The 55,786-nt window shown below is 70.5% G+C and carries 54 protein-coding genes, 1 tRNA gene, 1 pseudogene and 1 riboswitch (1 of these 57 running past the window's edge); of the genes and pseudogenes, 12 read left to right on the top strand and 44 right to left on the bottom strand.

Annotation, left to right across the window (positions count from 1 at the left end):
* Window positions 1-147: 147 nt before the first annotated feature.
* Window positions 148-960, top strand: a complete 813-nt coding sequence (locus tag AB5J50_RS44670; RefSeq protein WP_369264287.1) for an HAD-IIA family hydrolase — start codon at window positions 148-150, stop codon at window positions 958-960.
* A gap of 3 nt (window positions 961-963) precedes the next feature.
* On the opposite strand, the gene AB5J50_RS44665 is transcribed toward AB5J50_RS44670, so the two are convergent.
* Window positions 964-1,737 carry a sulfite exporter TauE/SafE family protein gene (locus AB5J50_RS44665; protein WP_327433715.1) on the bottom strand — a complete coding sequence of 258 codons (774 nt, stop codon included), beginning with the start codon at window positions 1,735-1,737 and terminating at the stop codon, window positions 964-966.
* A gap of 122 nt (window positions 1,738-1,859) precedes the next feature.
* A pseudogene (locus AB5J50_RS44660) lies at window positions 1,860-2,062 on the bottom strand (long-chain fatty acid--CoA ligase); the annotation flags it as partial.
* Window positions 2,063-2,202: 140 nt separating this feature from the next.
* Here AB5J50_RS44660 and AB5J50_RS44655 point away from each other — a divergent pair.
* Window positions 2,203-3,015: an SAM-dependent methyltransferase gene (locus tag AB5J50_RS44655; RefSeq protein ID WP_369264286.1), complete on the top strand. Its 813-nt coding sequence runs from the start codon at window positions 2,203-2,205 to the stop codon at window positions 3,013-3,015.
* On the opposite strand, the gene AB5J50_RS44650 is transcribed toward AB5J50_RS44655, so the two are convergent.
* Window positions 3,012-3,182, bottom strand: a complete 171-nt coding sequence (locus AB5J50_RS44650) for a hypothetical protein (RefSeq protein WP_369264285.1) — start codon at window positions 3,180-3,182, stop codon at window positions 3,012-3,014. The two genes, AB5J50_RS44655 and AB5J50_RS44650, sit on opposite strands and share 4 nt — an antisense overlap.
* Before the next feature lie 97 nt (window positions 3,183-3,279).
* Window positions 3,280-3,813, bottom strand: a complete 534-nt coding sequence (locus AB5J50_RS44645) for a MarR family winged helix-turn-helix transcriptional regulator (RefSeq protein ID WP_369264284.1) — start codon at window positions 3,811-3,813, stop codon at window positions 3,280-3,282.
* Between the two features lie 189 nt (window positions 3,814-4,002).
* On the opposite strand from AB5J50_RS44645, the gene AB5J50_RS44640 reads away from it, so the two are divergent.
* The 4 genes from AB5J50_RS44640 (at window position 4,003) to AB5J50_RS44625 (ending at window position 6,566) form a co-directional block, all read left to right on the top strand.
* Complete coding sequence (locus AB5J50_RS44640) at window positions 4,003-4,554, top strand: YceI family protein (RefSeq protein ID WP_327433711.1); 552 nt, start codon at window positions 4,003-4,005, stop codon at window positions 4,552-4,554.
* A gap of 98 nt (window positions 4,555-4,652) precedes the next feature.
* Window positions 4,653-5,717 carry a LacI family DNA-binding transcriptional regulator gene (locus AB5J50_RS44635; protein WP_369264283.1) on the top strand — a complete coding sequence of 355 codons (1,065 nt, stop codon included), beginning with the start codon at window positions 4,653-4,655 and terminating at the stop codon, window positions 5,715-5,717.
* Window positions 5,718-5,782: 65 nt separating this feature from the next.
* Window positions 5,783-6,391: a hypothetical protein gene (locus tag AB5J50_RS44630; RefSeq protein ID WP_369264282.1), complete on the top strand. Its 609-nt coding sequence runs from the start codon at window positions 5,783-5,785 to the stop codon at window positions 6,389-6,391.
* A 37-nt stretch (window positions 6,392-6,428) separates the two neighbouring features.
* Window positions 6,429-6,566, top strand: a complete 138-nt coding sequence (locus AB5J50_RS44625) for a hypothetical protein (protein WP_369264281.1) — start codon at window positions 6,429-6,431, stop codon at window positions 6,564-6,566.
* A 75-nt stretch (window positions 6,567-6,641) separates the two neighbouring features.
* Here AB5J50_RS44625 and AB5J50_RS44620 read toward each other — a convergent pair.
* Window positions 6,642-6,715, bottom strand: a tRNA-Pro gene (locus AB5J50_RS44620).
* 152 nt (window positions 6,716-6,867) lie between these two features.
* Between AB5J50_RS44620 and AB5J50_RS44615 the strand changes: the two genes are divergently transcribed.
* Both AB5J50_RS44615 and AB5J50_RS44610 read left to right on the top strand, forming a co-directional pair.
* A complete protein-coding gene (locus AB5J50_RS44615) occupies window positions 6,868-7,569 on the top strand; it encodes a transketolase (RefSeq protein ID WP_369264280.1) in 702 nt (233 codons plus the stop codon).
* 131 nt (window positions 7,570-7,700) lie between these two features.
* The gene (locus AB5J50_RS44610; protein WP_369264279.1) at window positions 7,701-8,612 is read left to right on the top strand and encodes a transketolase family protein; all 912 of its coding nucleotides are present in this window, start codon (window positions 7,701-7,703) and stop codon (window positions 8,610-8,612) included.
* Window positions 8,613-8,629: 17 nt separating this feature from the next.
* Here the strand turns inward: AB5J50_RS44610 and AB5J50_RS44605 are convergent, their stop codons facing one another.
* The 14 genes from AB5J50_RS44605 to AB5J50_RS44540 all read right to left on the bottom strand — a co-directional run bounded on the left by AB5J50_RS44605 (window position 8,630) and on the right by AB5J50_RS44540 (window position 22,452).
* Window positions 8,630-10,108, bottom strand: coding sequence for an MFS transporter (locus AB5J50_RS44605; RefSeq protein ID WP_369264278.1), 1,479 nt, complete (start codon window positions 10,106-10,108; stop codon window positions 8,630-8,632).
* Window positions 10,109-10,239: 131 nt separating this feature from the next.
* Window positions 10,240-10,599, bottom strand: a complete 360-nt coding sequence (locus AB5J50_RS44600; protein ID WP_369264277.1) for an MmcQ/YjbR family DNA-binding protein — start codon at window positions 10,597-10,599, stop codon at window positions 10,240-10,242.
* 50 nt (window positions 10,600-10,649) lie between these two features.
* Window positions 10,650-11,216 (bottom strand): N-acetyltransferase family protein, encoded by a 567-nt coding sequence (locus tag AB5J50_RS44595; protein ID WP_369264276.1) that lies wholly within the window; start codon window positions 11,214-11,216, stop codon window positions 10,650-10,652.
* Complete coding sequence (locus tag AB5J50_RS44590) at window positions 11,213-11,785, bottom strand: helix-turn-helix domain-containing protein (protein WP_369264275.1); 573 nt, start codon at window positions 11,783-11,785, stop codon at window positions 11,213-11,215. The genes AB5J50_RS44595 and AB5J50_RS44590 overlap by 4 nt, the downstream gene beginning before the upstream one ends.
* A gap of 51 nt (window positions 11,786-11,836) precedes the next feature.
* The gene (locus AB5J50_RS44585) at window positions 11,837-12,742 is read right to left on the bottom strand and encodes a LysR family transcriptional regulator (RefSeq protein WP_369264274.1); all 906 of its coding nucleotides are present in this window, start codon (window positions 12,740-12,742) and stop codon (window positions 11,837-11,839) included.
* 31 nt (window positions 12,743-12,773) lie between these two features.
* Entirely contained in the window at window positions 12,774-13,967 is a 1,194-nt protein-coding gene (locus AB5J50_RS44580) for a glycine C-acetyltransferase (protein ID WP_330309036.1), read from the bottom strand.
* Window positions 13,968-14,007: 40 nt separating this feature from the next.
* Complete coding sequence (gene tdh / locus AB5J50_RS44575) at window positions 14,008-15,036, bottom strand: L-threonine 3-dehydrogenase (protein ID WP_327433700.1); 1,029 nt, start codon at window positions 15,034-15,036, stop codon at window positions 14,008-14,010.
* A gap of 182 nt (window positions 15,037-15,218) precedes the next feature.
* Entirely contained in the window at window positions 15,219-16,412 is a 1,194-nt protein-coding gene (locus AB5J50_RS44570; RefSeq protein WP_369264273.1) for a Gfo/Idh/MocA family protein, read from the bottom strand.
* Between the two features lie 204 nt (window positions 16,413-16,616).
* Entirely contained in the window at window positions 16,617-17,207 is a 591-nt protein-coding gene (locus AB5J50_RS44565; RefSeq protein ID WP_369264272.1) for a GAF domain-containing protein, read from the bottom strand.
* A gap of 28 nt (window positions 17,208-17,235) precedes the next feature.
* Window positions 17,236-17,835 (bottom strand): ATP/GTP-binding protein, encoded by a 600-nt coding sequence (locus tag AB5J50_RS44560; protein WP_369264271.1) that lies wholly within the window; start codon window positions 17,833-17,835, stop codon window positions 17,236-17,238.
* Window positions 17,813-18,184 (bottom strand): DUF742 domain-containing protein, encoded by a 372-nt coding sequence (locus AB5J50_RS44555; protein ID WP_327433696.1) that lies wholly within the window; start codon window positions 18,182-18,184, stop codon window positions 17,813-17,815. The genes AB5J50_RS44560 and AB5J50_RS44555 overlap by 23 nt, the downstream gene beginning before the upstream one ends.
* A gap of 2 nt (window positions 18,185-18,186) precedes the next feature.
* Window positions 18,187-18,621 (bottom strand): roadblock/LC7 domain-containing protein, encoded by a 435-nt coding sequence (locus tag AB5J50_RS44550; RefSeq protein ID WP_369264270.1) that lies wholly within the window; start codon window positions 18,619-18,621, stop codon window positions 18,187-18,189.
* A gap of 74 nt (window positions 18,622-18,695) precedes the next feature.
* A complete protein-coding gene (locus AB5J50_RS44545) occupies window positions 18,696-20,879 on the bottom strand; it encodes an ATP-binding protein (RefSeq protein ID WP_369264269.1) in 2,184 nt (727 codons plus the stop codon).
* A gap of 355 nt (window positions 20,880-21,234) precedes the next feature.
* Complete coding sequence (locus AB5J50_RS44540; protein ID WP_369264268.1) at window positions 21,235-22,452, bottom strand: MBL fold metallo-hydrolase; 1,218 nt, start codon at window positions 22,450-22,452, stop codon at window positions 21,235-21,237.
* 662 nt (window positions 22,453-23,114) lie between these two features.
* Here AB5J50_RS44540 and AB5J50_RS44535 point away from each other — a divergent pair.
* The 3 genes from AB5J50_RS44535 to AB5J50_RS44525 all read left to right on the top strand — a co-directional run bounded on the left by AB5J50_RS44535 (window position 23,115) and on the right by AB5J50_RS44525 (window position 25,659).
* Window positions 23,115-24,293, top strand: a complete 1,179-nt coding sequence (locus AB5J50_RS44535; RefSeq protein ID WP_369265682.1) for a Glu/Leu/Phe/Val dehydrogenase dimerization domain-containing protein — start codon at window positions 23,115-23,117, stop codon at window positions 24,291-24,293.
* A gap of 233 nt (window positions 24,294-24,526) precedes the next feature.
* The gene (locus AB5J50_RS44530; RefSeq protein WP_369264267.1) at window positions 24,527-24,946 is read left to right on the top strand and encodes a hypothetical protein; all 420 of its coding nucleotides are present in this window, start codon (window positions 24,527-24,529) and stop codon (window positions 24,944-24,946) included.
* Between the two features lie 92 nt (window positions 24,947-25,038).
* Window positions 25,039-25,659 (top strand): TetR/AcrR family transcriptional regulator, encoded by a 621-nt coding sequence (locus tag AB5J50_RS44525; RefSeq protein WP_369264266.1) that lies wholly within the window; start codon window positions 25,039-25,041, stop codon window positions 25,657-25,659.
* Window positions 25,660-25,833: 174 nt separating this feature from the next.
* Here AB5J50_RS44525 and AB5J50_RS44520 read toward each other — a convergent pair whose 3' ends face one another.
* The 8 genes from AB5J50_RS44520 to AB5J50_RS44485 form a co-directional block, all read right to left on the bottom strand.
* Window positions 25,834-26,580 (bottom strand): SIMPL domain-containing protein, encoded by a 747-nt coding sequence (locus tag AB5J50_RS44520; protein ID WP_327433688.1) that lies wholly within the window; start codon window positions 26,578-26,580, stop codon window positions 25,834-25,836.
* 144 nt (window positions 26,581-26,724) lie between these two features.
* Complete coding sequence (locus AB5J50_RS44515) at window positions 26,725-27,510, bottom strand: SGNH/GDSL hydrolase family protein (protein ID WP_327433687.1); 786 nt, start codon at window positions 27,508-27,510, stop codon at window positions 26,725-26,727.
* A 145-nt stretch (window positions 27,511-27,655) separates the two neighbouring features.
* Entirely contained in the window at window positions 27,656-28,375 is a 720-nt protein-coding gene (locus tag AB5J50_RS44510; protein ID WP_369264265.1) for a DUF6250 domain-containing protein, read from the bottom strand.
* Window positions 28,359-30,254, bottom strand: coding sequence for a hypothetical protein (locus AB5J50_RS44505; RefSeq protein WP_369264264.1), 1,896 nt, complete (start codon window positions 30,252-30,254; stop codon window positions 28,359-28,361). Before AB5J50_RS44505 ends, AB5J50_RS44510 begins: the two co-directional genes overlap by 17 nt.
* Window positions 30,255-30,258: 4 nt before the next feature.
* Window positions 30,259-31,326: a GDSL-type esterase/lipase family protein gene (locus AB5J50_RS44500; protein WP_369264263.1), complete on the bottom strand. Its 1,068-nt coding sequence runs from the start codon at window positions 31,324-31,326 to the stop codon at window positions 30,259-30,261.
* Entirely contained in the window at window positions 31,323-34,049 is a 2,727-nt protein-coding gene (locus tag AB5J50_RS44495) for a Tat pathway signal sequence domain protein (RefSeq protein ID WP_369264262.1), read from the bottom strand. The genes AB5J50_RS44500 and AB5J50_RS44495 overlap by 4 nt, the downstream gene beginning before the upstream one ends.
* Window positions 34,050-34,357: 308 nt before the next feature.
* Window positions 34,358-35,215, bottom strand: a complete 858-nt coding sequence (locus AB5J50_RS44490; protein WP_369264261.1) for a LysM peptidoglycan-binding domain-containing M23 family metallopeptidase — start codon at window positions 35,213-35,215, stop codon at window positions 34,358-34,360.
* A gap of 4 nt (window positions 35,216-35,219) precedes the next feature.
* Window positions 35,220-35,376, bottom strand: a riboswitch (cyclic di-AMP (ydaO/yuaA leader).
* Window positions 35,377-35,678: 302 nt separating this feature from the next.
* Window positions 35,679-37,748, bottom strand: a complete 2,070-nt coding sequence (locus AB5J50_RS44485; RefSeq protein ID WP_369264260.1) for an alpha-galactosidase — start codon at window positions 37,746-37,748, stop codon at window positions 35,679-35,681.
* Between the two features lie 181 nt (window positions 37,749-37,929).
* On the opposite strand from AB5J50_RS44485, the gene AB5J50_RS44480 reads away from it, so the two are divergent.
* Window positions 37,930-38,727, top strand: a complete 798-nt coding sequence (locus AB5J50_RS44480) for a tyrosine-protein phosphatase (protein WP_369264259.1) — start codon at window positions 37,930-37,932, stop codon at window positions 38,725-38,727.
* Between the two features lie 36 nt (window positions 38,728-38,763).
* Here AB5J50_RS44480 and AB5J50_RS44475 read toward each other — a convergent pair whose 3' ends face one another.
* From AB5J50_RS44475 to AB5J50_RS44395, 17 genes are all read right to left on the bottom strand, one after another.
* Window positions 38,764-38,916, bottom strand: a complete 153-nt coding sequence (locus AB5J50_RS44475; protein ID WP_327433680.1) for a DUF6126 family protein — start codon at window positions 38,914-38,916, stop codon at window positions 38,764-38,766.
* A complete protein-coding gene (locus tag AB5J50_RS44470; RefSeq protein WP_369264258.1) occupies window positions 38,913-39,551 on the bottom strand; it encodes a helix-turn-helix domain-containing protein in 639 nt (212 codons plus the stop codon). Before AB5J50_RS44470 ends, AB5J50_RS44475 begins: the two co-directional genes overlap by 4 nt.
* Window positions 39,552-39,612: 61 nt before the next feature.
* Window positions 39,613-41,013, bottom strand: a complete 1,401-nt coding sequence (locus AB5J50_RS44465) for an aspartate aminotransferase family protein (RefSeq protein ID WP_369264257.1) — start codon at window positions 41,011-41,013, stop codon at window positions 39,613-39,615.
* Window positions 41,010-42,938: a 1-deoxy-D-xylulose-5-phosphate synthase gene (gene dxs, locus AB5J50_RS44460; RefSeq protein WP_327433677.1), complete on the bottom strand. Its 1,929-nt coding sequence runs from the start codon at window positions 42,936-42,938 to the stop codon at window positions 41,010-41,012. The genes AB5J50_RS44465 and dxs overlap by 4 nt, the downstream gene beginning before the upstream one ends.
* Before the next feature lie 27 nt (window positions 42,939-42,965).
* On the bottom strand, window positions 42,966-44,123 hold the full coding sequence (ispG, locus tag AB5J50_RS44455) for a flavodoxin-dependent (E)-4-hydroxy-3-methylbut-2-enyl-diphosphate synthase (RefSeq protein ID WP_369264256.1): 1,158 nt from the start codon (window positions 44,121-44,123) through the stop codon (window positions 42,966-42,968).
* A gap of 4 nt (window positions 44,124-44,127) precedes the next feature.
* Window positions 44,128-45,150: an adenosyl-hopene transferase HpnH gene (hpnH, locus tag AB5J50_RS44450; protein WP_369264255.1), complete on the bottom strand. Its 1,023-nt coding sequence runs from the start codon at window positions 45,148-45,150 to the stop codon at window positions 44,128-44,130.
* A 5-nt stretch (window positions 45,151-45,155) separates the two neighbouring features.
* Window positions 45,156-45,797: a 1-hydroxy-2-methyl-2-butenyl 4-diphosphate reductase gene (locus AB5J50_RS44445; RefSeq protein ID WP_369264254.1), complete on the bottom strand. Its 642-nt coding sequence runs from the start codon at window positions 45,795-45,797 to the stop codon at window positions 45,156-45,158.
* Window positions 45,797-47,821: a squalene--hopene cyclase gene (gene shc, locus AB5J50_RS44440; RefSeq protein WP_369264253.1), complete on the bottom strand. Its 2,025-nt coding sequence runs from the start codon at window positions 47,819-47,821 to the stop codon at window positions 45,797-45,799. The genes AB5J50_RS44445 and shc overlap by 1 nt, the downstream gene beginning before the upstream one ends.
* A 113-nt stretch (window positions 47,822-47,934) precedes the next feature.
* On the bottom strand, window positions 47,935-49,062 hold the full coding sequence (locus tag AB5J50_RS44435; protein WP_327433672.1) for a polyprenyl synthetase family protein: 1,128 nt from the start codon (window positions 49,060-49,062) through the stop codon (window positions 47,935-47,937).
* On the bottom strand, window positions 49,062-50,480 hold the full coding sequence (gene hpnE / locus AB5J50_RS44430) for a hydroxysqualene dehydroxylase HpnE (RefSeq protein WP_369264252.1): 1,419 nt from the start codon (window positions 50,478-50,480) through the stop codon (window positions 49,062-49,064). Before hpnE ends, AB5J50_RS44435 begins: the two co-directional genes overlap by 1 nt.
* Window positions 50,477-50,617 carry a DUF6380 family protein gene (locus tag AB5J50_RS44425; RefSeq protein WP_369264251.1) on the bottom strand — a complete coding sequence of 47 codons (141 nt, stop codon included), beginning with the start codon at window positions 50,615-50,617 and terminating at the stop codon, window positions 50,477-50,479. The genes hpnE and AB5J50_RS44425 overlap by 4 nt, the downstream gene beginning before the upstream one ends.
* A complete protein-coding gene (hpnD, locus tag AB5J50_RS44420) occupies window positions 50,617-51,567 on the bottom strand; it encodes a presqualene diphosphate synthase HpnD (protein WP_369264250.1) in 951 nt (316 codons plus the stop codon). Before hpnD ends, AB5J50_RS44425 begins: the two co-directional genes overlap by 1 nt.
* The gene (gene hpnC, locus AB5J50_RS44415; protein WP_369264249.1) at window positions 51,564-52,466 is read right to left on the bottom strand and encodes a squalene synthase HpnC; all 903 of its coding nucleotides are present in this window, start codon (window positions 52,464-52,466) and stop codon (window positions 51,564-51,566) included. The genes hpnD and hpnC overlap by 4 nt, the downstream gene beginning before the upstream one ends.
* A gap of 357 nt (window positions 52,467-52,823) precedes the next feature.
* Complete coding sequence (locus AB5J50_RS44410; protein WP_327433668.1) at window positions 52,824-53,603, bottom strand: ABC transporter ATP-binding protein; 780 nt, start codon at window positions 53,601-53,603, stop codon at window positions 52,824-52,826.
* Window positions 53,596-54,525 (bottom strand): ABC transporter permease, encoded by a 930-nt coding sequence (locus tag AB5J50_RS44405; RefSeq protein ID WP_369264248.1) that lies wholly within the window; start codon window positions 54,523-54,525, stop codon window positions 53,596-53,598. Before AB5J50_RS44405 ends, AB5J50_RS44410 begins: the two co-directional genes overlap by 8 nt.
* Window positions 54,526-54,625: 100 nt before the next feature.
* Entirely contained in the window at window positions 54,626-55,510 is an 885-nt protein-coding gene (locus tag AB5J50_RS44400; protein ID WP_369264247.1) for a glycosyltransferase family 2 protein, read from the bottom strand.
* Window positions 55,507-55,786, bottom strand: the 3' portion of a protein-coding gene (locus tag AB5J50_RS44395; RefSeq protein WP_369264246.1) for a CDP-alcohol phosphatidyltransferase family protein. Its footprint extends 500 nt past the window's final position; only the last 280 of its 780 coding nucleotides appear in the window; the start codon falls outside the window, past its right edge; the stop codon is at window positions 55,507-55,509. Before AB5J50_RS44395 ends, AB5J50_RS44400 begins: the two co-directional genes overlap by 4 nt.

The following is a 55,786-nucleotide window of genomic DNA, read 5'->3' as shown; positions in this document are numbered from 1 at the left end:
GGGGTCGAGCGTACGGGGGCGGGGTGGGGAACGGAGGTTCGGGTGGACTAGTAGGTGCGGGCGTCCGGCGGGTCCGGCGGAGTGAGTCGGCGGCGCAGGGCGCCTGCGTGCACGTGCGTCGCGGTCGCTGATCGGTATCGTCCGGACATGGAGTCGGTACGCGCGGTCCTGATCGACATCGACGGAGTGCTCACGGTCTCGTGGGAGCCGCTGCCCGGTGCGGTCGAGGCGCTGCGGCGGATCCGGGCGTCCGGGCTCGGCGTCGCCTTGGTCACCAATACGACGTCCCGTACACGCGCGTCGATCGCCGCGACCCTGGCCGGAGCCGGCTTCCCCGTGGACGCCGAGGACATCCTCACCGCACCGGCCGTCACCGCCGCGTATCTGGCCGAGCGCCATCCGGGCGCCCGGTGCACCCTGCTGAACAGCGGTGACATCGCCGAGGACCTGACGGGCGTCACGCTGCTCGACGACACCGGCACCGGCACCGACACGGACACCGTGCCGGATGTGGTCGTCGTGGGCGGCGCGGGTCCCGAGTTCGACTATGCCGCGCTCAACCGGGCCTTCGGGCACCTCCAGCGGGGTGCCCGGCTGGTCGCCATGCATCGCAATCTGTACTGGCGGACGGACCGCGGGCTACAGCTCGACAGTGGTGCGTTCCTGCTCGGTCTGGAGCGGGCGGCCCGCACCGAGGCGGAGATCACCGGCAAGCCGGCGCCCGCGTTCTTCGAGACGGCGCTGGCACGTCTCGGGGTCGGTCCCGGGGAGGCTCTGATGGTCGGCGACGACATCGAGTCGGACGTACTCGCGGCGCAGCACACCGGCATCACGGGTGTCCTGGTCAAGACCGGCAAATACCTGCCGGAGAGCCATCGCGCGGCGAGCGGCGAGCCCGACCACGTGCTGGACTCCTTCGCGGATCTCCCCGCACTGCTGGACGCCGCCGCCGGCCGGTAGCGGTCAGCGCAGCAGCAGCTGCACTCCGCCCACCACCGTCGCCGCGATCACGAGCCGTTCGAACAGCAGCTGGTTGATTCGGTTCACAGCCCATTTGCCGATGAACGCCCCCGGCACGACAAACGCCGCCAACGCCGCGTCCAGCAGCAGCGAGTGGCCGTCGATCAGCCCGAGGCCCACGCTGAAGGGCACCTTGGAGACGTTGACGATCAGGAAGAAGAAGGCGGAGGTGCCGAGGAAGCCCAGCTTGCGGAAGCCCGCCGAGAGGAGATACATCGACATCACCGGGCCGCCCGCATTGGCGACCATCGTCGTGAAGCCGCCGAGCACCCCGTACGAACGCGCCTTGATCCGGCCGCTGCGGCTCGCCACCGAGTCGGGTTCGTCGTCCTGGGCGGCAGCCCGGCGGCGCCACACGGTGACTGCCGCCATCAGCAGCAGGATCGCGCCGATCGAGGTCCGCACGACCCCGTCGTCGGCCCACACCAGGAACAGCGTGCCGAGGACGACACCCGCGGCGACCGCCGGGAACAGCCGCCAGAGCGTCGGCCAGTGGGCGTGCCGCCGGTAGGTGAGTACGGCGAGCACGTCCCCGACGATCAGGATGGGCAGGAGCACACCGGTCGAGGCGCGGGCAGGCAGCACGGCGGCAAAGATCGCCAGGCTGACCGTGTTGGCCCCGCTCACGGCGGTCTTCGAGAAACCGACGAGCAGGGCCGCGGCGGCGAGAGCGGCGAACTCCCAGATGGATATGTGCCAGAGCGTCATCGTGTTCATGCGGGGACCGATGCTATGCCCACGCATCTCGCCGCGTAAGCAGCGTCTCGCCAGGTGACCTCCGCGGCACCTCGCGGCCGTCCCGCCGACGGACCGTCCCGCCGACGCCTGGTGCCCCCGCGTCAGCTCCCGTAGCACGCCCGCAGGTCCCGCTTGACGACCTTGATGCTCGGACCCAGCGGCAGCGCGTCGGTGGACTCCACGCGGCGCGGGTACTTGTGGGGCCCAGGTGCCCCTTGGACCAGTCGGTGATCTTCGCCGCGTCCGAAGTGGTTCCCGCGGCGCGTACGACGACCGCGCACACCTCCTCTCCGTGCAGCTCGTCCGCTTGCTTCGGCTCTGGTTCCGCATGCCCTTGCGGTCAGCCGGGCGGCCGCGAGCCGCCCGAGGTGGCAGACTGCTCGCACGTCTTGCCGAACGCGGGTCGGCGGGGCGAACTGGACTGCCGAGCAGAGGAGTTGACGCATGACGGGGACCGAGCCCGCCGCCCACCAGATCGACACCAGCAAGCCGCATCCGGCTCGGGTGTACGACTGGTACCTGGGCGGCAAGGACAACTACCCGGTCGACGAACAGCTCGGTCAGCACATCATGTCGCTCGATCCGGGGGCCAAGCGTGCCGCGCACAGCAACCGCTGGTTCATGCAGCGGGCCACCCGCCACCTGGTCCGCGCGGCGGGCATCCGCCAGTTCCTCGACATCGGCACCGGCATTCCCACGGAACCCAACCTGCACCAGATCGCCCAGTTGACCGCTCCGGGCGCACGGGTCGTGTACGTCGACAACGACCCGATCGTCCTCGCGCACGCCGAGGCCCTGTTGCGCGGGACCCCGGAGGGAGTGACGGAGTACGTCCAGGCCGACGCGCGCGAGCCGCGGAAGATCCTCGACGAGGCGGGGCGCGTACTCGACTTCGACCGGCCCATAGCCCTGTCGCTCATCGCCCTGATGCACTTCATCGCCGACGAGAGCGGCGCGTACGAGCTGGTGGAGACCCTTGTCGACGCGCTGGCGCCGGGCAGTTGTCTGGTCCTGTCCGCGATGACCGCCGACTTCGAGCCCGAGAACGTGCGGCGGGGCATCGAGACGTACGCGAAGGGAGGCGTGACCCTCGTGGGCCGCTCGCGCAGCGAAGTGAGCCGCTTCTTCAAGGGACTTGACCTGGTCGAGCCGGGAATCGTGTCCGTGAAGGACTGGCATCCCGAACTCGGGGAGGGCGAGACCCCGATCGGCGACGCGCCTGTCTCCTTGTACGGCGGAGTCGGTTTCAAGGCCTAGCAGGGCCCTCGGCCCCAAGGCGGCACGGGGGCGAATCCCGGGACGACGATGCGGCCCGTCATGTCGAGCACCTCGGCGCCGGCGGTGATCTCACACTCCACCGCCGCGATCGTCCCGTCCTCATTGAGGACGTCGCCCTGGGGCAGGTCCCCGATGCCGGGGTCCAAAGACCCTGTGCCGCACGGGCGGCGACAGCCTCCTGGAGCATCTCGATCTCCTGGAGCACCCCGATCAACAGTGGTACGCGCGAGTCGGACAGGAGCGTCAGGAGGACTCCGCCGCCCCGGCGCACGACTCGTCCACGATCCCGAGTGTGACAAAGGCGCGGGTGAACGACATGAAGCCCTCCTCGCCCAAGGGCTCCACCACACGTCGGCGGACCGCCTCGGCGAACACCTTTGCCGCGGTCGTGGCGGTCTCCCGGCCGAGCGGTGTCAGCGCGGCGTACGTCACCCTGCGGTCGGAGCTGGACGGGCGGCGCTCGACGAATCCGGCGTCGGCCAGCCGGTCGACGACTCCGGTCGTCCCGGCGGTGGAGAAGCCGAGCGTCTGGGCGAGGAGCCGCATGGGGGCGGCCTGACCGGGCGCGGTGACCAGGTAGCAGAGCACTTCGAGCGACGAGGGCGGCAGACCGACCTCGCGCTGCGCCTCGGCGAGCAGCTCGTCGGTGAGCTCACGGAATCCCGACGCCAACGCGTTCCAGCGTTGCAGCAGCTCGGTCAGCTCGGCGCTCGGGCACGCCTCGTCCGCGGCGCCGGGGCACTCGACCCGCTCGACTGACTGCGGGGACTCCCCCATGCGCTGACTCCCGTCGTCCGATCCCAAGGCCTGCCCAGTTCGCGATTCCCGGGCCCGACCCGCTTGCCGAGGATACCTCGCACAGCTATTATCTCGCTAACTACCTAATAGCTGACTAGGTAATAGCTGGCGATGTATTGATTCTTCAAGCAACCCGCCGCACTCGTCCCCCGAAAGGCACGAACGACCATGTCCCACACCACTTCGCACTCCCCCCAGTCCGGTTCACTCACGGAGGTCGCCGCCGGTCGCTGGACTCTCGACCCGGCGGGCACGACGGTCCGTGTCCAGCACAAGACGTTCTGGGGCCTGGTCAACGTCAAGGGCGTCTTCACCGAGGTCAGCGGTGACGGCGAGGTGCTCGCCGGGGGTGGCGCGCACGGCAGCGTGACGATCGATGCCGCTTCCCTGGACACCAAGAACGCCAAGCGCGACAAGCACCTGCGCACCGCGGACTTCTTCGACGTCGACAAGCACCCCTCGCTCGTCTTCACCGCCAACGAGGTCACCGCGACCGGCAACGGCAGCGCCCAGGTCACCGGCGAACTGACCGTGACGGGCGTGAGCCGTGAGCTGTCCTTCACCGCCGAGGCGTCCGAGATATCGGCCGACGCGGTCACCCTCACCGCCGAGATCCCCGTGGAGCGCGCGCAGTTCGGCATGACCTGGAACCAGGCCAACATGCTGAAGCCGCTGACGTTCGTCACGATCACCGCGCGCTTCACCCGCCAGGCTTCCTGACACCGCGCCCGTCCCGGCCGTCCTCCCCCGCTGCCACGCCGAAGTGCTCCACTAGGGTGAGCGTCTGCGCGGGTGCGCGGGGCGGAGGGAAGCGAGCGGTGGGCAAGAAGGCGGTGGCCTCGCCCCAGGGCGATACCTCGACGGTCAGGGACGTCGCGGCCCGGGCGGGCGTGTCGGCGTCCACCGTCTCCCGTGTGCTCGGCGGCACCTACCCCGTGGCCAAGGCCACCCGCGCCAAGGTCCTGAAGGCCATACGCGAGCTCGACTATGTGGTCAACGCACACGCCCGGGCGCTGGGCGGCTCCACCAACAACACGGTGGCGTTCGTCGTCGACGACGTCACCGGATCCTTCTACGCCCATATCGCTCGCGGTGTGGAGGAGCAGGCGTCCGCCGAGGGCCGGCTGTGCATGCTGTGCACCACGCACAACGACCCGCAGCGCGTTCTCGCGGTGGTCGAGACGATGCGTGAACAGCGCGCCGACGCCGTCATCGTGGTCGGCGGCGCCTGGGACGACCGGGCCTACCAGGACCGCATGACCCACTTCGCGCACGCCCTCGACCGGGCGGGCTCGCGGCTCGTCCTCGTCGGCCGGCCGCCGCTCGGCCCGGGAGTGCCCGCGACCGTCGTCGACTACGACAACGAGGGCGGCGCCTTCGCCATGACGACCCACCTGCTGAGCGCGGGCCACCGCCGGGTCGCCTATCTCGGCCGGGTGCCGGGCCTGTCCACCAGCAGCCAGCGCATCAGCGGCTTCACCCGGGCGCACGAGATGCTCGACGTCGAACCCGACCCCAAGCTGATCATCGACGGCACCTTCAGCCGCGGCTCCGGCTACCGGGGAATGCGTGAACTCCTCGCATCCGGCGCCGAGTTCAGCGCGGTCTTCGCGGGCACCGACATGGTCGCGGCGGGAGCCCTCCAGGCGCTGAGGGAGGCCGGAGTGCGCGTACCCGAGGACGTCGCCCTGGCCGGCTACGACGACATCCCGACCGCCATCGACGTGTACCCGACGCTGACCACCGTCCACGTACCGGCCGAGGAGCTGGGCCGTGCGGCCGTCCGGTTGGCGCTGCACCGCGAGGAGTTCCCGGAGAGCCAGCACCACGTGCTCGGCACCCACATCGTCGTACGGGACTCGACGCGGCGCCACGGCCGCTGATCCCACCCCCTTCTCTGAACTTCTGGCGAACGAGAGACACCCGGCGGCTGTCACTGGCGGCGGCGATGGTGGCGGTCGCTCTCCCTGTCGCCGCCCAGGGCGCGTCCGCCGCCGACAGCCCGCCTGCCGGGGCGCAGGGCATCGCGTCACTGAGCCGAACCGTCACTCTGATCACCCGTGACAAGGTTGTCGTGGAGCGAACGGCCGACGGCAGGCAGACGGCCACCGTGCGGCCCGCCGCCGGTCACGGCACGAAGCGCTTCTCCACGCGCGAGGTCGACGGCCGGATACACGTGCTGCCGCTGTCGGCCGTGCCGTATGTGTCATCAGGGCAGTTGGACGCCGGTCTCTTCGACGTGACGGGCCTCATCGAGCAGGGGTACGACGACGCCCACACCAAGCGGTTGCCGCTGATCGTCCAGTACCGCGCCGCCGAACAGTCGGTGTCCGCGCAACAGGCCCCCGAGCACAGCAGTCGCGAAGCCGTCCTCGACAGCGTCCACGGCGCCGCCGTCACCACGAAGAAGACCGAGGCGGCGCGGTTCTGGGACTCCGTCAGCGACAGCGGCGCCCCCGCGGCGCAGGACGCCACCGACGCGCCGGGGCTCGGGCAGGGGCTGGAGAAGATCTGGCTCGACGGACGGGTGCGGGCCGTCCGCGGGTGGCGCGCATGATGTCGCCCAGGACATCGGCGGCGCCCAGGGTGCGGCCGTGCCGAGGACGGCGAGTGAGGCTTTCGACAGTGCGCTCACCACGACCGCGTACGTCTCCGCCGCCCTCGTGGCGGTCGCCGCCGTCCTCACGGTCGCCCTCGTACCCAAGGACTTCAAAGTGACCGGCACCCACTGACCGCGACGGCGAGCGGTCACGACCCGTGCAAAAAGGGCCTCCGCAGGCTCTCGCCTGCGAAGACCCTTCGCACCGTCGGGACGACAGGATTTGAACCTGCGACCCCTTGACCCCCAGTCAAGTGCGCTACCAAGCTGCGCCACGTCCCGGTGCCCGTCTGACCTGGTGTTTTCCCTGGCCGAACGTGCACCGAAACAATACCGCACTCGTGCCGGTGGTCGCGCACTCCTTTATTCGGGGCGAACGCGCCCTACGGTTCGATGTTGACCTCAAGTTTGCTTGAGGTTGCACGATCGTCGGTATGAAGATCACGACTCAGCAGAGCTACGCGTACACGGACCTGCCCCGGCTGATGGGGCTGATGACGGGCGACGAGAAGCACGGACCTGCGGCGACGTCCACGATGGACGCGTTGTGGGTGCTGTACGACCGGGTGCTGCGGGTCGGGCCCGGGCGGATGGGGGATACGGGGCGGGACCGGTTCCTGCTGTCCAAGGGACACGGGCCGATGGCGTACTACGCGGTGCTCGCGGCCAAGGGTTTCGTGCCCGTCGAGTGGCTGCCCGGCTTCGGCTCGTACGACTCGCCGCTGGGGCACCACCCGGACCGGGTGCTGGTGCCGGGTGCCGAGATCGGCAGTGGGTCCCTCGGGCACGGGCTGCCGATCGCCGTGGGCACGGCGCTCGGGCTGCGGGCGCAGGGGCGCGACGAGCCGCACGTGTGGGTGCTGATCGGTGACGCGGAGCTGGACGAGGGCAGCAATCACGAGGCGATCGCGTACGCCGGGCCCGCCGGTCTCGAACAGCTGCACACCGTCGTGATCGACAACTCCTCCGCCAGCCATGCCCGGCCCGGCGGGATCGCCGCCCGGTTCGAGGCGGCCGGCTGGTCCGCCGCGACGGTCGACGGCCGGGACCACGAGGCGCTGTACGACGCCTTCACCGCCCCTCATCCGGGCCGCCCGCGGGTGGTCGTCGCCCAGGTCGAGCCGAAATCCGCCTGAGCCGCGCCCGCCCGTCTCCCGGGGTGCCGCCCGTCAGCCCTACGGCACACACGTCACCTCGTCCGGCACCACACAGCACCGCACCGCACCCGTCACCATCCCGTACGTCTCCTGGAAGGACACGCCATCTCATGGACACCATGCGTGACCGATTCGCCCCCGTCGTCTCACGGCTGCTCGACGAGGACCCGCGCGTCGCGGTCGTCCTCGCCGAGATCGGCAAGGACGGATTCACGGAGGCACGGCGCAGGCATCCGGATCGGGTGATCAACGTCGGGATTCGCGAACAGCTCCTGATCGGGGCGGGCGCGGGACTGGCCCTGACCGGGCTGCGCCCCGTGGTGCACACCTTCGCCAGCTTCCTCGTCGAGCGGCCCTTCGAGCAGGTCAAGCTCGACCTCGGGCACCAGGACGTGGGTGCGGTGCTGGTGAGCGCCGCCGCCTCGTTCGACTGGCCCGCCGGCGGCTTCACGCACATGGCGCCCGGTGATGTGGCCCTCCTCGACACGCTGGACGGCTGGACCGTGCATGTCCCCGGCCACCCCGACGAGGCCGAGACACTGCTGCGCCACGCCGTCGCCGCCGGGGACGACAAGGTGTACGTGCGGCTGTCCGTGCAGTCCAACACGCAGGGGCACGCGGTCGACGGGACACGCTTCCTCACCGTCCGCGAAGGCCGCGCCGGTGTCGTGGTCGCCGTCGGGCCGATGCTCGACGCCGTACTGGCCGCGACGGAGGGGCTCGACGTCACCGTGCTGTACGCCACCACCGTGCGCCCGTTCGACGCGGCCGCGCTGCGCAGCGCGACGGAGACGGCGGGCACCGATGTCGTCCTTGTGGAGCCGTACCTGGCCGGTACGTCCACGACGGCGGCGAACGACGCGCTCGCCGACGTACCCCACCGCGTCCTCGGTCTGGGCGTGGGCCGTCGTGAGCTGCGCCGGTACGGCGCCATCGAGGAACACGTCGCCGCGCACGGCCTCGACGCGAGGTCCCTGCGGGAGCGGATCGACGGCTTCCTGGGGGCACGGGTCGGCGTCTGATCCCCGCGCCCGGTCCCTCACACGGCTCGGCGATCCTCCCGCCGGGCCTTGTGAGCCACTTCAGGCATCACCGCGGTCGTACGCGACGGGGGTATGGGGGTATCGACGCGCACCAGGTTGCGTATCGCGGGCACCGACAGCAGGGCCGTCGAGACCACGAGGGTCATGGCACCGGCGATGAGGAGAACATGACCGGCGCCGAGGGCCGTGGCGGCCGGTCCCGCCAGGGCCTGGCCGACGGGCATCATCGCGAGGGAGCCCGCGACGTCGTACGCGTGGATGCGGTTGAGGACGTCCGGCGCGACCTGCGTCTGCACGCTGGTCGCCCACATCACGCCCCAGAGCGACATCCCCGCCCCCGCTATCACCGCTCCGGCCGACATGGCCGCCACGCCGAGCCCCGCCCCGACGGACGCGGGGAAGCAGGCGAAGGCGAAGAGGGCGAACGAGCCGGCCCGCAGCATACGGCGGGGGCGCAGCCGCAGCGCGATCAGTCCGCCGACGACGGTGCCCGCGCCGAGGGCCGAGTTGACCAGGCCGTAGGCGCGCGGGCCATGCTGCTGGACCACCTCCGTCGCCACCAGCGGGACGGTCGGGCCCCAGATGGAGATCATGTAGACACACCAGATGACGATGACGCCCCACAGCCAGGTCCGGGATCTGAACTCCCGCCAGCCCTCGGCGAGATCGGCCTTGAAGCTGCTTCCGTGAGCCTGGCTTCCCGGCCCGACCGGGGGCAGCCGGAGCAGCAGCAGGCACAGGGCGCTCAGCGCGTACGTGGCCGCGTGGGCCGCGAAGACGCCGCCGGCCGAGGCGAAGGCGACCAGCAGACCCGCGAGAGCGGGGCCCACGAGCTGGGCGGCGGACTCGGCGATCCTTATGGCTCCGTTGGCCCCCTGTACGTCGGTGGCGAGGCGCGGCACCGTGCTCGCGACGCCGGGCTGGAAGACCGCGCCCGCCACTCCGTTGACGGCGCCGATCGCGCAGATCTGCCAGAGGACCACATGGTCGGCGAAGAACAGCACGGCGGCGAGGGACTGGGTGGCCAGCCGCACCAGATCTGCACCGATCATCAGCTTGCGCGTGCTGAACCGGTCGGCGATGACCCCGCCGAAGATCACCAGCCCCGCGAAGGAGGCGGCCGACGCGGCCATGGCGAGGCCGACCGCGCCCACCCCGTACCCGTACTGCAGCAGTCCCGCGGCGAGCGCCACCGGCAGCATGGTGTCGCCGAGCCGGGCGAGGGCCCGCGCGACGAAGAACAGGGCGAAGTCCCGTGACCAGACGGGCCGACGCGGCCCGTCCTCGGCAACGATGTCAGGGCGGCCGGGACGTTCGCGGGGCGTCTCGGCAGTTCCGGGCAGCGTCGCGAGGTCTTCGTGCGGGGCTCCGGAAGCAACGCGTCGCCCCTCAGAGGCTCCGCGCCGATTCTCCGAGGCTCCGCTCCGTGTCTCGGAAGCACATGACGGCTTCTCGCCCGATGACGTCCCGGCCATCCCGCTCGCACCCCTCCTCGGTCGTGCCCTGCCCTGCCGATGCCCCACCACTCCCCCGCGGAGTCGAGCGTCCCGCTCTCCACTCCTGCTGCCGGATCATGCCACGGGGCACTGACAACGCCGGAAGAATTTCAGTCGGCGGACGGGAGACCCAACTCCGGGTAGGAGTCGAGCAGTCGGGGCGGGGCCGCCTGGCGCCAGGAGTCGGCGAGGATGTCGCGGAGTTCGTCGTCGCCCTCCAGGGAGGCGAGCCGGACCCGGACCCAGGCGAAACCCGCCTCATGGTCGGCGATCCAGAACTTCCCCGGCTCGGCCAGGACGAGTTCGTCGCGCTCCTCCTTCGGGCAGCGCACGGCGATGGAGGTCTCCTCCTCGGGCAGCGTGGCGAACATCTTTCCCGCCACCCGGAACGTGGGCATGCTCCAGGCGATCTTCTCCGTGGTGTCCGGCAGGGAGAGGGCGATACGGCGTACGTCTTCGGCATCCGGCATGAGACGCACCGTAGCCAATGACACTGACATCTCAGCGTGGCCGCCGGTCGTCACCCGCCGACGGCCGTCGCTTCCGCCCCGGCTTCTCCGCCCGCTCCCGACCCCACTCGCTTGTAGAAGATCGTCGTCGGGCGCAACTCGCCCGACGGCGAAGCCGCGTAGTCGGGTATCGCCCCGAGCCGGGTCCAGCCCGCCGAGTGGTAGAGGGACTCGGCGGGGCTGTCGGTCTCGGTGTCCAGGTGCAGGAGGGTCACTCCCGCGGCGGCCGCCTCGGTCTCGGCGGTCGTCAGGAGCGTACGGCCGAGGCCTTGTCCGCGGCCGTCCCGGTGCACCATCAGCTTCACGAGTTCGGCACGGTGGCGGCTGTTGGGCTTGTCCGGGAAGGCGAGGCTGACGGTGCCGAGCAGCCGGTCCACGTCACGAGCCACCCACACGGCGAGATGACCGGCCGACACCGCGGCCGCGCGCCCCTCCCACCAGGCGACGGCCGCCGCGCGGTCGAGCGGCGCGAGGAATCCGACCGAGGCCCCGCCGGCCACGGTGTCCGTCAAGACGTCGGCCAACTCCTCGGCGGCCGCGATGAGTTCGGCCGCGCCGAGCCGGGAGACGGTGGTCACGGCAGCACCACCGCCAGCGCGTACCGCACGTCCTCGGGGCCGGGGCAGCGAAAACGCGTCGGGCCCCACACCCGCAGCCGGAGGCAGTCGCCGGCGGCGAGGCGGTGGCCGACATCCTGCGCCGTCACGTCCAGCGTTCCGTCGAGGACCCAGATGTGCTGTTCCAGGCCGGGCACGGGAGGACGGTCGTACGCGATGTCGGAGCCGGCCGCGAGCCGCCCCTCGACGAGTTCGCCGCGCAGCCCGGCGTGCGGCGGCGACACCGATCGCCGTACGAAACCGGAGGCCTTGTCCTCCCAGATCACCTGGTCGGCCGCCCTCACCAACAGCGCGGGTTCCGCCTCGATCTCGCTGAGCAGCTGCGACATGGTCCGCCCGTACACCCCGCACAGGCGGTTCAGCAGTGAGGCCGTGGGGCTGATCTCCGCGCGCTCGGCACGGGACAGGGTCGAGCGGCTGACCCCGCTGCGCTCCGCCAGCTCCCCCAGGGACCAGCCATGTTCGGCCCGCAGCTCGGCCAGTCGGGCCCCGAGCCGGACGTCGACGGCATCCTCAACATCGTTTCCCATATTCGGGATGTTATCCCAGATGCGAAACGCCCGACAGGGGCCGCGCGCCCGTCACTCCACGGTCGCGGCCTCCGCCAGTGCCTCCAGCACCGGCCGGATCAGCGGATGCCCCTCCGCTCCGCGGCGTACGGCGGCGAAGACGCGACGGGTGGGCGCGACGCCGTCGACCGGGCGTACGAGAACCCCCGTGAGATCCATGCCGCGCAACGCCGAGCGGGGCACCAGGGCCACGCCCGCGTCGGCCGAGGCGAGGGCGACGACGGCGCGGAAGTCGTCAGAGGAGTGTTCGAGGCGGGGCTGGAATCCGGCGTTCTCACAGGCCAGGACGACCACGTCGTGGCACGGGTTGCCCGGGTACGGGCCGATCCACGAATCCTTGGCCAACTCGGCGAGCGGGACCTCGTCGGTACCGGCCAGGCGATGGGTGACCGGGACGACCGCGTCGAAGGGCTCGGCGTACAGGGGCACGTGCGTCAGGCGCGGGTCGTCCGCGTCCGGGCCGCCCCGGTATTCGACGGCGACCGCGATGTCGACCTGCCGGTCGAGCACCATCGGCAGGCTGGCGTCACCCTCGGCGTCGTGGACGCGGATGTGGATGCCGGGCGCCGTGAGGGCGAGCCTGGCCAGCGCGGGGGCGACGACCAGGCCGATCCCGGTCGCGAAGGAGGCGACGGTGACCGTACCCGCGGAGCCCGAGCTGTACGCGGCCAGCTCGGCTTCGGCGCGCTCCAGTTGGGCGAGGACGGCGTTGGTGTGGCTGAGCAGGATCTCGCCGGCGGGCGTCAGCCGGACACCCTTGGCGCCGCGCTCGACGAGCCGGTGCCCCGTCTCCTGTTCCAGCGCGGCCAGCTGCTGGGAGACGGCCGAGGGCGTGAGATAGAGCGCGGCGGCAGCCGCCGTCACTGTGCGGTGGTCGGCCACCGCACGGAGGATATGGAGCCGCCGCGCTTCGATCATGTGACCGATTCTCTCAGGTCACGCGCGCCTTTCAGCTCTCCAGCTCCGCGCGTGCGGCCACGAACGCGTCCACCGCCCGGTTCACATCCTCCGTCGAGTGCCCCGCGGACAGCTGCACCCGGATACGGGCCTGCCCCTGCGGAACCACCGGGTACGAGAAGCCGATCACGTACACCCCGCGCTCCAGGAGCAGCTCCGCCATGCGCCCGGCGACGGAGGCGTCGCCGATCATGACGGGGGCGATCGCATGGTCGCCGGGGAGGATGTCGAAGCCCTCCTCAGTCATCCGGGAGCGGAAGAGAGCGGTGTTCTCGGCGAGCCGGACGCGCAGGTCGTCGGCCGACTCCAGCAGGTCGAGGACCTTCAGGGAGGCCGCCGCGATCACCGGGGCGAGCGTGTTCGAGAAGAGGTACGGGCGCGACCGCTGGCGCAGCAGGGCGACGATCTCGGCGCGGGCGGCGACGTAGCCGCCTGACGCCCCGCCGAGCGCCTTGCCCAGGGTGCCCGTGATGATGTCGACGCGGTCCATCACGCCGTGCAGCTCGGGGGTGCCGCGGCCGCCGGGGCCGACGAAGCCGACGGCGTGCGAGTCGTCGACCATGACCATGGCGTCGTAGCGGTCGGCGAGGTCGCAGATCTCCTTCAGGGGCGCGACATAGCCGTCCATCGAGAACACGCCGTCGGTGACGATCAGCCGGCGGCGGGCGTCGGAGGCCTCCTTGAGCTGGGCCTCCAGATCGGCCATGTCCCGGTTGGCGTACCGGAAGCGGCGCGCCTTGGACAGCCGGATGCCGTCGATGATCGAGGCGTGGTTGAGGGCGTCGGAGATGACCGCGTCCTCGGCGCCGAGAAGGGTCTCGAAGACGCCGCCGTTGGCGTCGAAGCAGGAGGAGTAGAGGATCGTGTCCTCCTGGCCGAGGAACGCGGACAGCCGCGCCTCCAGCTCCTTGTGCACCTCCTGCGTACCGCAGATGAAGCGCACGGACGCCATGCCGTAACCCCACCGGTCGAGCGCCTCGTGGGCGGCGGCGACGACCTCGGGGTGGTCGGCGAGGCCGAGGTAGTTGTTCGCGCAGAAGTTGAGGACCTCGCCGGGGCGGCCGCCCGCGGTGACGTTCACGGTCGCGGACTGCGGGGTGCCGATGACGCGCTCGGGCTTGTGCAGTCCGGCGGCGCGGATCTCGTCGAGGGTGGTGCGCAGGTCGTCGCGTACGGAATCGAACATCATCAGTTCCTTAGAGAGTTCCGTGGAGATCGTGGAGGTCTCAGACAGTCCAGTCGAGGATGACCTTGCCGCCGCGGCCGCCGGCCGCGTCCGCGAAGGCCGCTTCGTGGTCGCGGTAGCCGTACCGGCCGGTGATGACGGGGGCGAGGTCGAGGCCGCCTTCGAGGAGGACCGACATGGCGTACCAGGTCTCGAACATCTCGCGGCCGTAGATGCCCTTGATCGTGATCATGGAGGTGACGATCCGGGACCAGTCGACCGGGAACTCCTGGGCGGGCAGGCCCAGCATCGCGATACGGCCGCCGTGTGTCATGTTGGCGATCATGTCGCGCATCGCTTCGGGGCGGCCAGACATCTCCAGGCCGATGTCGAAGCCCTCGCGCAGACCCAGTTCGCGCTGACCGTCGGCGATCGTCCCCTGCGCGACGTTCAGCGCGAGGCTCACGCCGATCTTGCGGGCCAGCTCCAGGCGCTCCTCGCTGACGTCGGTGATGACGACGTTGCGGGCGCCCGCGTGGCGGGCCACGGCGGCGGCCATCAGGCCGATCGGGCCCGCGCCGGTGATCAGGACGTCCTCGCCGACCAGCGGGAAGGACAGCGCCGTGTGCACGGCGTTGCCGAACGGGTCGAAGATCGCGGCGACATCGAGGTCGACAGGGACGCGGTGCACCCATACGTTGGCGGCGGGCAGGACCACGTACTCGGCGAACGCGCCGTCGCGCCCGACGCCCAGGCCGACCGTGGCCCGGCACAGGTGGCGGCGCCCGGCCAGACAGTTACGGCACTTGCCGCAGACCAGGTGGCCCTCGCCGCTGACGCGGTCGCCGACCTTGATGTCGGGGACGTCACGGCCGGTCTCGACGACCTCGCCGACGAACTCGTGCCCGAGCACGAGCGGCGTGTCGATGGCCTGCTGCGCCCAGCCGTCCCAATTGCGGATGTGCAGGTCGGTGCCGCAGATCCCGGTCCTGAGAACCTTGATCAGTACGTCGCCGGGGCCGGCCTGCGGCTCCGGAACGTCCGCGAGCCAGAGCCCGGGCTCCGCCTTCTCCTTGACCAGCGCCTTCACGCTACGGCTCCTGTGGGTGAGATCCCGGGGCAGGGCACGCCGAAGGAGCCCGTACCGGGGAGAGGGGTGAATTCCCGTAGGAATCTGCCGTACGCCGGTGCTCTTGGTCCATCGAGGTTTTCTTAAGCGCGGCCGCAGCTTTCCTTCACGCCTGTTTCCCTGAGCAGCGGCCGCGGCTTCTTTCACGCCTCCCCGCGGACCTGCCCCCGCTCGAAGTAGGCGACCAGTTCCGGGGCGAGCGGCGGCACCTCGCGCGCAGTGCCGCCGTCCCGCAGTGACTCGGTGGCCCGGAATCCGGCCGCCACCGCCATGCGCGCGGCGACCGGGGAGGTGTCGGTGCGTCCGCCCTCCCGCACGAACCGGAGGAATTCGTCGATCAGCAGCGGGTCGGCGCCCCCGTGCGCGGTGTCCTCGTCGGCCTCCGGCACCGGGTACTCGGCGTCGGCCCGGTCCCGCTGCCCCGAGCGGCGGCTGTTCCAGACCTTCACCACGCCGCCGGGCCCGTCCCCGAAGTTCTCCAGGCGTCCGGCGTCGCCGATGACGGTGTAGTTGCGCCAGTAGTCGGGGGTGAAGTGGCACTGCTGGTAGGCCGCCAGGACCCCGTTGTCCAGGCGCATATTGACGAGCGACACGTCCTCGACGTCGATGACAGGGTTCAGCGCCCGCTGGGTGTGCGGGGGCCAGTGGCCGTCCCCCGTGAACCAGTCGGCCGTCTTGGGCTCTCCCGGCGCCCGCCTGTGCGGGATGTCCCCATACACCATGAGGTCGCCGAGCGCCTGCACCTGCCGGGTGTAGCCACCGGCCAACCAGTGCAGTACGTCGATGTCGTGGGCGCCCTTCTGCAGCAACAGGCCGGTGGTGTACCGGCGTTCGGCGTGCCAGTCCTTGAAGTACCAGTCTCCGCCGTAGCCGACGAAGTGGCGAACCCACACTGTTCTGACCGTGCCGATGTCGCCGCGCTCGATGATGTCGCGCATCAGCCGGATCACCGGCATGTGGCGCATGTTGTGGCCCACGTACAGCCGGCTGCCGGTCTCGAAGGCGGTGCGCAGGATCCGGTCGCAGCGCTCGATGGTGATGTCCAGAGGCTTCTCGACGAAGACGGCCTTGCCCGCGCCCAGCGCCTCGCACGCGATGTCGGCGTGTGTGTGGTCCGGGGTGAGGACGAGCACGGCGTCGACCTCGGGGTCGTCGATGACCTTGTGGTGGTCGTCGACGGTCCGGGCGCCGGGAATGCGGTCGGCGGCGCGGTCCCGCAGCACCGGGTCGTGTTCGGCGACGACGGTCACGCGGGAGCCCCGGCCGGGACGGTGGGCGATGCGCGCGAGGGAACCGCGCAGGCCGAAGCCGAGGGCACCGAGACGCAGGTCGGTCATGGTGTGCCTTTCCATGCGGTGTCGAAGAGGCTCGGGCGCAGCGTTCCTCCGTAAGGGCCGGGTCAACCTCTCCTGGGCACCGACATACAAGTACCGACAAACGACCACGGAGACATGCCATCGGCTACGGAGACATGCCATACGTACATCCCATGTGGGCGCATCACACACACCAACGCCGGACGCCGACTGCCCGGCCCCTCGTCAGAACCCCAGGCCGCCCTCCCGCCGTTCCAGCAGCTCGACCAGTTCCGCCGCCAGCGACTTGATGGTCTCCAGCCCTGCCGTCCCCCAGGGGCGCGGCTCGACGTCGACGACGCAGACCGTGCCCAGGGCGATGCCCGTGTGGTCGATCAGCGGGGCGCCGAGGTAGGAGCGGACGCCGAAATCGTCGACGACCGGATTCCCGGCGAAGCGCGGGTAGTCACAGACGTCCTCCAGGACCAGCGCCTTGCGGCGGACCACCACATGGGGGCAGAAGCCGTAGTCGCGGGTCATGTAGCGGCCCACCTGGGGGGCGGCGTTGTCCTCTGCGTCGATGGCGGGCAGGACGCCCTGGCCGCCTGCGTCCGGGGTGTGCAGACCGGCGAAGAACTGCCGGTTCTCGTCGATGAAGTTGACCATCGAGTACGGGACCGCGGCGACCTCGGCGAGCCGGTCCGCGAAGGCGTCGAAGGCCGGTTCCGTGCGCTCCCCCAGCCCCAGTCGGCGCAGCCGCCGCACCCGGGCCGGGGCGTCCTTGTCCTCCGGGGTGAGCAGCAGACGACCGGCCGTACGCGGCGGGTCGTAACTCATGTGCGGGCTCCCTGACTCTGGGCGGGTGTCATGTGTGGGCTCCGTGGCTCGGGGCGTGTGCGGGCGCGTGAGCGAGCAGGTGGCGGACCAGGGTGAGCAGGGTCTGCACGCCCGAGCTGGAGATCCGGGCGTCGCAGCGCACGACGGGGATCTCGGGGTCGAGGTCGATGGCCGCGCGCACCTCCGCGGGGTCGTAGCGGTACGAGCCGTCGAACTCGTTGATCGCGACGATGAAACCGAGGCCGCGCTGTTCGAAGAAGTCCACGGCCGCGAAACAGTCCTCCAGGCGCCTGGTGTCGGCGAGGATCACCGCGCCCAACGCGCCTTCGGAGAGCTCGTCCCACATGAACCAGAACCGCTCCTGCCCGGGTGTGCCGAACAGATAGAGAACGTGTTCCGGATCGAGGGTGATGCGGCCGAAGTCCATCGCCACGGTGGTCTCGACCTTGTTCTCGATGCCGTCGAGATTGTCGGTCGCTGCGCTGACCGTGGTGAGCAGCTCCTCCGTGCTGAGCGGCGCGATCTCGCTCACCGCGCCGACGAAGGTTGTCTTGCCGACTCCGAATCCTCCCGCCACCAAGATCTTCAAGGCGGTGGGGAAGGGGTCAGAGCTGTCGTCGTAGTCCATCGAGCACTGCCTCCAGAAGAGACCGGTCAGTGGGGTTGTGGTGGAAGGACGGGGGCTTCGTGGTGAGCGCCCCGCAGTCGACGAGGTCGGACAGCAGGACCTTGGTGACCACCGCCGGAAGCTTCAGATGGGCGGCCATCTCCGCGACCGAGACGGGCATCCGGCACAGTTCGAGTGCCTGGCTGTGCTCGGGGCCGAGGTAGCCGAGGGGGGTGGCTCCGGTGGCCATGACCTGGGACAGGAGGTCGAGCGCGGTCGTGGGCCGGGTCCGGCCGTTGCTGACCGTGTAAGGGCGCACCAGCCGTCCGGCCGCGTCATCGAGCCAGGGCCCGTCGCCGGCCGCGGCCACGCTCAAGGCCTCATCGCCGAGGGTCCGACGGCGGGCTGCCGGGGCGCGGTCATCAGATACGGCCGGACGCTCTTGACGAGCATCGCCATCTCGTAGCCGAGCACCGCCGCGTCCGCCTCGCGTCCGGCGAGCACGGCGAGACAGGTGCCGGAACCCGCGGTGGAGACGAACAGCAGGGTCGAGGCGAGTTCGACGACGACCTGCCGTACGTCGCCGCCGTCCCCGAAGCGGACGCCCGCGCTGCGGCCGAGGGAGTAGAGGCCGGAGGCCAGCGCCGCCATGTGGTCGGCGCTGTCCGGGTCGAGGCCGTGGACCGACTTCACGAGCCCGTCGCAGGACAGCAGTACCGCGCTGGTGGTGTGGGGTACGCGCTGTACGAGACCGCTCATCAGCCAGTCGAGATCGGATACATGGCCGGTCGGCGCATCGCTCGCCATGGTGGATCGACTCCTTGGGGTACGAAGGTCTGCGGGAGCGGAGGGGGTGGGTGTGGGGGTGGTGAGGGGCGTCGTCATCCGGCCGGTGTGCTCCCGTCGTGCCGGGCAGTGAGGTCATGTCCGGGCGCGGGCGCGGTGTCCCGCGTCCCCTGCGCGTCGTGCGGCGCCGACGCGTGCGCCGTGTGCGCTTCGGCTATCTGGGCCGTGGGCGCGGGCGTCGCGTCCATCAGCGGTACGTCCCTGGAGTCACCGACATTGGGGGTATCGGCGGCGGCGGAGGACGAGCCGTCCACCTGGGCCACGCCGTCCATGTGCAGAACATCCAGGTGCGGTCGCTCCATGTGGGCGTCGTCCATGTGCGCGCGCGTCACGTGGGCGTGGTCCATGTGCGCACCATCCAGGTGGGCCGCGCCCAACGGCGGCACGTCCACCCGGACCACCTCCAGTGGCGGCAGCGGATCCGTGGGCACCAGGTCCAAGTGCGCCCGGCTCCTGGACGATGACTGCACGGACGATGCCTGCATGCGCTCCGTCTCCGCGTGAGCCGCCTCCGCGAGACCGATCCCCCGCTGGAACGCCGCCATGAGGCCCGGGTCGTGCCCGGCGACGTACTCCGTCTCCTGGCGGGGTGCGGGCCCGTCGCGCAGTTGGGGCGCGATGTGCTCCTGGGCACGTCGCCTGGGCAGTTGGGGCTTGCCCATGGTGCCGCGGACGGCGCCGCCGCGCGGCGTGGGCGGCACGGCCGCGTTCTCCTCCGCGGTGCGCCGGTCCTCGGGGCGGATGCCGGGCAGGGCCTCCGCCGGGTTGGGCCGTTCCATGTGGGTACCTCGCACGGGGAGCGGCGCGGGACCGCTGCCGCCCACGACCGGTGCGAGCGGCGTACCCGGTACGGCGGGCGGTGGTGCCTGGTCCCGCCGGGACTGCCTCGGCAGGGGGGACACCGCGCGGCCGCCGGGCGACGCGGGCGCCGGCACCGGCACCGGCTGCGTGACCTGCGGTCTCACGGGCGCCTCGTGCGGCTGCCCCTGCGTGACGTCCCCGGGGGCGCCCGGCGCGGTACCCAGCAACCCCTGCGGCACGACGAGTACCGCCTGGACACCGCCGTAGATGTTGGTCTGCAGCCGGACGTGGATGCCGTGCCGCCGGGCGAGCTGCGAGACCACGAAAAGGCCGATGCGCCCGTCCTGCAGCAGGCTGGCGACATTGACCTGGTCGGGGTCGGCGAGCAGGGCGTTCATCTTGTTCTGCTCGCCGAGCGGCATGCCGAGGCCCCGGTCCTCGACCTCGACGGCGAGTCCGGAGGTGACCAGGTTGGCGCGGAGCAGCACTTGGGTGTGCGGGGCCGAGAACACCGTGGCGTTCTCAACGAGTTCGGCCAGCAGGTGGATGACGTCGGCGACCGCGTGCCCTCGCAGGGTGCCGTCGATCGGGGGCACCAGCTTGACCCGCGAGTACTGCTCGACCTCGGCGATCGCGGAGCGCAGCACCTCGGTCATGGAGACGGGGTTGCTCCACTGACGGCGCGAGACGGCGCCGCCGAGGACGGCGAGGTTCTCGGCGTGGCGGCGGATGCGGGTGGCGAGGTGGTCGACGTGGAACAGGCCCTTGAGCAGGTCCGGGTCCTCGATCTCGTTCTCCAGCTCGTCCAGGATGGAGATCTCGCGGTGCACGAGGGACTGCAGGCGGCGGGCCAGGTTGACGAAGACCTCGACCTTCTGCTCGCTGCCCGCCTGGCTGGAGAGCTGCGAGGCCTGCACGACGGCCACGACGGCACCGTCGTGAGCCCGCGAGAGATCGGCGGCGAGCAGCTCGAAGTCGTCGGCGTCCGCCGGGGGTTGGCGACGGGCCTTGCGCGCGGGCGGGGTCTCGCCCCGGCGCAGTCCCTCGACGAGGGTGCGCAGGTCGTCCTCCGTCCGCGCGCTGGTGCGACGCAGGGCGCCGATGCGGTCGCGTACGGACTTGGCGGCACGGTCGGCGGCCACGGCGGCGATCAGGATGCCGGCCAGGGCCACGCCCACGGCTCCGGCGAGTACGGCCCACAGGATGAGGCCGGGCCGGGCGCCGGTGGAGCGGACGGTGAACAGTACGGCCGCGCACGCGCTGAGGGCCACCGCGATCGGTGGCAGGACCGCCAGGCGCAGCAGCTGGGGCCGCAGGTGGGTCTCGGGCAGCGAGGGGGCGGTATGGGCGACCGGTCGCCCGTGCCGTCCGCCCTCACGGCGGTCTGCGCGTGCGGCCGGTGCGCGAAGGTGAGACATCGGTGTCCTCGTACTGTGGCGTCGGAAGCGCGGGGGCTCCCGCGGTCTGCGCGACTCGGGCGTGCGCCATCGCGGTGTCGGTCGAGAGTGCCGAAAAAATCGGCCCTGCATCGCCCGACGGCAACTCACAGTAGTCGGCAACGCATCATGTGCGGTGGGCAGTTGACAAAGTCCCACGGCCAGCGTCCCGCTCTGGTATGAGGCCTCGTACGACAGACCGATAACTCCATCGGACACGCGTTCCAGCGGGGCGTCGATCCGATCGGAGCTGGTCAGGAGTGGTCATAAACAGGCAGCGAGGGCCGGGGAGCAGTTTGCTCCCCGGCCCTCGCCGTCCATCGGAAATTCAGGAAACTCAGCCCGCGGGCACCGTCTCCGGCTCCCCGGTGTCCTCCGCCGCGTCGGCGGCGACGTCACCCGGTGTGGCGGCGACGGCCTGCTCGACGGCCGGCCATCCGCCCACCGGCGGGAGGGCCACGCCGCGCCACCAGGGCTCGGACGGGATGGTCTCGGCCGCGGGTTCGAAGGGCTCGCCGGGGCGCGGCAGCGCGACGCGCGCGCCGACCGCGTGCGCGGCGGCCATCGTGCCCTCGCCGGGCTCCGCCCAGGGGTGCGTCGCCAGGTTGAACGTCGCCCAGTGGATCGGCAGCATCACTCCGGAGGGCCGCCCGCTCTGGAGGTCCAGGTGCGCGCGCATGCCCTCCTCGGGCGTCATGTGGATGTCGGGCCAGAACTCGCTGTACGCGCCGATCTGGATCATCGTGGCGTCGAACGGGCCGTGCTCGGCGCCGATACCCTTGAAGCCCTGGAAATAGCCGGTGTCGCCGCTGTGGTAGATCCGGTGCTCGTCGCCCGCGACGGCCCAGGAGGCCCAGAGCGTGTGCTGCGTGTTGCGCAGACCGCGCCCGCAGAAGTGACGCGCCGGAGTGGCGGTCAGGGAGATTCCGCCGATCTTCGTCGTCTCGTTCCAGTCCAGCTCGCGCAGGCGGTCCGCCGACACACCCCAGTGCTCGAGGTGGGCGCCGACGCCGAGCGGCACCGCGAACACCGTGTCCGTGCCGGCCAGGGCCTTGATGCTGGGCAGGTCGAGATGGTCGTAGTGATCGTGCGAGATGACGACGACGTCGACCGGACCGAGCGCCTCCAGCGGCAGGGGCACCGGATGCAGCCGCTTGGGCCCGGCGAAGTTGAACGGGGAGCAGCGCTCGCCCCAGACCGGGTCGAAGAGCACGCGGTGCCCGTCGATCTCCGCGAGGACGCTGGAGTGCCCCATCCAGGTGATCCGCAGGCCGCTCGCCGCGGGCCTGGCCAGGTCGGCGAGCGTCGTCGCGTGCACCGGCACCGTCCCGGTCGGGGCGCGGTGGGCGCGCTCCTCGCTGCGGAAGTAGACCTTCGCGAACTCGACCATGGAACCGTCGGGGCGGGTCCGGGCACTCTCCGGATTCTGGAAGACACCGTCCGCGAAGTTCGGCGACCTGCGGATGCGCTCCATGCGCTCACCACCTGGATCCGCGCCGAAGGCGGCGGGCCGCAGCGAGCGTAGCCCGGAGCTCAAGGTACGGAAACCGGTCACGGATACCTCCAGATGGAGTCGGTCAGGCTTTCATTATGGTCGTCGCCTCTGACAGCGCCGGGTCGCCCCTGTCACAGCACGATGTCCGTGGCCCTGGGTCTGTGTCTCCTCAACCCCACCGCACCCGCGCTTCTTCCGCGCCAGGGAACCGTACTCGAGCACCCCGGGCACGGGGGTGCCCACCGGTGACGGAAGCGAGTACAACCTGAAGTCGCCGGGAGGACCCGCTCCGCTCCCTCACCGATCCCTCTCGGAGGGCGTGTCCGACGGACCGGGCCCGCGCCGGCCCAGCCGCCCTCTACTGATGATCCATTCAGTACGTTGACAGGACCCCGTGCCAGTCCCGATACTGACCGATGATTCAGTAACTGCTCGGGTGACCCGTGTGGAGGCCGACAAGGACGCCTTCGCGGGCGCGGGCCTTGCGGGCCGCCCGTGATGCCGGGACCGCCGAACCCGACGCGCGCTGGATCCCGTACCTCCCGCTCGGTGCCGCGGGCCGCTATCTTCAGCCGACCGGCTTCGGCACGCTCGGCCACGCGCCGCCCGTCTTGGTGTTCGACAACGGCTGCTACGGCGAGAACCGCGACGAGATGGCCGCCCGGGGCGACACCCCCACGTACCCCCGGCCCCACCCTGATCGCCATCCCCGAGGAGACCCGATGACCGCCCCCCTGATGACGCTCACCTGGACGGACCATGTCACCGGCCGCCAGGGCTTCCTCGTCGTCGACCGGCTGGTGCGCGGCGTCTCCAGCGGCGGTCTGCGGATGCGTCCCGGCTGCACGCTGGAGGAGGTCGCCGGGCTCGCCCGCGGCATGACCATGAAGGAGGCCCTGCACTACAACTCCGAGGGCCGCTACATCCCGCTGGGCGGCGCCAAGGGCGGCATCGACTGCGATCCCCAGGACCCGGCGGCGTACGGCCTTCTGGTGCGCTATCTGCGCGCCATGCGCCCGCACATCGAGAACTTCTGGACCACCGGCGAGGACCTCGGCCTCACCCAGGACCTGGTCGACCGGGCCGCCGAGGAGGCGGGGCTCGTCTCGTCCATCCAGGCCGTGTACCCGCTGCTCGACGACGAGGCGACGGCCCGGCAGCGGCTCGCGGACGCCTTCGCGGTCGAGGTGGACGGCATCGGCCTCGACGAGCTGGTCGGCGGCTGCGGTGTCGCCGAGTCGGTGCTCGCGGCCCTGGACCGCGCCGGGGTGACCTACGCGGGGACGCGCGTCGCCGTGCAGGGCCTGGGCACCATGGGCGGGGCCACGGCCCGCTTCCTCGCGCGCGCGGGGCTCGACGTCGTGGCCGTCGCCGACATCAAGGGCACGATCGCGAACCCCGGGGGCCTCGACGTCGAGGCGCTGCTCGCGGCGCGTGACGCGTACGGGACGGTCGACCGCTCGGCGCTGCGCCCCGCCGACCGTGAACTCCCCGGCGACGCCTGGCTGTCCGTCGACGCGGAGGTGCTGGTGCCCGCGGCGGTCTCGTACGCGATCGACGCCGTGAACCAGCGGCGGATCACCGCCCGCTGGATCGTCGAGGCGGCCAACATGCCCGTTCTGGCGGAGGCGGAGGAGCTGCTCGCCGCGCGCGGGGTCACCGTCCTGCCGGACGTGGTCGTCAACTCCGGGACGAACGCCTGGTGGTGGTGGACGCTGTTCGGCGACATCGGCGCCGACGCGGACGAGGCGTTCGCGTACACGCGGCGCTCCATGCGCGCCCTGATCGACCAGATGCTGGCCCGCGCGGAGGCCGACGGGACGACCGCGCGGGCCGCCGCACACGCCATCGTCACCGACCGGCTGCCGGTGATCGCGGAGCGGTTCGGGTGGTACAGATGACGGAGGGGCCGCCAGGCGGGCCTGACCGCCCTCTTCGACCCGCGCCCGGTGGCCGTGGTGGGCGCCTCCGACCACGGAGTCCTGGCACAGGGCAGCCATACCCTGCGGGGAATTGAGGCGCGGGCCGTGCGGAAGCAGAGTCGGTGGTGTCAGAAACCGCAACCGAGGTGACGTCGGAAGCCCCCTCCCGAGGTGACGTCAGACCTCGCGTACCGACCCGCACAAGGAGCACCATGTCCGCCATCGACGCACAGGACCTGATCGAGCGCTACATAGGCGTGTGGAACGAGCCCGACCCCGAGATCCGCCGCAAGACCGTCCACGAACTGTGGGCGGACGACGGTCTGCACATCCTGCTGCCGCCCCAGGAGATGCACGAGCGGGCGGTGGGCCTCGGCTTCGCCACCGCCGCGCTGGAGGCCCGCGGCCACGACGAGCTGCACGCACGCGTGACGCGCGCCTACGAGGAGTTCGTCGCCCCGGGGACGTATGTCTTCAGGATCCAGGAGGCCGCCCGGCAACTGCGTGACGTGATCACGTTCCGCTGGGAGTCCTTCCACACCGGGGAGGGCCAAGCGACGGGCGGTGGCCTGGAGTTCCTCGTCGTCGGCGAGGACGGTCGCATCAAGGCCGACTACCAGTTCGTGGACTGATGCGCGCGCGGGCGCCGCGGTGCCGTCCAGCCGGGAGACCGGAGGAAGCGGCCTCCTCCGGCGCTGTCCCCGGCGGGGGATAGGGTTGCCGCGTGGCGAGAGTGCGGTTGAGCGTGGCGGAGCGGCGTGAGGACTTGCTGCGGGCTGCCGTCGAGCAGATCGAGGCGAGGGGTGTGGCCGCGGTGCGCATCGCCGACGTGGCCTCCTCGCTCGGGGTGAGCAACGCGCTGGTGCTGTACCACTTCTCGACGAAGGAGAAGCTGGTGGCCGCCGCGTTCACCTACGCGGCCGAGGACGACCTCGCCCATCTGCGCAAGCTGCTCGGCCGCCGTACGACGGCGCTGCGGCGGCTGCGGGCGGCCGTGCGCTGGTACGCGCCGACCGGGCAGGCCAAGGGCTGGCGGCTGTGGATCGAGGGCTGGGCGGCGGCGCTGCGCGAGCCCGCGCTGCGGGAGGTCACCTGTGATCTCGACCGGCAGTGGAAGGCCGCGATCATCGAGGTCATCGCGGAGGGTGTGGCCGCGGGCGAGTTCCGCTGCCCGGATCCCACGGGGGCGGCCCTGCGGCTCACCGCGCTGCTGGACGGACTGGCCGTCCAGATGACGGCGTACACGGGCGCGGTGTCACGGGCGCGGACCCACGAGTGGGTGGACGAGGCGCTCGCTCGCGAACTGGGACTTGAGCGGGAGGCGTTGGTGGCGGCGGTGCGCTGAGGCGTGCCCAAGCGCTCCGCCGGGAGTCCGGTGCGCCGGGTGCGGGTGTGTCGTGGCTGGTCGCGCCCACGCGGCGGAGCCGCATGATGTCACAGCCCCGCGCCCTTCCAGGGCGCTGCCCCACCGCACCGGACTTCGCCGAGGTTGCTTGGGCCCGACCACCGTCCGTCCCCCTCAGTTCAGCTCGTACACCGCGGTCACCGTGATCGTGTCCCGGATCTCCCCGGGAGCCACCGGTACGCCCGCCCCGCCCTGGTCGAAGGCGGCCGCCGCGATGGGCACGGGGCGGAGGTCGCCGCTGCCGCTCTCGGTGAGGGAGACGAGTCGGCCGAGCCGCCGTCCACTCAGGCGGGCGTAGTCCAGGGCCTTCGTATGGGCGTCGTCGTGCGCGGCCTCGCGGGCGCGGGAGTGCAGCGGGGCCGGGTCGGCGATGTCGAAGGCGACGGAGTGGATGCGGCCCGCGTCGCCGGTCGCGTCGGTGATGGCCTGGAGGACCGCACCCGTCGTACCGATGGCGCGGACCTTCACCGAGAACGACTGCGCGGCCTCGTAGCCCGTCAGCTGGGAGACGCCGTTCTGGTCCTCGTAGACCGGGGACAGCGAGATGCTCTCGGTACGGATGTCCCGCTCTTCGATGCCTTGGGCGCGTACGGCGTCGAGCAGGGCGTTCGACGCGACGCTCTGCGCGGCGAGCGCCTCCTTCGACGTCTTGGCGATGACGTCGACACCCGCGCCGATGACGGCGATGTCCGGCACGGCGGTGGCGCTGCCCTCGCCGGTGACGGTGACCGTCGAGGGGCTGGGCTCGGCGCTGAGCCCTGGACGGGTGGACAGCGCGAACGCGGGTGCCGTCGCGGTCTGCGGAAGGGTGAGGGCGAGGAGGGTCACGGCGAGTGCGGTGGACGCGCGGAGGGCGGGCATGCGGGTCTCCTTCGGGCGCCGCCCCTCGGGACGTCGGGGCGGGTCGCGGTCATCCCAGCACCGCCGACCGCGACCCGCCCCGCGCCACTCCCACGCTGTCACCTCACCGGTCGAGCCACCGGCGGCGCATCCCGCCGCCGCTGCTCAGGCCACCGATTCGATCCGCATCTTGATGTCGTCGGGCGAAAGGGCCCCCTTGGCCGCCACGTGGTCCCCCGACGACTCCCCGCGCAACCGCCGCCCGATCCACGGAACCAGGTACTCGCGCGCCCAGTGGATGTTGTCGCGCCGCATTTCGAGCGTGCCGCGCGGAGGCAGCGGCGGCCAGGGCTGGTCCGGGTCGGCGGGTACTTCGAGGCCGAGGACCTGGCCGGCGCGGAGCGCGACCCTGGTGTGGCCCTCGGGTGAGAGGTGCAGGCGGTCGCCGTCCCAGGCGCGGCGGTCCTGGATCGTCTTGAGCGACCACAGGTCGAGGACGGGACAGCCGTACCGGTCCGCGATGGCCCGCACATGTCCGTTGTACGTGGCGATCTTGCCGCGCAGATGCTTGAGCACGGGGACGCCACGGGTGTCGAAGCCGGTGGTCACCAGGACGGTGCCGACGGCGGCGGTGAGGTCGGAGATCGCGCGCTCGAAGCGCTCCGCGACCTCGTCGGGGTCGGTACCGGGCCGGATGATGTCGTTGCCGCCCGCACAGAACGAGACCAGGTCCGGGGCGAGTTCCTTGGCCCGCTGGAGCTGGTCCTCGACGATCTGGTCGAGCAGTTTGCCGCGTACGGCGAGATTGGTGTAATTGAAGTCGCCTTCGGGCCGCCGGTCCGCGAGAAGTACCGCGAACCGGTCGGCCCAACCGACAAATGCCCCGTCAGGGCCGGGGTCGCCGACGCCTTCGGTGAAGCTGTCCCCCACCGCCACGTACGACCCGATCACTGATCTGTTGTCACTCTTCGAATCGTCTGCCACATCGGCCCATGATTCACCTTTCGATGTGAGCTACGCGACCGTAAGGAAGGGTTGACGGATGGTGAGATAAACCACTCGTCAAGTGTTGTCCAAACTCGGAATAAGCCTCTGATCAGGGGCGTTGGGACAGCCGCCACACACGGAAGTCGGTGATCCGGAAGTGGCTCCACACGGTCCGGAACGCGAAGTGCCCGCTCGTGTAGGGCTCCGGGTCGGTGTAGTCGAAGACCAGTTGCCCGTTGTTCCACCATTGCACGACGGAGCCGTCCGAGACGATCCGCACGCGGTTCGGCTCATTCGCCGTGAGCAGCGGCTGCGTGTAGTCGTAGATCAGCGGCCGGACGCCCGCCTCCCCGACGTACCGGCGTAGCCGTGTCGTGGTGTTGGTGTTGGCCCCGTATCCCACGTAGTAGGTCTTGAGATAGTCGTACTCCGCGAGGGCACCGCCCCGGGGTGTGGCGAAGAGATCGTCCGGGGAGCGTACGTCGACGGCGTTCCAGAAGTTGTTCAGGTCGGAGACCCGGTCGTTGACGCCGCCCTCGGAGACGGGTGTGGCGGTGTACTCGATGGCGTACGGCCCTTCGAGCTTCCGCTGGAACCAGACCGTCGCGCCGCTGGGTACGTCGATCTCCAGGACGCCGCGCGAGGCGGTGACCGTGCCGCCGTCCTGGAGTTCGGTGGCCCACTGTCCGAGTCCGTGCCGGAAGTCGTCGGCGGCGAGCAGCCGTCCGTGACGGTGACGGGGCGAGGCGCTCGCGTCCTGGGCCGGGACGAGCGCGGCCAGGGCGGCACCCGCGGCGAGTGCGCCGAAGGCTCTACGAGTGGTCGTCATGCGAGGCGTCTCCTTCAGTCGAGGTGGTGGTGATCGCGGGCTTCGGCACCCGCCGGGTCCCGGTGCCCAGGTAGTAGTCCGTGTACGTCGACTGGAGATAGCCGCGTACGGTCCAGCCGAGGCGGTACTCGGGGTTCTGGGCGAGCGTGTAGATGCGGGTCTTCGTCGGTTCGGTGGTGGTGTAGAGGCGCAGCGCGGTGTGGTCGCCCGTCTCGGCGAGGATCTCCTCGCGCCAGTCGCCGAGCAGGTCGCCGTAGAACGGGGTCGCGTTGCGGGCGCCGGAGACGACGCCGTCCGGGTCGAAGAGCCTGGTGCTGGTCTCGGTGTTCGGGTCCCACTTGTCGACGTGCGTGGAGTCGAGGAGTTCGGCGCCCTTGTCGCCGTCCCACCAGATGCGGAAGTTGACGCTGGGCGTGGTCGTGGAGACCTTGCCGTCCTGGACGTTGAAGACGCCGGCGCCGGGCCGGGTGACGTCGGCCGTGGAGGTCCAGTACTCGTAGCCGGGGTGGGACGGGTCGATATCGGCGGCGCTGCCCCGGCCGACGTCGAGGTCGGCGTCGCTGGTCGAGTTCGCCGGATGTTCGCCGGTCACCAGGCGCTCACCGGTGTCGGCGTCGTAGTAGTACCAGGGGAATTTCGATACGACGCCCAGCTCGGACTGCTGGATGGCGAAGCCCTCCAGGCCCGGCCGGTCGGGGTCCAGGTCGGCGATGTCGAAGCGGTCGCCGTGTCCGGCGCCGTCGACCACGTACCGCAGCGTGCCGTCGCTGTTGACGACGTAGTTGCCGTCGGCGATCTCGTCCTTGCCGTCCTGGTCGACGTCGACGGTCCGGATCTGGTGGAAGCTGGTGGCGCCGCTGCCGGACGGGACGACGTACTTCCAACGCCGGGTCAGATCGGTCCCGTTGAAGTCCCACGTCTGGAAGAGGATCCGGAACGAGCCACGCCTGGAGCCGACCCGTGTGACCAACTTCGTGACAAGGCTGGGGTGTTCGCCGTCGAGGTAAGCGATCCCGAAGTGGCCGCCGGAGGGGCCGTCGGCCACGAAGTCGTCGGGCACGGGCTGCCGGGTGCGCTCGGTGCCGCTCTCGCCGTCGATCACCGAGATGAACTGGTTGGCGGGCGAGTCGGCCGTCACCTTCGAGCCGTCCGCGAACGTGGTCCCGTCGGCCGTGTGCACCAGCACCTCGGCCTTCCCGTCGCTGTCGAGGTCGTAGACGGTGACGTTGTCGTCGTTGCGATAGCCGCCGATGGCCGTCGAGCCGCTGATCGCGGCGGGCGCCGGGTCGTTGGCGCCGTTCCCGGACACCTGGGTGTACGAGCCGGGGCCGAGGTCGACGCGCCACAGGCGTTCACCGGTGAGCGTGTACGCCTCCAGGAGGTCGGGCTTGGTCCGGTCGGTGGCGAGGCGGCTGACGACGAGCTCGTACCGCCCGTCCCCGTCGAGGTCCCCGGGCCAGGCGTGCTGCACGGTGTAGCCGTCGGCAGTGGCGAGCGGGATTTCCGCGTATCCCTCGGCGAAGTCGAGCGCTGCCGAACTCGCTTTCTGCTCATGACCGTTGACGACAGCGCGCACGGTGTACGTGCCCGTGCCGGGGCTGTTGTCCTGGTAGGTGGTCGACTTGGTGACCGGTTCGTGGTTGAGCCGTCGGCCGCCCTTGTAGACGTTGAACGCGATGGCGTTCCCGTAGCGCGCGTACTCCGTGCCGAGCAGCCGCCAGCTCAGGAAGGTGCCTTGGCCGGAGGGGACGGCGACCAGGCCGCGGTCGAGGTTCTCCACGACGCGGCGCGTGGAGGCTTCGGCGCTCTGAGACGGGGTGGCGACAAGGCAGGCCAGCAGCGTGGCGGCGGCGATCGCTCCGAGTCTTCGAGGTCTCACGAGGTCAGTGCTCCTTGCTCTTGATCAGTGAAGCGAGCCGGTCGGCCACCTTGCGATGGCCCTGGGCATTCGGGTGGACCGTGCCGTTGAAGTCCCCGTCCTCCGGGGAGATCCAGCCGGTGGTGTCGACGAACTCGACGTGCGGGTCGGCGAGTTCACGGACGACGGCGGCGATGTCGTCGGCGTGCGCGCCGCTGAAGGGGCGCAGCGCGAGAATGCGGGCGTGCGGGGCGGCCGACCGCAGCCGGTCCAGGTACGCCCGGTAGGCGACCCGGAACTCCTCCGCGCCGTACGCCGCGTCGTTCGTCCCCTGGTTCACGACGATCACATCGGCGCGGCGGTCCGAATCCGCCCTGGAATCCGCGTAGTTCCATCCGTACGCGTCCCCGGCGGCCGGGACTCCCCCGTTGCCGGACTGGAGGACGCCCTGTCTGCCGAAGCCGACCTGGGTGAGGGAGGCGTTCAGGTCGTCGGCGACCAGCGTCGGATAGGCGGCCGTCCCGTCGGCGCAGTCGGAGGTGTTCACCTCGCACAGCGCCATGACGCCTTGGGTGATGGAGTCGCCGTAGAAGACCAACCGAGGCCCCGGCAGCTGGTGTTGGGGAAGCAGGCGCGCTCCCTCCTCCAGCCGTAACCCGGTGAGGACGACTCCCGTCTCCAGAGGCGGAGTCCAACGGTTGGCCCGCGAGAAGACGTCCTTCACGGAGAGCTCGGCGGTGTGCGTCCCCCGGCCCGGCACGGCGATGTCGAGATCGTCCCGGTCGACGGCGTACAGCCGCTTCGGCCCACCGTCCACCGACACATAGATCTGCGCCGGCACGGTGATCGACGAGACGTCGAAGAGGGCGTGCAGGGTGCCGCCGGTGAAGCGTAAGCGGAGCCGCGAGCCGGAGTTGACCGTCGTCGCGGACGTCGCCGTCCTCCCCCAGTGCCCTTCGTAGGCAAGACGCCGGTCATCGGGGCGTACGACGTTCGAGGTACCGGACGCAGAGACGGGCGATGCGGACACCGGAGGAGTCAGCGCGCACAGCACACCGGCCGTCACCGCCCCGATCAGGAACGTACGTCTCATGACGGGATCCGATCGCCGATGAGCGCCAGGTTCTGGATCGCCGCGAGGGCCCACTGCGCCGAGGAGTTGGTGGAGATCCAGGGAATCTCCTCGGTGGTACGGAGCACGGCCGGGGTCCTGATGGTCACGCGCGACCAGTCGTTGGACGGGAAGTACGTGTCGGTGCCGGTGTAGAACTCGTTCCACGCGCGCTTGGCGAGCGTCGGATCGTCCTTGCGCCGGGCCGCGTAGGCCGTGATCCGGGAGTGCGCGGCGGGCAGCGCGGACTTCCAGGTCGAGCCGGTCAGCGCGGTCTTCTCGGCGTTCGTGGCGTTGTAGTACTGCGCGTAGTCCAGCCAGGCGGCGGCGAATTCGGGCTCGTCGTCGCCGAGCAGCGAGACGATCTCGCTGTTGGTCTCCACGAGTCCGAAGACGGCGGACAGATGCGAGACGGTCACCGCCTTGTCCGTCGTGACCGCGAACTCGCCGGTGTCGGCGTCGAGAAGACCGGCGCCGGTGAAGAAGCCGTTGGGCTGGGCGGCGATCGTCCGCAGGGAGTTCACCAGTTTCGTACGGGCCTTGTCCGCGTGCGGGCCGCGCCGTTCCCACTCGGTGAGCCAGGCCGCCGACAACCCGCCCCAGTCGGTGCCGAATCCGACGGACAGGGCGTGCCGGTCGCCGGGCGTGTAGCCGTCGTTGCGGACCTTGCGCTGCGGGTCGACCTCCAGGAACGCCAGCTCCACGTCGACGAGTTCGCGCAGCAGGTCGCCGGTGCGCTCGTCGCCCGTGAGGAAGTAGTAGAAGCGACGGTTGGCGGCCGTGGAGATACGGACCTGCTTGGCGCTGTCCGCGTAGTGCTGCACCCCGTGCCGGGTGCCGAGCCCGGCCCACTTCCCCAGGTGGTACACGTCGACTTCACCGGTGTGCCGCGTCATGGCCTCCGCGAAGCGGAACACCTCGGCGGAGCCGGTGCGCAGGAAGTGGTACCAGAGCCACAGGTCGGTGCCCAGCTCGGAGTTGTCCCAGGCGAAGCCGCCGACGTCGTAGCGCCAGACGTGCCGGTCGTTGTCGTAGGTGTGCTGCACGTCCCCGTAGTCGAGGAAGCCGTACCAGCGGCGGTCCTCGCGCTGGTCGCGGTAGTAGGCGAAGAGGTCGTCGAGGTGGTCCTCGATGACCTCGCGGGCCGCGTTCGAGCGGTCGACCGGCGCCCAGTCGCCGAAGATCCCGGCGGAGTGCAGGCGTTCGGGGGTGGCAGTCAGCAGCGGCGGAGTGGCGACGGCGGCCGCCTGCGCCGCGAGATCCGCCGCGCTCGGCGTCGACTCGTGGGCCCAGAAGGTCAGTTCACTGGTCCGGGCGATCCCGTACGGGGTCCCGAAGCCCGGCTCGTAGTCCTCGTAGGTGATCTCCAGGCCCTCGGCCTGCTTCTCGTACGTGTCCTGGCCGAGGCCGTCGTGGTAGAAGCGCAGGTCGAGCGGTTGCGCCTCGGGCGAGTAGAGCCAGAGGGTGGCCTCGGCCGTGTCCGTGGCGGCGCCCCTGATGTCGAGCTGTGTGGGGTGCCGTTGCCAGAAGTCGCGCAGCCCGAAGGAGAGTCCGCCGCTCACGCCGCCGACGTAGCCGAAGCCACCGGCCCGCCGTCCGGCCGCGGCCTGGATCCAGCCGTGTCCGTCCTTGGTGCGCTTGCGGATCACATAGCCGTCGGCCGTGGGCTGGGTGAGCGTGAAGTCGCCCCACCGCGGGATGTACGCGAGGCGGCTCGACACGCGGCTGTCCCAGGTCGAAGTGTCGGGCAGCTTCTCGCCGGCGATCTGCGCGGTGCGCACCGCCTCGCCGGGATCCCTGCGCAGTCCCGTGACGCCCTGGACCGCCTCGCTGAAGAGACCCCCGCCGGAGTCGGCGAGGCGGACGTGGCGGTCGTACGGCTGGTCGCTCAGCGGCACGGAGAAGCGGACACCGAGGCCTCGCAGGAAGTCGCCGTCCGCCTTGCCCGGCTCCTGCTCGCCGTCCCAGACGAAGGAGTGCACCAGCCGGAAGGACTCGGCGCCTGCGTGGAAGGAGAAGCGCAGCACGAAGGGCAGCCAGCCCCGGCCGCCGCGCCGATGCCTGCCCTCGACCCGGACGACCGCGCGGACCGGCCCGTCCTGCTCGACCTCGGTCTTCTCGATCCGGCCGGTGAAGTCCTCCGCCGCGACGCCGTCGCGCAGCGAACCCTGGCGCAGGGCGACCAGCCGTCCGTCCCGGGCGATCTCGGCCGAGCCGCGTCTGACACTGCGTACGACGGTGCCGGAGCCCTTCGCGCCGAAGGCCACCGTGATGACACCGGTCGACACCTCGATCCGGCCGCCGGAGCGGGTGACTCTCAGCTGCTGCGAGGGAGCGGCCGGGGTACCCGCGGAGAGCTTGTACGTCTCGGCCTTGGGCGCGCCCGGCGCGATGGCGTGCGCGGTCCACTTCACCGAGCCGTCGGGCCAGTGGCCGGTGACCCAGCTCTGCACGGGCACCTCGTCACCGGAGGCAGTGGCCAGCCTGAACGCCTGGTCGGGCTGGTAGGTGCCGCGGGACCAGGGCACGCCCCAGACGGCGCCCGCGTGGGTGCCGGGCGCCGTGCCCTCCAGCCAGTGCAGTTCGGTGTCGCCCCCGGCCGACGGCGCGGCGGCGGCACTGCGGGAGAGCGCCCAGGAGAACGGGGCGGTGGCGGCCGCGGCTGCGGCGCCCTTGATGACGGTGCGTCGGTCGACGCCGGGCACGGGGACCTCCGAAGGCATAGAAAGCGCTTGCGGAGATCACTGTGGGGCCACTGTCGCACGCCTGTCGATACCTCGTGCAGGCATGCCACAGGACCGCAATGTGCCGATCATGAATCGCTCATGAAAGACCAAAGGCCGAACCCCGGGGATCGTGGGGTCCGGCCTTTGGCTGCTGTCCTGCCTTGGGGAGCAGGAAGTCCTGCTGTGGGGAGCAGGGAGTCGCGCCTTGGGGGCACGGAGTCTGCCGTGGGGAGCAGGGAGTCGTGCCCTGGGGGCACGTGGTCTGCCTTGGGGGGCAGGGGAAGGCGTCAGCCGACGGCGATACCGTGCGAGCGCAGGTACGCGACCGGGTCCACGTCCGAGCCGTAGTTCGGGGTGGTGCGGATCTCGAAGTGCAGGTGCGGTCCGGTGACGTTGCCGGTCGCGCCGGAGAGGCCGATCTGCTGGCCCGCGGTCACCGTCTGGCCCGCCGAGACGGAGAGGGCGGACATGTGGGCGTACTGGGAGTACTGGCCGTCGGCGTGCTGGATGACGACCTGGTTGCCGTACGCGCCACCCCAGCCGGCCGAGACGACGGTGCCCGCGGCGATGGCCTTGATCGTGGTGCCGGTCGGGACCACGAAGTCCACGCCGGTGTGGTAGCCGCTGGACCACATGCTGCCCGCCACCTTGTAACCGGTGCCGACGGTGGCGCCCTCGACCGGCAGGGTGTAGCCGGAACTGCTGCTGGTGGAGGCGGCGGCGGTGGCGGCCGACTTGGTCGACGAAGGCGTCGTCTTGGCGGACGACTGGGTGGCGCTGCCTGACGCGGCCTTCTTGCCGATCGTCAGCTTCAGGCCGGGGCGGATCAGCGTCGGGTCGCTGCCGACGGCCGAGCGGTTGTCGGAGTAGAGCTTCTTCCAGCCGCCGCTGACGTTCTGCTCGTCGGCGATCTTCGAGAGCGAGTCGCCGGCCTTCACCGCGTAGGTCTTCGTCCCGGCCGCCTTCTTGGCGGCCGCGGGAGCGGCGGTGGCGGTCTTCGCGACGGTGGCCGTCGGGGTCGCGGCATGGGCGCCGGTGGCCCCCATCAGAGGCAGCGCGAGCGCGGCGCCGCCGGTTCCGGCCACGGCGATCGAGCGGGTGAAACGCTGGGACTTGGGACGGCGGTGCTTACCCTTCGCGGGCATGACGAGTTCCTCTCCGGCGCCTGCGGGGTGAGCTGTCGGGTGCGGGCTGGAGATGCCCGGCCGCGCTGGTGCGCGGCTGTACCCCTAGCCGTTCCGGAGACCGGAACAGGCACGGAACCTGTGGGTCCCCCGCTCCTGCCGTGTGCGGGTGAGTGTGCGGATTCCGGGCGGCGGCAGGATTGGGCGTCCGTCCGGATTGGGGCCGAACGTAGGCGAGATGAGAGCGCGGCGACAACCATGTGCCTTTTCTGCGCGTCCGCCCTTCTTGATCCACGCCGGAATTCCGGTCACCCTCCGTGGATCGACGATCTTTCCGGCCCCTCAATCCGCCCGGGAATTCGGGCATGTTGCGAAATAGGGGTCGCAACGCATCGTCACGAATATGACGCTGCTCACGCACCTCGTCCCACGATGCTTTATTCCAGGGCCAGTTGGAATGAAGCCGCCAATTCGGACAGAACAGTCACATACGACGCAGTCGGATAACTACCGCATCGAGATCCCCGCGCAGCCCCGTCCGCACCCCGTGATGCAGCAGCACCGCACCCCGGTGCACTTCGCCCGTTTCACGGCACTCATACGCTTGTGTCGGGTCGAGCCCGCGCAGCCGCAGCGGGGCGACCGGCTCGCCGTACCGCTGGGCCTGGAGCCAGGCGAGGACGACGGTCTCATCGCCGTGGACGTACTGCACCGCACTCAGCCCGCCCTCCGGGGGCCGCAACCGGTAGAGGTCGCCGCGCTGGACGACGGGCCGGATCTCCTTGTAGAGATCCACCCAGCCCCGCGCCTCGGCAAGCTCCTCCTCGCTCCACTCGGCCAGGTCTCCGCCGACGCCGAGCACCCCGGCCATGGCGCTCACAAAGCGGAAGCGCAGCGAGCTGACCCGCCCGTTGAGCTGCGTGTTCGGGCTGTCCGTAACCCAGGCGGCCATGATCCGGGCCGGGTGGATCTGACCGAAGCCGTGCTGGATGGCGAGCCGGTCGAGCGGGTCGGTGTTGTCGGAAGTCCACACCTGGTCCGTACGCGCCATGACGCCGAGGTCGATGCGGCCGCCACCGCCCGAGCACGACTCGAAGGCGACCGAGGGGTGCGCGGCCCGCAACCGGTCGAGAAGGGCGTACAGGGCCTCCACGTGCTCGACCCACAGCTTCTGCGGGTAGCGCTCACCGGGCCACCCGGCGTCCGTGAAGCAACGGTTGAAGTCCCACTTCACATAGTCGATCGGCGCACTGGAGAGCAGGCCGTCGAGCTGCCCCCACAGGTACTCCTGGACGTCCGGGCGGGCGAGGTTCAGTACGAGCTGATTGCGGTACTCCGTCCTGGTTCGCCCCGGCTGGAACTGCACCCAGTCCGGGTGGGCGCGATACAGCTCACTGTCCGGATTGACCATCTCCGGCTCGACCCAGATACCGAACTGCATCCCGAGCGCGTGCACGTAGTCGCCGAGCGGCTTGAGCCCCGCCGGGAAGCGGTCCGGGTTGGGGGTCCAGTCGCCGAGCCCCGCGCGATCGCTGGTCCGCGTCCCGAACCAGCCGTCGTCGACCACGAACAGCTCGACCCCCATCGCCGCGGCCCGCCGTGCCAGTACCCCCTGCTGGTCCTCGGAGATGTCGAAGGTGGTGGCCTCCCAGGAGTTGAACAGCACCGGCCGGTCCTGGTCCGCGTCCGGGATGACGTACGCGCGCTGGTAGGCGTGCCAGGCCCGGCTCGCCCCGCCGAAGCCGGCGTCGCTCCACAGGCCGGCGAAGACGGGAGTGGTGAACGACTCCCCCGGCTCCAGCCGCAGCAGCCCGGAGTCGTCGTATCCGGCGCCGCCGGAGATCTGTACGCGCGCGTCGGGGAGCTGGGCCACGGCGATCCGCCACGAGCCGGACCAGCCGAGCGCGCATCCGTACACCTCGCCGCTCTCCTCGGTCGCCTCGCTGTCGAGGGCGACCCAGGGCAGGTGCTGGTGACCGGTGTGTCCGCGCCGGCTGCCGATGACCTTCTCACCGTAGGTGAGGGGGGAGCGCACGAGCCGGGACTCGGCCGCCCAGCGCCCGTGCAGCTGGGACAGCCGCCAGCCGTCGCGCTCGGGCAGTGTCCAGGTCGCGGAGTCGGCGCGCAGCAGCTCCAGGGCGGGACCCTGGTTGGCGAGGGTCACCCAGCGTTCGACGACGTCGCCGCGCATCCGGTAGTGCAGGGTGATGCCGAGTCCGGCGTCCGAGAAACGCAGCCGCAGCTCGTCGCCGTCCGCCTCGTACTCCTCGAAGCGCCACTCGGTGCCGCGCCGCTCGTCCGTCCGCACGGAGAGGGCGGGGCGGACGAAGCGGGGGCCGCCCTCGACCGGGTACTCCTCGCGCCCGTCGAGCGGGGACTCGAAGGGCCAGTACTGCGGCGCGGGCAGGGCGGCGAATGCCTCGGCGTCGGCGAGCGCGATCCGTGGGCCCCAGTGCAGATGCAGCAGCTCGTCGAGGCCGGTGAGCCGTAGCGCGTAGCTGCTCGTCGGCCCCGAAAGAAGCCAGGTACGACCGTCCGTGCCGACCTCGATCATCAGTCCCCCACAGATTCGAACAGGTGCGATCAGGCACCAACATCATCATGGGCTCGGCGCCCTGGAGGCAACGCCTGTGGACAACTCATTGCCCGAGGAACCCATGTCGTATCGTCGAGAGCGCAACCTCCGTCGGCAGGCAACGCCGAGCAGCGCCGACGGCCGAAGGGGAGGAGCCCCAGTGACGCAGCAGGTCCCGTCGACCGAGCCCGAGCTGGCAGGAGTGCGCAACTTCCGGGACGTGGGCGGCCTGCCCACCACGGACGGTCGGCGGGTGAAGCACGGGCAGCTGTTCCGCAGCGGCCACCTGGCGCACGCCACCGAGGGGGACGCCGCGTTCCTCTCCTCCCTGGGCCTGCACACGATCTTCGACTTCCGCAATGCCTCCGACCAGAAGCTGGAGGGCCCGGACGTCGAGCTGCCGGGCGTGCGGAACGTGAATCTTCCGCTGACCGACCCGGCCGACGGCTCCGAGTTCTGGAAGATGGTCCGCGACGGCGAGATCGACCAGCTCCGCTCGATCCTCGGGGACGGCAAGGCCGCGAACCGCATGATCACCTCGTACCGCACGATCATCAAGGAGCGCACGGCCGAGCACTCCCAGGTGCTGCACGCGATGGCCGAGGACAGCGTGCCCGCGCTGATGCACTGCGCGGCGGGCAAGGACCGCGCGGGCCTGTCGATAGCCGTGACGCTCCTCGCCGTCGGCGTCGAGCGCGATGCGATCGTGGCCGACTACCTGGAGTCGAACGCGAAGCACCGCCGCTACAAGGTGCATCGCAACGGCAGCTCCGCCTCCGCGTACTCCCCCGAGGTCATGGAGCTGCTGAGCCCGCTGTTCGACGCGCGCGCCGAGTACCTGACGGCGGCCTTCGAGACGATCGAGGAGACCTGGGGCGGGGTCGACCCCTACCTGGAGCGGGCGCTGCGGGTCACCCCGGAGCTGCGGGAGCGGCTGCGCGAGCGGCTGCTGGACTGAGCCGGCGCCGAAGGGGATCCACTGCCCGAGAGGGATCTACTGGTTGTGCGCGCCCAGCGTGAACAGCAGGAAGATGAAGGCCGCGAAGAGGTGGCCGACGGCGATGTAGATGATCAGTCGCACCCACAGGGAGCGGGGGAACCGCTCCTCCATGGACCGTCGCGTGCCGGGTTCCGTGGGTTCGGTCATGACGTCTCTCCGGAGGTCGGGTGCCCCGTCGCCGGGCCGAGGCACAGCGCGGCGGTGGGGCTCTGCAGCAGGGTGTGGACGAACAGGAGCTCGGCACCGCCGTGATCGGCGGCGGCGATGCGGTGCGGGGTGAGCGAGTCGAAGTGCGCGCTGTCGCCCGGCGCGAGCACGTACGCGGTGTCCCCGAGGCGCAGCCGCAGCCGCCCCTGGAGGACGTACAGCCACTCCTCGCCGGGGTGGACGCGCACGATGTCGCCCTGCGAGCCGTAGGGAACGTGGACGCGCAGCGCCTGCATACCGCGACCGGGCGCGCCCGCCTGCCAATAGGTCCAGCCCCCGGCGGAGGTCGGGTCCATGTCGGCGGCGCGCACGATCGCGTCCCGGTCGGCGACCGTCTCGCCGAGCAGTTCGGAGACCGTCGTACCGTAGATACGGGCCAGCGCGAGCAGCATGGGCAACGAGGGCTGGCGCTGCCCGGTCTCCAGACGGGAGAGGTGGGCGGGCGAGAGCCCGGCGGCGCGGGAGGCGGCCTCCAGGGTCAGGGAGGCACGGCGGCGCAGCTCACGCAGTTGTGGTGCGACGGCGGGAAGCTCGACGGACGGCTCTTCGACCGCCCCCGGTTCAGCAGGGCTCATGTGTTTATTGAGCCCGATGCTTGCCTCTGGGGCAATTTTCTTGCCCCAGAGGCAAAAAATCTCAGCGGTTCGCCACCGCCTGCTTCACGAGTGTCTTCCCGAAGTCCCACATCAGCCCGCCCCCGTGGTGCGCGTCGTCCATCACCGCGGTGAAGGCCTCGACGAAGCGGTCCACGTCCCGCTCGCCGATGATCAGCGGCGGGATCAGCTTGATCACCTCCAGGTAATCGCCGGAGACCTGGGTGAGGATGCGGTGCCGTTGCAGCAGCGGTACGACCACCATCTGCGCGAACAGGCCCTTGCGCGCGGCCTGCAGCATCGTCCAGCGGCTGCGCAGCTTCAGCGATGTGGGCCGCCCGAACTCGATGCCGATCATCAGGCCCCGGCCGCGTACGTCACTGAGCAGCTCGTACTTGTCCACGAGGGCCGTCAGCCGGGACTTCAGCTGCTCCCCGGTGGCCCGGGCATTGGCCACGACCTGCTCGTTCTCCATCACGGAGAGCACGGCCAGACCGGCCGCCATGGCCTGCGCGTTCGACCCGAAGCTCGCCGAGTGGACGAGGACCCGGTCCATCGACGAGTAGACCTTCTTGAAGATCCAGTCCTTGCCGAGGGTCGCGCCGACCGGCACATAGCCGCCGGAGAGCGCCTTGGCCACGCACACCAGGTCGGGCTCGACTCCGTCCTCGTGCTGGTAGGCGTAGAAGTCCCCGGTCCGCCCGAGGCCGGTCTGCACCTCGTCCGCGATGAGCAGCGCCTTGTGCTTGTGCAGCAGTTCCTGGGCGGCGCGCAGATACCCGGGCGGGGCCTCGTGCACGCCCTTGCCCTGGATGGGCTCGACGATGAGCGCGGCGACGTCGCCCTTCTTCAGCTCCCGGACCAGGACGTCGAGATCGCCGAGCGGCACGGCGGTGTCGGGCAGCAGCGGGGCGAAGCCGTCGCGGAAGCCGTCCTCACCGTTCACGGACAGGGAGCCGGTGGTCAGCCCGTGGAAGGCGTGCGAGCAGTACAGGATCCGCGGCTTCCCGGTGGCGTACCGGGCGAACTTCAGCGCGGTCTCGACCGCCTCCGTACCGCTGTTGCCGAAGAAGACCCGGTCCAGGTGCGGGCTGCGGGCGAGCAGCTTCTCCGCGAGCAGGCCGGGCAGGGGCTGACAGTCGAAGCGGGTGAGGTCGGCGAGCGAGGCGTCCAGGACATCGTGCAGCGCCTTGCGGACGACCGGGTGGTGGCGGCCCAGGCCCATCACCCCGAACCCGGCGAGCATGTCCAGGTAGTCGTTGCCGTCCGCGTCCCAGAAGTGCGCACCCTCGGCCCGCTCGTACACCTTGTCGAAGCCGATGGTGTGCAGCATGCGCGGGAGCTGGTGGTTCAGGTACTTGGTGTGCAGCTCGTAGCGCTCGGCTCCACGCTCGGCGAGGAGCGCGCCGAGGTCGAACTCCCCCTTCTCAGCAGGGTCGCTCATTCCTGTTTCTCCTTGGACAACTCATCCTCGGACAGCGCGCCCTTCGACAGCGCGTCCTTGACGGCCAGGCCGGCACCGATCCGCCCGGCGATCTCGACGGGGGTGAGACCTATGTCGGCCAACACCTCACCGCGCTTGGCGTGCGCGAGGAACTGCTCCGGGATGCCGAACCGCCTTACGGGTACGTCGACTTCGGCGTCCCCGAGCGCCAGCGCGACCGCCGCGCCGACACCGGCCGCCCGGCTGTTGTCCTCGACGACCGCGACGAGCCGGTGCTCGGCGGCCAGGCCGGGCAGCGACGGGTCGACGGGCTTGACCCAGCGCGGGTCGACGACGGTGCAGCCGATGCCGCGGGCTTCGAGCAGCTCGGCGGCCTGGAGGCAGACGGGCGCCATGACGCCGACGGCGACCAGGAGGACTTGCGGTGTCTCCGGGGAACGGTGCAGGACGTCGAGCCCGCCCACATGGCCGACCGCGGGAATCGCGGGCCCCACCGACTCCTTCGGGAAGCGGACGAGCGTCGGCGCGTCGTCGACGGCGACGGCCTCCCGCAGCTGGGCCCGCAGTTGGTCGGCGTCGCGCGGCGCGGCGATCCTGAGGCCCGGCACGACCTGGAGGATCGACATGTCCCACATGCCGTTGTGGGAGGCCCCGTCGACACCGGTGACGCCGGCCCGGTCCAGCACGAAGGTCACACCGCAGCGGTGCAGCGCGACGTCCATCAGGAGCTGGTCGAAGGCCCGGTTGAGGAAGGTGGCGTAGACGGCGACGACGGGGTGCAGACCGCCGGTGGCGAGCCCGGCCGCCGAGACCGTGGCATGCTGCTCGGCGATGCCGACGTCCCACACCCGGTCGGGGAACCGCTCGGCGAACTTCCCGAGCCCCACCGGATGCAGCATCGCCGCCGTGATCGCCACGACGTCCGCGCGCTCCTCACCGATCCTGACGATCTCGTCGCCGAACACCGAGGTCCAGGAAGGCCCGTTGGAGGGCGCGAGCGGCTCGCAGGTGAGCGGGTCCATCACGCCGACCGTGTGGAAGTGATCCTCCTCGTGCGCGAGCGCGGGCTCGTAGCCGCGGCCCTTCTCCGTCAGACAGTGAATGACCACGGGCCCGTGGAAGCGTTTCGCGCGCCGCAGCGCGGACTCGACGGCCCCCACGTCGTGTCCGTCGATCGGCCCGACGTACTTGAGCCCGAGGTCCTCGAACATGCCCTGCGGCGCGAACGCGTCCTTGAACCCCTTCTTCGCGCCGTGCAGCGACTCGTAGAGGGTGTGTCCGACGACGGGTGTGCGCAGCAGTACATCCTTGCCCCAGGCGAGGATCTGCTCGTAACTGTCCGTCGTACGAAGCGTCGCGAGGTGGTTGGCGAGGCCGCCGATGGTCGGCGCGTACGAGCGTTCGTTGTCGTTGACGACGATGATCAGCGGGCGGTCCTTGGCGGCGGCGATGTTGTTCAGCGCCTCCCACGCCATGCCGCCGGTCAGCGCGCCGTCGCCGATGACCGCGACGACATGGCCCTTCTCGCCCTGCACCTGACGGGCCTTGGCGAGCCCGTCCGCCCAGCCGAGCGCCGTGGAGGCGTGGCTGTTCTCGATGATGTCGTGCTCGGACTCCTCGCGCGACGGGTAGCCGGACAGGCCGCCCTTGCCGCGCAGCTTGGAGAAGTCCTGACGTCCCGTCAGCAGCTTGTGCACATAGCTCTGATGGCCGGTGTCCCACAGGATCCGGTCGTCGGGTGACTCGAAGGCCCGGTGGAGCGCGATGGACAGTTCCACCACTCCCAGGTTGGGCCCAAGGTGGCCGCCGGTCCTGGCGACCGCGTGCACCAGGAACTCCCGTATCTCTTCGGCCAGTTCACCGATCTCCGCCTCGGACAGCGCCTTCAGGTCGCGTGGTCCCCGGATGTTCTCCAGAATCGTCACGCTCGGCCCCCTCTCGGTCCGTGCTGATCAACTCACGGTGACGGCCGGTTCTCCGGACGCGACGCCGTCGTGTTCCATCTGTTCGGCGATCTTCATCGCCTCGTCGATGAGGGTCTCGACGATCTTCGACTCGGGTACGGTCTTGATGACCTCGCCCTTGACGAAGATCTGCCCCTTGCCGTTGCCGGAGGCGACCCCCAGGTCCGCCTCCCGCGCCTCGCCGGGGCCGTTGACGACGCAGCCCATGACCGCGACGCGCAACGGGACCTCCATCCCCTCCAGACCGGCCGTGACCTCGTCGGCCAGCTTGTACACATCGACCTGGGCGCGCCCGCAGGACGGGCACGAGACGATCTCCAGGCGCCGCTGCCGCAGCCCGAGCGACTCCAGGATCTGGATGCCGACCTTGCACTCCTCGGCGGGCGGGGCCGACAGGGACACCCGGATCGTGTCCCCGATGCCCTCGCTCAGCAGGGCCCCGAAGGCGACAGCCGACTTGATCGTCCCCTGGAACGCCGGACCGGCTTCCGTCACGCCGAGGTGCAGCGGGTAGTCGCACTGGGCGGCGAGCTGCCGGTAGGCGTTGACCATCACCACCGGGTCGTTGTGCTTCACCGAGATCTTGATGTCCCGGAACCCGTGCTCCTCGAAGAGCGACGCCTCCCACAGCGCCGACTCGACGAGCGCCTCGGGCGTCGCCTTGCCGTACTTCTGCAGCAGCCGCCGGTCGAGCGACCCGGCGTTCACCCCGATCCGGATCGGGGTGCCCGCGTCCCTGGCGGCCCGCGCGATCTCCTTCACCTTGTCGTCGAACTGCTTGATGTTGCCCGGGTTCACCCGCACCGCCGCGCAGCCCGCGTCGATCGCCGCGAAGACGTACTTCGGCTGGAAGTGGATGTCCGCGATCACCGGGATCTGCGACTTGCGGGCGATGGTCGCCAGCGCGTCCGCGTCGTCCTGCGTGGGGCAGGCGACACGGACGATCTGGCAACCGGACGCGGTGAGTTCCGCGATCTGCTGCAAGGTGGCGCCGATGTCCGACGTACGGGTCGTCGTCATCGACTGCACCGACACGGGTGCGCCGCCCCCGACCGCCACCGGTCCGACCTGGATCTGCCGCGACACACGGCGCTCCGCGATCGGTCGGACCGGCACCTCGGGGAGGCCCAGGGAAACGGCGGTCATGACGTCACCCGCGGCTTTCCGTGAAGGTCTCACGGGCGGCGCGCAGCGACTCCTTGAGGGAGCCCATGGTGGCGAGGACGGCCGTCGGCTCGTAGCCGCAGTGCGCCATGCAGTTGGCACACCGGTCGTCCTTGCCGCGGCCGTAGGAGTCCCAGTCGGTCTCCTCCAGCAGTTGCTTGTACGTCTGCACGTACCCGTCGCTCATCAGATAGCAGGGCTTCTGCCAGCCGAAGAGCGAATAGCTCGGGATCGCCCACGCGGTGCACGGGAAGTCGACCTTGCCCTCCAGGAAGTCCAGGAAGAGCGGGCTCTGATTGAGCCGCCAGCGGCGCCGGTTGCCGCCCGCGAAGGCCTTCTTGAACAGTTCCCGGGTCTGCTGGACGCCGAGGAAGTGCTCCTGGTCGGGTGCCTTCTCGTAGGCGTAGGCGGGCGAGAGCATCATCTCGTCGACCTTCAGGTCGTCGTTGAGGTAGTTGAGGACCTCGATGACGGTCTGCGGGGTGTCGGTGTTGAAGAACGTCGAGTTGGTGGTGACCCGGAAGCCGCGCCGCTTGGCCTCCTTGATGGCCTCGACCGCCTCGTCGAAGACACCTTCCTTCGCGACGGATTCGTCGTGTCGCTCACGCAGTCCGTCGATGTGCACGGCCCACGCGAAGTACGGCGAGGGCTTGAACTTGTCCATCTTCTTGCGCAACAGCATCGCGTTGGTGCACAGGAAGACGAACTTCTTCTTGGCCACCAACTGCCGCACGATCTCGTCGATCTGGGGGTGCATCAGCGGCTCACCGCCGGCGATGGACACCATCGGCGCACCGGACTCGAGCACCGCGCCCACCGCCTGGGCCACGGGCATGCGCTGCTTGAGCACACCCGCGGGGTGCTGGATCTTGCCGCAGCCCTCGCAGGCGAGGTTGCACGCGAAGAGCGGTTCCAACTCGACCAGCAGCGCGAACTTGTCCCGCTTCCTGAGCTTCTGTTCAAACAGGTACGCAGCGACCTTCATGGTCTGCCGAAGGGGCATGGCCATCTGGCTCACCTCCGAGGGAGCAGCAAAGAACGGTGCCATTCAAAAAAAGCGGGAAGCACGGCACGAAGAACACGGAAAGCTGATATTCCACCGCGGACTGTGCCGATACGGACGAGTTCATGTTCTGGAGCGTCCACGACCACCCGTACGGCCGCAACCGGGCGCGTGCCCGTGCGCACGGCGCTGTGGAGTGTGGACGCCGACTCCATATCGACCGCGATTGCGCCGGTCGCGAGCAGCTCCGACCGTTCGTGACCGCGGACGACGTGATCGGAGCCGGTGAGCGGCCCCGTATGGACAGTGCGCCCCGGCAGGGTACGCACGAGTTCCTTGACCAGCAGATCGGTGCCCACGCACGGCGTGGTGCCGCGCGGGTCCCGGGTCTCCTCGGCGACCACCAGGTCACCGGGGTGCATGCCCGGGGCGAGCCCGGCACAGAAGCCCGTGGCCAGGACGGCGGCCTCGGACAGCGCCGGATCGGCGAGGACCCGGGTGACCGAACGCTCGGCGGCCTTGGGCCCCATGCCGGTGCGCAGCACGGTGACGGGCCCGTCGGCCCCCGTCCGGTCGCCGCTGCGCAGGGCGAGGTGCTCGATGCCGAGCGCGCAGGCGATCAGAAGCGGGACCGGGTCGGGCTTGGTGCTCATCAACCCCCCTTGGCCTCGGCGAGGGACTCGCCGTGGACGAAGCTCGGCTCGCCGTGGACGTACCGGCCGAGCGCGGTGAGCGGGAAGACCTGCCGGTAGAGGTGGTAGTTGATCGAGAAGTCCCACGGGAACCCGGTGCCGGTGAAGTACGGCTCGTCCCAGGAGCCGTCCGCCAGCTGGGTCTCCGCGAGCCATTCGACCCCGCGCTCCACGGCCTTGGAGTCGCGCTCCCCCGCGGCGAGCAGCGCGAGCAGGGCCCACCCGGTCTGGGAGGCGGTCGAGGCGCCACGCCCGCTCCACTCGGCGACGTCGCGGTAGGAGCGCAGATCCTCGCCCCAGCCGCCGTCGTCGTTCTGCACGGTCTCCAGCCAAACCACGGCCCGGCGGATCGCCGGGTGCGAGGCGGGCAGCCCCGCGGCCATGAGCGCCGGGACCACCGACCCTGTGCCGTATACGTAGTTGACGCCCCAGCGGCCGAACCATGAGCCGTTCGGTTCCTGGTGGGCGAGCAGCCACTGGATGCCCCGGCGGGTGCGCGGGTCGTGCGCGAGTCCCTCGACCGCGAGCATCTCCACGACGTGCGCGGTGACGTCCGCGGACGGCGGGTCGATGACCTCCCCGAAGTCGCAGAACGGCAGCCGGTTGGGGAAGGCGCTGGTGTTGTCGACGTCGAAGGCGCCCCAGCCGCCGTCCTTGGACTGCATACCGAGGTTCCAGCGGATCCCGCGCCCGATGGCGTTGTCGACGCGCTCCGGGTCGTGGTGCTTGACGCGGCGCAGCGCGAGGGCGACCTCGGCGGTGTCGTCGATGTCGGGGTAGTTGTCGTTGTGGAACTCGAACGCCCAGCCGCCCGGCGGCAGTTGGGGCCGCTTCACCGACCAGTCGCCGGGCCGGACGATCTCCTCGCCGAGCATCCAGTCCGCGGCCTTCACCAGCTGCGGATGGTCGGCGGGCAATCCCGCGTCGGCGAGCGCGATGGTCGCCAGGCAGGTGTCCCACACCGGGGACTGACAGGCCTCGATCATCCGGGCGCCGTCCTCGCGCCATACGGCGAAACGGTCCAGCGACGCCAACCCCTCACGCATCACCGGGTGTTCGAGGTCGTAGCCGAGCAGATGCAGGGCGATGACCGAGTACACGGCGGGCGGCTGGATGCCTCCCCAGCAGCCGTCGTTCTCCTGCCGCTCGATGATCCAGCGGGCGGCCGTGTTCATCGCCGCCCTGCGCAGCCGGCGCGGCGCGACCTTGCGGTACTGGTGCAGCGCCTTGTCGAGCCGCTGGAAGACACCGTCCCAACTCGCCACCGGAGCAAGGGGCTTGACCGGGTTGGGATGGTGCGCGTCGGTGTGCAGCTCGTCGAGCGGGAACGGCGCGGGCCGCACTGGACGCTTCGCCGAGACGACGGTGAGCGGCACGATCGTCTGCCGCGCCCAGCAGCCGAAGTCGTAGATGTTGAGCGGCATCCACTTCGGGAAGTAGATGAGTTCCGGCGGGAGTTCGGGCAGGTCGTCCCATTTCCACCAGCCGAACAGGGCGAGCCAGATCCGGGTGAAGACCCGGGCCGAGGCGATGCCGCCCCGCTCACGGATCCAGGCGGACGCCCGTGCCATGTGCGGTTCGTCCGGGGCGTCCCCGGCCAGCCTCAGGGCGACGTACGCCTCGACGGTGGTGGAGAGTTCGCCCGGTCCGCCGTAGAACGTGGCCCAGGAGCCGTCGTCGCGCTGCTCGCCGCGGATGAACAGCCCGGCGGCGTGCGTCGTCGACTCGTCGCGGATGCCCAGGAACTGACGGAGGAGCAGGTCCTCGGCGTCCATCGTGACGTTCGTCTCGAGGTCGCCCTTCCACCAGCCCTCGACATCCTGCCGCGAGAGCAGGAAGTCGGTGGCGCGCCGCATCGCGTACGTGGCGACATCTCGGGTCTCGACTGTCCCGGCCGCCACGGGAGTCGTCTGTGTCTGGATTTCGCTGGCCGAGGCAGCGCGGGGCGGCAGGGCCCCGGTGCTTCCGTCGGTCGTCGCTGTCATGGCTTCCCCTTCGTGCAGTGGTACGTCTCTGCTGTGGGTCCGCCGTCGGCCGGTGCGTCCTTGTCCCGCGGCACCGGCCGGCGACTACGCGAGGTTTATTCGACCGATAGTGATCATCTCTTCCGTACGACGACGAAGTCGGCGAGCGCCACGAACTGGGCCCGCACCCGGTCGGGCATCTGGACGGCGTCCAGCGCCTCGATGGCGATGGCGTGCTGGCGGCGCGCCTCCTGGGCGGTCCACTCGCGGCCGCCCGCCTCCTCGATGAGCGCGGCGCGCGCGGCGAACTCCTCCTCGGAGAAGTTCTCGAAGTCGCTGGCCTTGGCGTCCTCGGCGAGCAGTTCACCGAGGCGCTCGGAGGCGGGCCCGCCCGCGGCGAGCGCGGCCACGACCGGCAGGGACTTCTTGCGCTGACGCAGATCGCTCCAGGTCTGCTTTCCGGTGGCTTCCGGGTCGCCCCAGATGCCGAGGAGGTCGTCGACGGCCTGGAAGGCCAGGCCCAGGTGGTAGCCGTACTTCTCCAGCGTGTCCGCGGTGAAGTCGTCGGCACCGCCGAGCACCGCGCCGATGGAGCAGGCGCAGGCGAGCAGGGCGCCCGTCTTGTTGCCCTCCATCTCCAGGCACTCCTCGACGCTGACGCGGTCGCGGTGCTCGTAGGAGATGTCCTGTGCCTGACCGTCGATCAGGGCACGGGTCGCGGTGGTGAGGCGACGCGTGGCGCGGCCCGCCTCGACGGTGCCGAGCTCCAGGAGGATCTCGTTGGCCAGCGCGAACAGGGCGTCGCCGACGAGGATGGCCTGGGCGGGGCCGTGCACCTTCCAGACGGTGTCGCGGTGGCGGCGCTGCTCGTCGCCGTCCATCAGGTCGTCGTGCAGCAGCGAGAAGTTGTGCACCAGTTCAACGGCGACCGCACCCGGCACGCCCACCTCGGGGGCGGCGCCGGCGGCCTGCGCGGACAGGACGGCGAGCGCGGGGCGTACGGCCTTGCCGCCGTCGCCGTCCGCGGGATTGCCCTTGGCGTCGATCCAGCCGAAGTGGTAGGCGGCGACGGTGTCCATGGGCGCTGCGAGCCGGTCGACGGCCGCCTTCAGCACCGGTGTGGCCAGGGTCCGGCCGCGCTCCAGGAGCGCGGTCACGTCCACCGCGTCGGCAGCCGTTTCGGCCGGGGGCACAGTGGGCACAGTCTCTCCTCTTGTTGCGGTACCGGGGGTGCGGGGGTCGGTCGCGCGCTGATCGAGCATCAGGCCGCCTCCTCAAAGACGTCGAAGAGGTGATCGCGAGGCCGGCCCAGGGCGCCCAGCGCGGCTCCCGCCGCACTGACGCCACTGCGGACCGCACTCTCCATGGTCGCGGGCCACCCTGTGGCGGTCCACGCTCCGGCCAGGTACAGGCCGGGAGCCTTGGTGCGGGCGCCGGGCCGCAGCCGCCCGACGCCCGGGGTGGGGGCGAACGTCGCCGTCCGCTCCCGGGTCACGAAGAAGTCCTTCACTCCGGCGCCGCGCGCGGCGGGCAGCAGCCGTTCCAGCTCCGGCAGATAGCGCTCGCGCAGTACGGAGACGGGCTCGTCGATCTCGTCCTGCGCGGCCGACTGCGACAGCGCCAGGTACTGGCCCTCGCGCAGCCCGGACGCCTCGGTCCGGTCGAAGACCCACTGCACCGGGGAGCCGAGCGCCGCGAAGAACGGCCGGGCGAGCACCTTGCGGTCGTAGACGACATGGATGTTGAGGATCGGCGCGGTGCCGATCTCCAGGAGCCGCTCAGGGGCGTCGAGCGCCCCCTCGGGCAGCAGATCGCGGGCCTCGCGCTGGGGTACGGCGAGCACGACCGTGTCGGCTTCGAGCGTCTCGCCGGGAACCTGAACGCTCCAACGCCCGTTCTCGTTGAGGGAGATGGAGGTGACGCGTGTACGGACTTCGGTACGGACGCCCGCGGAGTCGAGCGCCTTGCGGGCCAGGGTGTCGTGCAGTTCGCCCAGCGGGACGCGTGCCCAGCCGATGTCGGCCGCGCCCGGGTCGGACAGCAGACCGGTCTTGAACACCATCGCGGCGAGCGCCAGCGACGAGTCGCCGGCCACCGCGTTGAGGGTGGCGACCCCCACGAGGTCCCACAGTGCTTCGACGGCACGCTCCGACTGACCGTGCGCGGCGAGCCAGTCGCCGAAGTTCTGCGCATCGAGCGCCGGATCGGAGAGATCCAGGCCCTTGAGCGCCAGCGCGGCACGGCCGACCTTGGCACGCTCGGCGAGCGACAGATGCTGGTACGTGGCGAGGCTGCGCGCGAGATGCAGCGGCACGGGCAGCGCCGTGCGGCCGATTCTGCCGAGCCGTCGCCCCGGTGTGCCCTCGGCGTCGAGAACGGGCACGTCGAGACGATCCTGCAGGGGCGCCAGCGAGGCTCCGTCGATGCGGTCGAGGAACCAGCGGTAGGCGGTGCAGCAGCGCAGGTAGACATGCTGGCCGTTGTCGACCGTCAGCTCGCCGCGCTGGAAGGAGAACGCGAGACCGCCGAGCCGCGGCCGCCCTTCGAGCAGGGTGACCCGCACCCCGGCGTCGGCGAGCGCGAGCGCCGCGGTGATCCCGGCGAGCCCTCCACCGACCACCACGGCAGCCGCCCCGTCCGGGCGGCCCGAAGCCCCCGGGGGCTGCGTGACCTCGCTCATCGTGCACCCTCCCCTGCGGCCGCGCCGCGGTGCTTGAACGGTGCACGGCAGGCCGTTGCAGTCAGGGACGCCATCCGGCTCCGGAGGGTTGCGTGCCGCTTTTCGCCGGTGGAATCACCTTGGACCGGATTGTCCATCAGGCGCGCCTCCTGACGGTACGGCGGGACACATGACGGGCATCGAGACCGGAGAGGCCGCGCACGGCGACGTACGCCTTCTCACGTCCGGGCAGCGAGACCCGGCCGCGCAGCACGGCCTCCGGCTCGCGCTCGATGCGGTCGAGCAGGCGGCGGTAGATGCCGGCCATCGCCGCGACACACGCGCCGCTGCGCCGGTCGAGCATGGGCAGCAGCCGGTAGCCCTCGGCGAAAAGAGCGCGGGCCCGACGCACTTCGAAGTGCACGAGGCCCGCGAAGTCGGAGCCGGGCGGTGGAGTCGACCCGTTGAACCCCGCCGAGCAGCCGAACTTGGCGAGATCGTCGGCAGGCAGATAGGTACGCCCGCCCACGGCGTCCTCGCGTACATCCCGCAGGATGTTGGTGAGTTGGAGCGCGAGCCCGAGCGTGTCGGCATACTCCGGCGCGCGCTCGGCGCCGCGCGCCCCCGGTTCCGTACCGAACACGCCGAGCGAGAGCCGCCCGATCGCCCCGGCCACGCAACGGCAGTAGACCTTCAGGTCGTCCCAGGTCTCGTACGCCTCTCCGCGTACGTCCATGAGGACGCCGTCGATGAGTTCGTCGAGGCCGGCGAGGGGCACCGGGAAGTACTCGGCGGTGTGGCTGAGGGCGACCGCGACCGGGTCGGTGTCGTCCTCGTCGACGGACCCGGCACGGACCCGGGCGAGCAGTGCCCGGGTGTCCTCCAGGCGGGCCGCCTTGACGTCCGGTGCGAGCGTGCCGTCGCCGATGTCGTCGACACGCCGGGAGAACGCGTAGAGCGCCGACATCGCGCGGCGCTTGGGCGTCGGCAGAAGTCTGATGCCGTACGCGAAATTGCGGGCCTGCTGACCGGTCACTGCCTCGCAGTAGCTGTACGCGGCGAGTACCGGTGCAGACACGTGCTGTTCCGACTCCACGGTCCGGATCACCCCTCTCCTCGCAGAGTCACTCCCACCTCGCGCAGCAACTGGAGCTTGCCGGGCTTGGGCGGGCCGGGAAGTACGTCGTATTCAGCGGCGGCAATCGCACGGATTGCCGCCCTTCCCCCCGCAACGAACCCCGCGAGCAGCAGCTTCAGCCTGCCGTGGACGCTACCCACGAGGGGGGTGCCTTCATTCAGGAGGTTCGAGGCGTGTTCTGCTTCGTATGCAACCAGTGCTCGCACCGATGCGCCTGCTGTGGCGGCGGCGAGATCCGCCTCCTCGACGTGGAAGCGTTTCATGTCCTCGGCAGGCAGGTAGATACGGTCGCGGCCGAGGTCCTCGGCGACGTCTTGGAGGTGTTCGACGATCTGCAGCGCCGTGCACACCGCGTCGGAGCGGCGGACGCGCTCGGGCGTGGAGGTTCCGGTGACGGAGAGAACCAGGCGGCCGACGGGATTGGCGGACAGCTCGCAGTAGGCGAGCAGGTCGTCATAGGTCTCGTACCGCTTGACCAACTGGTCCTGGCGGTTGGCCGCGATCAGGCCGAGGAAGGGCTCGGGGGTGAGGCCCGCGCGGCGGACGGTGGGCTGGAGCCGGCGCAGCAGCGGGTGGCGCGGGGTCGAGTCGAACACACGGTGAAGATCGGCTTCGAAGGCGTCAAGCAGGAGGAGGCGGTCCTCGGCCTCCTCGGGCGACACGCCGAGCAGGCGGGCGTCCGCGCCGCCCGGGGCGAGGTCGCCGTCACCGATGTCGTCGACGAGACGGGCGAAGCCGTACACGGCCATCAGATCGTCGCGCCAGGCCTTGGGCAGGAAGAAGGGTGCCACGGGGAAGTTTTCGTCCGCGGCCTTGTCCAGAGTGCCGCGCTCCGGATCACCAGTACGCGCCGTGCCGGCTTCGGTCACCGCTCGCCGCCCGGCGCGGGGACGGCACACGCGTCGCGGAGCTGGAGAGTTTCCGTAGCCATTGCCGTCACATCTCCCGTTCTACACTGCCGACCCAATAGTGCCCTTTTCGGACACGCCGCCCGGAGGTCCGCGCGGCGCGCGGTGCCGGGTGTCGCGCATTATCGCCCTACTTGCCGCGAATCAGCACCGGTACAGCTTACGTTGTACAACGCGGCACGCTCCGTCGGGGTGTCCTGCACATCACAACAACACACCGATTGGTGTCAAGATTCCTAAGGCCGGGCGGAGTTGGCGTTTCCTTTGCAGACGCAGGGCCCCGCCGAAGAGTTCCGGCGGGGCCCTGGTCGAAATGGGCTACTTGCCCGTGAACTTCTCGTATTCCTTGAGGACCTCTTCGGTCGGGCCGTCCATGCGCAGCTCACCGCGCTCCAGCCAGAGCACGCGGTCGCAGGTGTCGCGGATCGACTTGTTGTTGTGACTGACCAGAAACACCGTGCCCGCGCTCTTGCGCAGCTCACGGATGCGGGCCTCGGAGCGCTTCTGGAAGGAGCGGTCGCCGGTGGCGAGGGCCTCGTCGATCATCAGGACGTCGTGGTCCTTGGCGGCCGCGATGGAGAAGCGGAGGCGGGCCGCCATGCCGGACGAGTAGGTGCGCATCGGGAGGGTGATGAAGTCGCCCTTCTCGTTGATGCCGGAGAAGTCGACGATCTCCTGGTAGCGCTCCTTGATCTGCTCGCGGGTCATACCCATGGCGAGCCCGCCCAATATGACGTTCCGCTCGCCCGTCAGATCGTTCATCAGGGCCGCGTTCACGCCGAGCAGCGAGGGCTGGCCGTCGGTGAAGACCTTGCCCTTCTCTGCGGGGAGCAGGCCGGCGATGGCACGCAGGAGCGTGGACTTGCCGGAGCCGTTCGAGCCGATCAGGCCGATGGCCTCGCCGCGGTACGCGGTGAAGGAGACGCCCCGGACGGCGTGCACCTTGCGTACGCCGGGCGACTCGCCGCGCTTGATGATGCGGCTGAGGGCTGCGGTCGCGCTGCCCTTGCCGGTCTTGGCGCCGTTGACGCGGTAGACGATGTGCAGCTCGTCCGCGATGACGGTGGGGATGTGGGAGTCGGTCCTCTGCTCAGCCACGGCCGTACCTCTCCTCTGCCTTCCAGAAGTACACGAACCCGCCGACGGAGACGACCACGGCCCAGAAGAGGGCGATGGCCCACACATGCGGAGGCAGGTGGGAGGAGCCGTAGCCGTCGATGAGGGCGTAGCGCATCAGGTCCATGTAGACGGCGGCCGGGTTCGCCTGCAGTGCGCGGGCGATCCACTCCGGGCGGCCGGCGAGCATGGTGCTGATGGAGAACATGACGCCGGACGCGTACATCCAGGTCCGCAGGATGAACGGCATCAGCTGGGCGAGGTCCGGGGTCTTGGCGCCCATCCGGGCCACGATCAGCGCGAGTCCCACGTTGAAGAGGAACTGCAGCACGAGCACCGGCACGATCAGCAGCCAGGACGCGCTCGGGTAGCTGCCGAAACCGATCGCCACGATGAACAGCACGATCATCGAGAAGAGCAGCTGCTGGAGCTGCTGGAGCGCGAAGGAGATGGGCAGCGAGGCGCGCGGGAAGTGCAGCGCGCGCACCAGCCCCAGGTTCCCGGAGATCGCGCGGACGCCCGCCATGATCGAGCTCTGCGTGAAGGTGAAGACGAAGACACCCGTCACCAGGAACGGGATGTACACGTCGTGCGACATACCGCGGTTGGCCTTCAGGATCAGGCCGAAGATCAGGTAGTAGACGCCCGCGTTGAGCAGCGGGGTCGCCACCTGCCACAGCTGGCCCAGCTTGGCCTGGCTGTACTGGGCGGTGAGCTTCGCCTGCGAGAAGGCGAGGATGAAGTGCCGCCGCCCCCACAGCTGACGAACGTATTCGGCGAGTCCGGGCCGGGCGCCGCTGACCGCGAGCCCGTACTTGGTGGCCAGGTCGGCCGCGGAGAGCCCGTCATCGGGCGACGGTCGGTCGCTCACCGCGACTCCGCCGTCATGCGTTGTCTCACTCACAAGTGGAAACTTTCGTCTTCAAGATGCGCACAGCCGGGACGGGCGTAGGCATGAGCCGGGGACCGGGGTACGGCCACGAATGCTCTCAGAAACGAGCTTGTCAGATCACAGGAGGTCGGCCCAGTCGAGTCAGCCGCCACACCGTACGCCACTTCATGGGACGCCGGGGCCCGCACGGTGTGGTCCAGCCCTCCTTGAAGCCGCCGAACCAGGCCTTGAGTGCCGGTCCCGAGGGGCGGCGCAGCAGCGTCAGGAGCATCCAGACGCCGAGGTAGACCGGAACGAGCGGCGCGGGAAGGTTTCGGCGCGCGAGCCAGACGCGGTTGCGGGCGACCATGCGGTGGTAGACCGCGTGCCGCGAGGGCGCGGTGGTCGGGTGGCACAGCACCATGTCGGACCGGTAGTCGATCATCCAGCCCGCGTCGAGGGCCCGCCACGCGAGGTCGGTTTCCTCATGGGCGTAGAAGAACTCGTCCGGGAGCCCGCCGATCTCGGCGAAGACCTTCGTACGGACGGCGTTGGCGCCGCCGAGGAAGGTGGTGACCCGCGAGGAGCGCATCGGGTCGGAGGCGCGCAGCCGCGGGACGTGACGGCGCTGGGTCTCGCCCGTCTCCGGGTCGGCGATGCGGAAGCTGATGATGCCGAGCTTCGGGTCGGCCGCGAAGGCCCGGCGGCACAGCTCGGCGGTGTCGAAGGTGGCGAGGAGGCCGTCGTCGTCCAGGAAGAGAAGGACGTCCACGTCGGTGCCGCCGGGGCCGAAGGCCTCGATGCCGACGTTGCGGCCGCCGGGTATGCCGAGGTTCTCGGGCAGCTCGACGGTACGCACTCCGGCGGGGACGTCCGGGACGGGCGAGCCGTTGCCGACCACGACCACCTCGACGCGGTCGCCGTCCTGCTTGGCGACGGAGTCGAGCAGGGCCCGGAGTTCCTCGGGTCGGTTGCCCATGGTGATGATCACCGCGCCGACCTTCATCGCGGCGCTCACTTCAGCCTGCTGGAGGCGAGGATGGACACGAGGTGCAGCACGGTCTGGAGAAGCGCGATGCCGGCCAGCACGGCGACGCCGAGCCGGGAGAAGAACAGGTCGCCGTGCACCTGGTCCAGGATCGCCAGGACCAGGATCAGCAGGGACGCCTCGATCCCGAGCACCAGCCGGTGGAACTTCAGCGCCGCGGCGGCCTTGCGGGCCAGCGCCATGCCGGACGAGCGCGGCTCGGACGCCGACTCCTTGACGGGCGGCAGCCCGCCCTGGTGGCGGGCG

This window comes from Streptomyces sp. R35 (genome assembly GCF_041053035.1).
Classification (GTDB): Bacteria; Actinomycetota; Actinomycetes; order Streptomycetales; family Streptomycetaceae; genus Streptomyces; species Streptomyces lutosisoli.
The sequence above is the reverse complement of the archived record's forward strand: the minus strand, read 5'-3'. Positions and strand labels throughout refer to the sequence as shown.

Coding starts and splice junctions, on each gene's coding strand:
- AB5J50_RS44670 (WP_369264287.1), top strand. CDS start 148: ATGGAGTCGGTACGCGCGGTCCTGATCGACATCGACGGAGTGCTCACG.
- AB5J50_RS44665 (WP_327433715.1), bottom strand. CDS start 1,737: ATGAACACGATGACGCTCTGGCACATATCCATCTGGGAGTTCGCCGCT.
- AB5J50_RS44655 (WP_369264286.1), top strand. CDS start 2,203: ATGACGGGGACCGAGCCCGCCGCCCACCAGATCGACACCAGCAAGCCG.
- AB5J50_RS44645 (WP_369264284.1), bottom strand. CDS start 3,813: ATGGGGGAGTCCCCGCAGTCAGTCGAGCGGGTCGAGTGCCCCGGCGCC.
- AB5J50_RS44640 (WP_327433711.1), top strand. CDS start 4,003: ATGTCCCACACCACTTCGCACTCCCCCCAGTCCGGTTCACTCACGGAG.
- AB5J50_RS44630 (WP_369264282.1), top strand. CDS start 5,783: ATGGTGGCGGTCGCTCTCCCTGTCGCCGCCCAGGGCGCGTCCGCCGCC.
- AB5J50_RS44615 (WP_369264280.1), top strand. CDS start 6,868: ATGAAGATCACGACTCAGCAGAGCTACGCGTACACGGACCTGCCCCGG.
- AB5J50_RS44610 (WP_369264279.1), top strand. CDS start 7,701: ATGGACACCATGCGTGACCGATTCGCCCCCGTCGTCTCACGGCTGCTC.
- AB5J50_RS44605 (WP_369264278.1), bottom strand. CDS start 10,108: ATGGCCGGGACGTCATCGGGCGAGAAGCCGTCATGTGCTTCCGAGACA.
- AB5J50_RS44600 (WP_369264277.1), bottom strand. CDS start 10,599: ATGCCGGATGCCGAAGACGTACGCCGTATCGCCCTCTCCCTGCCGGAC.
- AB5J50_RS44590 (WP_369264275.1), bottom strand. CDS start 11,785: ATGGGAAACGATGTTGAGGATGCCGTCGACGTCCGGCTCGGGGCCCGA.
- AB5J50_RS44585 (WP_369264274.1), bottom strand. CDS start 12,742: ATGATCGAAGCGCGGCGGCTCCATATCCTCCGTGCGGTGGCCGACCAC.
- AB5J50_RS44580 (WP_330309036.1), bottom strand. CDS start 13,967: ATGTTCGATTCCGTACGCGACGACCTGCGCACCACCCTCGACGAGATC.
- AB5J50_RS44570 (WP_369264273.1), bottom strand. CDS start 16,412: ATGACCGACCTGCGTCTCGGTGCCCTCGGCTTCGGCCTGCGCGGTTCC.
- AB5J50_RS44565 (WP_369264272.1), bottom strand. CDS start 17,207: ATGAGTTACGACCCGCCGCGTACGGCCGGTCGTCTGCTGCTCACCCCG.
- AB5J50_RS44560 (WP_369264271.1), bottom strand. CDS start 17,835: ATGGACTACGACGACAGCTCTGACCCCTTCCCCACCGCCTTGAAGATC.
- AB5J50_RS44550 (WP_369264270.1), bottom strand. CDS start 18,621: ATGGCGAGCGATGCGCCGACCGGCCATGTATCCGATCTCGACTGGCTG.
- AB5J50_RS44545 (WP_369264269.1), bottom strand. CDS start 20,879: ATGTCTCACCTTCGCGCACCGGCCGCACGCGCAGACCGCCGTGAGGGC.
- AB5J50_RS44535 (WP_369265682.1), top strand. CDS start 23,115: ATGACCGCCCCCCTGATGACGCTCACCTGGACGGACCATGTCACCGGC.
- AB5J50_RS44530 (WP_369264267.1), top strand. CDS start 24,527: ATGTCCGCCATCGACGCACAGGACCTGATCGAGCGCTACATAGGCGTG.
- AB5J50_RS44520 (WP_327433688.1), bottom strand. CDS start 26,580: ATGCCCGCCCTCCGCGCGTCCACCGCACTCGCCGTGACCCTCCTCGCC.
- AB5J50_RS44510 (WP_369264265.1), bottom strand. CDS start 28,375: ATGACGACCACTCGTAGAGCCTTCGGCGCACTCGCCGCGGGTGCCGCC.
- AB5J50_RS44500 (WP_369264263.1), bottom strand. CDS start 31,326: ATGAGACGTACGTTCCTGATCGGGGCGGTGACGGCCGGTGTGCTGTGC.
- AB5J50_RS44490 (WP_369264261.1), bottom strand. CDS start 35,215: ATGCCCGCGAAGGGTAAGCACCGCCGTCCCAAGTCCCAGCGTTTCACC.
- AB5J50_RS44485 (WP_369264260.1), bottom strand. CDS start 37,748: ATGATCGAGGTCGGCACGGACGGTCGTACCTGGCTTCTTTCGGGGCCG.
- AB5J50_RS44475 (WP_327433680.1), bottom strand. CDS start 38,916: ATGACCGAACCCACGGAACCCGGCACGCGACGGTCCATGGAGGAGCGG.
- AB5J50_RS44470 (WP_369264258.1), bottom strand. CDS start 39,551: ATGAGCCCTGCTGAACCGGGGGCGGTCGAAGAGCCGTCCGTCGAGCTT.
- AB5J50_RS44465 (WP_369264257.1), bottom strand. CDS start 41,013: ATGAGCGACCCTGCTGAGAAGGGGGAGTTCGACCTCGGCGCGCTCCTC.
- ispG (WP_369264256.1), bottom strand. CDS start 44,123: ATGACCGCCGTTTCCCTGGGCCTCCCCGAGGTGCCGGTCCGACCGATC.
- hpnH (WP_369264255.1), bottom strand. CDS start 45,150: ATGGCCATGCCCCTTCGGCAGACCATGAAGGTCGCTGCGTACCTGTTT.
- AB5J50_RS44445 (WP_369264254.1), bottom strand. CDS start 45,797: ATGAGCACCAAGCCCGACCCGGTCCCGCTTCTGATCGCCTGCGCGCTC.
- shc (WP_369264253.1), bottom strand. CDS start 47,821: ATGACAGCGACGACCGACGGAAGCACCGGGGCCCTGCCGCCCCGCGCT.
- AB5J50_RS44435 (WP_327433672.1), bottom strand. CDS start 49,062: ATGCTCGATCAGCGCGCGACCGACCCCCGCACCCCCGGTACCGCAACA.
- hpnE (WP_369264252.1), bottom strand. CDS start 50,480: ATGAGCGAGGTCACGCAGCCCCCGGGGGCTTCGGGCCGCCCGGACGGG.
- AB5J50_RS44425 (WP_369264251.1), bottom strand. CDS start 50,617: ATGGACAATCCGGTCCAAGGTGATTCCACCGGCGAAAAGCGGCACGCA.